At 46.1% G+C, this 51,994-nt stretch carries 45 protein-coding genes, 2 rRNA genes and 1 pseudogene; 27 read left to right on the top strand and 21 right to left on the bottom strand.

What is annotated here, in order from left to right:
• Nucleotides 1–922: Calx-beta domain-containing protein (locus QT994_RS19255; RefSeq protein ID WP_333177184.1), on the bottom strand; the 922-nt coding region annotated here is incomplete at its 3' end.
• A 279-nt stretch (nucleotides 923–1,201) separates the two neighbouring features.
• Between QT994_RS19255 and QT994_RS19250 the strand changes: the two genes are divergently transcribed.
• Both QT994_RS19250 and QT994_RS19245 read left to right on the top strand, forming a co-directional pair.
• On the top strand, nucleotides 1,202–2,107 hold the full coding sequence (locus tag QT994_RS19250) for an AraC family transcriptional regulator (protein ID WP_333177181.1): 906 nt from the start codon (nucleotides 1,202–1,204) through the stop codon (nucleotides 2,105–2,107).
• 153 nt (nucleotides 2,108–2,260) lie between these two features.
• Entirely contained in the window at nucleotides 2,261–3,787 is a 1,527-nt protein-coding gene (locus tag QT994_RS19245; protein WP_333177178.1) for an NB-ARC domain-containing protein, read from the top strand.
• A 16-nt stretch (nucleotides 3,788–3,803) separates the two neighbouring features.
• Here the strand turns inward: QT994_RS19245 and QT994_RS19240 are convergent, their stop codons facing one another.
• Together QT994_RS19240 and glpK are read right to left on the bottom strand one after the other, a co-directional pair.
• Nucleotides 3,804–4,175, bottom strand: coding sequence for a c-type cytochrome (locus tag QT994_RS19240; protein ID WP_333177177.1), 372 nt, complete (start codon nucleotides 4,173–4,175; stop codon nucleotides 3,804–3,806).
• Nucleotides 4,176–4,249: 74 nt separating this feature from the next.
• Entirely contained in the window at nucleotides 4,250–5,737 is a 1,488-nt protein-coding gene (glpK, locus tag QT994_RS19235) for a glycerol kinase GlpK (protein WP_333177175.1), read from the bottom strand.
• Between the two features lie 97 nt (nucleotides 5,738–5,834).
• Between glpK and QT994_RS19230 the strand changes: the two genes are divergently transcribed.
• Nucleotides 5,835–6,419, top strand: a complete 585-nt coding sequence (locus QT994_RS19230) for an endonuclease dU (RefSeq protein ID WP_333177173.1) — start codon at nucleotides 5,835–5,837, stop codon at nucleotides 6,417–6,419.
• Nucleotides 6,420–6,550: 131 nt separating this feature from the next.
• On the opposite strand, the gene QT994_RS19225 is transcribed toward QT994_RS19230, so the two are convergent.
• Nucleotides 6,551–7,774, bottom strand: coding sequence for an FHA domain-containing protein (locus QT994_RS19225; RefSeq protein WP_333177171.1), 1,224 nt, complete (start codon nucleotides 7,772–7,774; stop codon nucleotides 6,551–6,553).
• 829 nt (nucleotides 7,775–8,603) lie between these two features.
• Here QT994_RS19225 and apcA point away from each other — a divergent pair.
• From apcA to QT994_RS19210, 3 genes are all read left to right on the top strand, one after another.
• Nucleotides 8,604–9,089: an allophycocyanin subunit alpha gene (gene apcA, locus QT994_RS19220; RefSeq protein WP_333036136.1), complete on the top strand. Its 486-nt coding sequence runs from the start codon at nucleotides 8,604–8,606 to the stop codon at nucleotides 9,087–9,089.
• A 176-nt stretch (nucleotides 9,090–9,265) separates the two neighbouring features.
• On the top strand, nucleotides 9,266–9,751 hold the full coding sequence (apcB, locus tag QT994_RS19215) for an allophycocyanin subunit beta (RefSeq protein ID WP_006634930.1): 486 nt from the start codon (nucleotides 9,266–9,268) through the stop codon (nucleotides 9,749–9,751).
• A 265-nt stretch (nucleotides 9,752–10,016) separates the two neighbouring features.
• Nucleotides 10,017–10,220 carry a phycobilisome linker polypeptide gene (locus QT994_RS19210; protein WP_006634929.1) on the top strand — a complete coding sequence of 68 codons (204 nt, stop codon included), beginning with the start codon at nucleotides 10,017–10,019 and terminating at the stop codon, nucleotides 10,218–10,220.
• 111 nt (nucleotides 10,221–10,331) lie between these two features.
• On the opposite strand, the gene QT994_RS19205 is transcribed toward QT994_RS19210, so the two are convergent.
• A complete protein-coding gene (locus tag QT994_RS19205) occupies nucleotides 10,332–10,751 on the bottom strand; it encodes an EamA family transporter (protein ID WP_333177170.1) in 420 nt (139 codons plus the stop codon).
• A 36-nt stretch (nucleotides 10,752–10,787) separates the two neighbouring features.
• Between QT994_RS19205 and QT994_RS19200 the strand changes: the two genes are divergently transcribed.
• Entirely contained in the window at nucleotides 10,788–12,008 is a 1,221-nt protein-coding gene (locus QT994_RS19200; protein WP_333177167.1) for an FtsW/RodA/SpoVE family cell cycle protein, read from the top strand.
• A gap of 693 nt (nucleotides 12,009–12,701) precedes the next feature.
• Nucleotides 12,702–15,704: a tetratricopeptide repeat protein gene (locus QT994_RS19195; RefSeq protein ID WP_333177164.1), complete on the top strand. Its 3,003-nt coding sequence runs from the start codon at nucleotides 12,702–12,704 to the stop codon at nucleotides 15,702–15,704.
• An 18-nt stretch (nucleotides 15,705–15,722) separates the two neighbouring features.
• On the opposite strand, the gene QT994_RS19190 is transcribed toward QT994_RS19195, so the two are convergent.
• Nucleotides 15,723–16,376 (bottom strand): Crp/Fnr family transcriptional regulator, encoded by a 654-nt coding sequence (locus tag QT994_RS19190; RefSeq protein ID WP_333177162.1) that lies wholly within the window; start codon nucleotides 16,374–16,376, stop codon nucleotides 15,723–15,725.
• A gap of 402 nt (nucleotides 16,377–16,778) precedes the next feature.
• Here QT994_RS19190 and hslO point away from each other — a divergent pair, with 402 nt between their 5' ends.
• Complete coding sequence (gene hslO, locus QT994_RS19185; protein WP_333044232.1) at nucleotides 16,779–17,678, top strand: Hsp33 family molecular chaperone HslO; 900 nt, start codon at nucleotides 16,779–16,781, stop codon at nucleotides 17,676–17,678.
• A gap of 246 nt (nucleotides 17,679–17,924) precedes the next feature.
• Entirely contained in the window at nucleotides 17,925–19,988 is a 2,064-nt protein-coding gene (locus QT994_RS19180; RefSeq protein WP_333177159.1) for a hypothetical protein, read from the top strand.
• A 396-nt stretch (nucleotides 19,989–20,384) separates the two neighbouring features.
• Here the strand turns inward: QT994_RS19180 and QT994_RS19175 are convergent, their stop codons facing one another.
• A complete protein-coding gene (locus tag QT994_RS19175) occupies nucleotides 20,385–20,858 on the bottom strand; it encodes a TspO/MBR family protein (RefSeq protein WP_333044229.1) in 474 nt (157 codons plus the stop codon).
• A 301-nt stretch (nucleotides 20,859–21,159) separates the two neighbouring features.
• Entirely contained in the window at nucleotides 21,160–21,741 is a 582-nt protein-coding gene (locus QT994_RS19170) for a hypothetical protein (RefSeq protein ID WP_333177156.1), read from the bottom strand.
• Between the two features lie 72 nt (nucleotides 21,742–21,813).
• Between QT994_RS19170 and QT994_RS19165 the strand changes: the two genes are divergently transcribed.
• Nucleotides 21,814–21,966, top strand: coding sequence for a hypothetical protein (locus tag QT994_RS19165; RefSeq protein ID WP_333177153.1), 153 nt, complete (start codon nucleotides 21,814–21,816; stop codon nucleotides 21,964–21,966).
• A 144-nt stretch (nucleotides 21,967–22,110) separates the two neighbouring features.
• Nucleotides 22,111–22,425, top strand: coding sequence for a zinc ribbon domain-containing protein (locus QT994_RS19160; protein ID WP_333044226.1), 315 nt, complete (start codon nucleotides 22,111–22,113; stop codon nucleotides 22,423–22,425).
• A 160-nt stretch (nucleotides 22,426–22,585) separates the two neighbouring features.
• Here QT994_RS19160 and QT994_RS19155 read toward each other — a convergent pair whose 3' ends face one another.
• Nucleotides 22,586–23,473, bottom strand: coding sequence for a DUF1232 domain-containing protein (locus tag QT994_RS19155; RefSeq protein ID WP_333177150.1), 888 nt, complete (start codon nucleotides 23,471–23,473; stop codon nucleotides 22,586–22,588).
• A gap of 101 nt (nucleotides 23,474–23,574) precedes the next feature.
• Between QT994_RS19155 and QT994_RS19150 the strand changes: the two genes are divergently transcribed.
• On the top strand, nucleotides 23,575–24,399 hold the full coding sequence (locus QT994_RS19150; protein ID WP_333177147.1) for an NAD-dependent epimerase/dehydratase family protein: 825 nt from the start codon (nucleotides 23,575–23,577) through the stop codon (nucleotides 24,397–24,399).
• Nucleotides 24,400–24,469: 70 nt separating this feature from the next.
• Here QT994_RS19150 and QT994_RS19145 read toward each other — a convergent pair whose 3' ends face one another.
• The 4 genes from QT994_RS19145 to sufB all read right to left on the bottom strand — a co-directional run bounded on the left by QT994_RS19145 (nucleotide 24,470) and on the right by sufB (nucleotide 29,763).
• Nucleotides 24,470–25,732, bottom strand: coding sequence for a SufS family cysteine desulfurase (locus QT994_RS19145; protein WP_333177144.1), 1,263 nt, complete (start codon nucleotides 25,730–25,732; stop codon nucleotides 24,470–24,472).
• Between the two features lie 177 nt (nucleotides 25,733–25,909).
• Nucleotides 25,910–27,253 carry a Fe-S cluster assembly protein SufD gene (gene sufD, locus QT994_RS19140; RefSeq protein WP_333177141.1) on the bottom strand — a complete coding sequence of 448 codons (1,344 nt, stop codon included), beginning with the start codon at nucleotides 27,251–27,253 and terminating at the stop codon, nucleotides 25,910–25,912.
• Nucleotides 27,250–28,041 (bottom strand): Fe-S cluster assembly ATPase SufC, encoded by a 792-nt coding sequence (sufC, locus tag QT994_RS19135; RefSeq protein WP_333177138.1) that lies wholly within the window; start codon nucleotides 28,039–28,041, stop codon nucleotides 27,250–27,252. The genes sufD and sufC overlap by 4 nt, the downstream gene beginning before the upstream one ends.
• Nucleotides 28,042–28,323: 282 nt before the next feature.
• On the bottom strand, nucleotides 28,324–29,763 hold the full coding sequence (gene sufB / locus QT994_RS19130) for a Fe-S cluster assembly protein SufB (protein ID WP_333051992.1): 1,440 nt from the start codon (nucleotides 29,761–29,763) through the stop codon (nucleotides 28,324–28,326).
• Between the two features lie 186 nt (nucleotides 29,764–29,949).
• Between sufB and sufR the strand changes: the two genes are divergently transcribed.
• From sufR to rrf (QT994_RS19105), 5 genes are all read left to right on the top strand, one after another.
• A complete protein-coding gene (gene sufR / locus QT994_RS19125; protein WP_333177135.1) occupies nucleotides 29,950–30,657 on the top strand; it encodes an iron-sulfur cluster biosynthesis transcriptional regulator SufR in 708 nt (235 codons plus the stop codon).
• Between the two features lie 165 nt (nucleotides 30,658–30,822).
• Entirely contained in the window at nucleotides 30,823–31,230 is a 408-nt protein-coding gene (locus QT994_RS19120) for a hypothetical protein (protein WP_333177133.1), read from the top strand.
• Nucleotides 31,231–31,426: 196 nt separating this feature from the next.
• Nucleotides 31,427–31,543 (top strand): 5S ribosomal RNA (gene rrf / locus QT994_RS19115).
• Between the two features lie 208 nt (nucleotides 31,544–31,751).
• A complete protein-coding gene (locus QT994_RS19110) occupies nucleotides 31,752–31,940 on the top strand; it encodes a hypothetical protein (protein WP_333177130.1) in 189 nt (62 codons plus the stop codon).
• A gap of 196 nt (nucleotides 31,941–32,136) precedes the next feature.
• Nucleotides 32,137–32,253: ribosomal RNA gene (gene rrf, locus QT994_RS19105) — 5S ribosomal RNA — on the top strand.
• A 158-nt stretch (nucleotides 32,254–32,411) separates the two neighbouring features.
• Here rrf (QT994_RS19105) and QT994_RS19100 read toward each other — a convergent pair.
• The 4 genes and pseudogenes from QT994_RS19100 to QT994_RS19090 form a co-directional block, all read right to left on the bottom strand.
• Nucleotides 32,412–34,274 (bottom strand): ATP-binding protein, encoded by a 1,863-nt coding sequence (locus QT994_RS19100; RefSeq protein ID WP_333177127.1) that lies wholly within the window; start codon nucleotides 34,272–34,274, stop codon nucleotides 32,412–32,414.
• A 158-nt stretch (nucleotides 34,275–34,432) separates the two neighbouring features.
• A pseudogene (locus QT994_RS27895) lies at nucleotides 34,433–34,588 on the bottom strand (DUF6753 family protein); the annotation flags it as partial.
• A 47-nt stretch (nucleotides 34,589–34,635) separates the two neighbouring features.
• Nucleotides 34,636–34,806: a hypothetical protein gene (locus tag QT994_RS19095; protein WP_333177124.1), complete on the bottom strand. Its 171-nt coding sequence runs from the start codon at nucleotides 34,804–34,806 to the stop codon at nucleotides 34,636–34,638.
• A 187-nt stretch (nucleotides 34,807–34,993) separates the two neighbouring features.
• Nucleotides 34,994–37,378 (bottom strand): hypothetical protein, encoded by a 2,385-nt coding sequence (locus QT994_RS19090; protein ID WP_333177121.1) that lies wholly within the window; start codon nucleotides 37,376–37,378, stop codon nucleotides 34,994–34,996.
• A gap of 388 nt (nucleotides 37,379–37,766) precedes the next feature.
• Between QT994_RS19090 and nadC the strand changes: the two genes are divergently transcribed.
• Entirely contained in the window at nucleotides 37,767–38,627 is an 861-nt protein-coding gene (gene nadC, locus QT994_RS19085) for a carboxylating nicotinate-nucleotide diphosphorylase (RefSeq protein ID WP_333177118.1), read from the top strand.
• A gap of 223 nt (nucleotides 38,628–38,850) precedes the next feature.
• Here the strand turns inward: nadC and QT994_RS19080 are convergent, their stop codons facing one another.
• Complete coding sequence (locus QT994_RS19080) at nucleotides 38,851–39,879, bottom strand: C39 family peptidase (protein ID WP_333177115.1); 1,029 nt, start codon at nucleotides 39,877–39,879, stop codon at nucleotides 38,851–38,853.
• Nucleotides 39,880–40,385: 506 nt separating this feature from the next.
• Nucleotides 40,386–41,714: a pitrilysin family protein gene (locus QT994_RS19075; protein ID WP_333177112.1), complete on the bottom strand. Its 1,329-nt coding sequence runs from the start codon at nucleotides 41,712–41,714 to the stop codon at nucleotides 40,386–40,388.
• Nucleotides 41,715–41,952: 238 nt separating this feature from the next.
• Here QT994_RS19075 and QT994_RS19070 point away from each other — a divergent pair, with 238 nt between their 5' ends.
• Nucleotides 41,953–42,825, top strand: coding sequence for an ABC transporter permease (locus QT994_RS19070; RefSeq protein WP_333177110.1), 873 nt, complete (start codon nucleotides 41,953–41,955; stop codon nucleotides 42,823–42,825).
• Between the two features lie 665 nt (nucleotides 42,826–43,490).
• Here the strand turns inward: QT994_RS19070 and QT994_RS19065 are convergent.
• Entirely contained in the window at nucleotides 43,491–43,577 is an 87-nt protein-coding gene (locus QT994_RS19065) for a DUF1348 family protein (protein ID WP_333177187.1), read from the bottom strand.
• A gap of 49 nt (nucleotides 43,578–43,626) precedes the next feature.
• On the opposite strand from QT994_RS19065, the gene QT994_RS19060 reads away from it, so the two are divergent.
• The 7 genes from QT994_RS19060 (at nucleotide 43,627) to QT994_RS19030 (ending at nucleotide 51,126) form a co-directional block, all read left to right on the top strand.
• Complete coding sequence (locus tag QT994_RS19060; protein WP_333177107.1) at nucleotides 43,627–43,791, top strand: hypothetical protein; 165 nt, start codon at nucleotides 43,627–43,629, stop codon at nucleotides 43,789–43,791.
• Nucleotides 43,792–44,196: 405 nt separating this feature from the next.
• Nucleotides 44,197–44,985, top strand: coding sequence for a molybdate ABC transporter substrate-binding protein (modA, locus tag QT994_RS19055; protein WP_333177105.1), 789 nt, complete (start codon nucleotides 44,197–44,199; stop codon nucleotides 44,983–44,985).
• A 27-nt stretch (nucleotides 44,986–45,012) separates the two neighbouring features.
• The gene (locus QT994_RS19050; protein WP_333177102.1) at nucleotides 45,013–47,523 is read left to right on the top strand and encodes an ATP-binding protein; all 2,511 of its coding nucleotides are present in this window, start codon (nucleotides 45,013–45,015) and stop codon (nucleotides 47,521–47,523) included.
• 60 nt (nucleotides 47,524–47,583) lie between these two features.
• Nucleotides 47,584–48,876, top strand: a complete 1,293-nt coding sequence (locus tag QT994_RS19045; protein ID WP_333177100.1) for a response regulator — start codon at nucleotides 47,584–47,586, stop codon at nucleotides 48,874–48,876.
• A gap of 1,066 nt (nucleotides 48,877–49,942) precedes the next feature.
• Complete coding sequence (locus tag QT994_RS19040) at nucleotides 49,943–50,152, top strand: DUF2997 domain-containing protein (protein WP_333177097.1); 210 nt, start codon at nucleotides 49,943–49,945, stop codon at nucleotides 50,150–50,152.
• A gap of 39 nt (nucleotides 50,153–50,191) precedes the next feature.
• Nucleotides 50,192–50,578: a DUF1257 domain-containing protein gene (locus QT994_RS19035; protein WP_333044208.1), complete on the top strand. Its 387-nt coding sequence runs from the start codon at nucleotides 50,192–50,194 to the stop codon at nucleotides 50,576–50,578.
• A 77-nt stretch (nucleotides 50,579–50,655) separates the two neighbouring features.
• A complete protein-coding gene (locus tag QT994_RS19030) occupies nucleotides 50,656–51,126 on the top strand; it encodes a ferredoxin (protein ID WP_190662288.1) in 471 nt (156 codons plus the stop codon).
• Between the two features lie 94 nt (nucleotides 51,127–51,220).
• On the opposite strand, the gene QT994_RS19025 is transcribed toward QT994_RS19030, so the two are convergent.
• Nucleotides 51,221–51,502 carry a YiaA/YiaB family inner membrane protein gene (locus tag QT994_RS19025; protein ID WP_333036187.1) on the bottom strand — a complete coding sequence of 94 codons (282 nt, stop codon included), beginning with the start codon at nucleotides 51,500–51,502 and terminating at the stop codon, nucleotides 51,221–51,223.
• Nucleotides 51,503–51,994: the final 492 nt, after the last annotated feature.

The raw sequence follows: 51,994 nt of genomic DNA, 5'->3' as shown, positions 1-51,994 counted from the left end.
TGGGCATACCTACCGGAGTTGGAGTCGTTATGGGCATACCGCTGTCGTCATCCTTAATTGTGAGTGTAGCGGTAGCCGGTGCGCCTATCGGTGAGTTTATCATACCTCCATTCGTTAAGGACAATTTTATCGTTTCATCTCCCTCCTGCTTGTTATCATTCACAATGGGGATTTCAATTACCTCGAAATCTTTGTCAGCGGGAATGAAGGCTGACCCGAAGGAGCTGTAGCTGTAGCCGAAGTCGTAATCTTCTACGGGAGTTGCTGTACCTGACTCTACCTTGAGACTTCCCCTAATGTCACCTCCAGTAGGACCATTACGCTTAAAGGTAATAGTCGCTTTAGTCCCATTTTCATTGACAGTGTAATTGGCCTCACTAAACGCTATGGTGCTAATGCTGGGTGTAGCGTTACTATCTCCTTTCAGAGTCAAAGTGTAGGGCGACCATAAAACATCGGAAACGCCACGCCACTCCAAATTCACACCGTAATCTCCCGGCTGCAAATTTTCAGGAATTGTCACTGATGCGTCTGACCCAGCCTTTGCCTCGGCGCGACCAAAATAGCTTGTGTTGCTGTCTTTGGTAAAAAAGGATAGCCAAACCACCTCTTTTAATCCCGATAGAGTCACATTGATTTTGTTTTGGTTGTTTGGCGGCACTGTAAACTTGTAGAAATCAAACAAATCTTTGTTACCTAGAAAACCGTTAATCACTATGGGAGTAGGAGAGATATTGCCGATTAACCGAGCAGTATCTCGGTAATCATTAGCAGGCTCTTCTTCATTCATTTGCAGCAAATGTCTTTCAGTGTCTAAAATTCCTTGAGCCTCAACCCGCTCGTTAATATCTGACGGTAGTATCTCAGTCATAGATGGAAGATTAGGAGCATCCATATCGCCTGTGATTCGTTTAGCTGTCATTATTCTATACCTAAATAAAGTTGGTGGAAGATAGGAGATTTCTACAGGTAGGGACTTAGGAAATGCCATATCCCTACTTTTTTGACTACCTTCTACATTTATAAAATACTCAAGACCGATAAGCCACCTAACAGATATTAGTATTTTTATTAGCTATTTTTGTGAAAACTGCTCAATTTGGCATATTATACAGAAAGTTTCCGTATAATTACGAGTTATAAGGATGAGGTAGCTAGTGGGCAAAAATTTTATCCATAGGTATTGGAAGGACAGAAAAGGATGCTAACAGAAAAACCTTTAGCTATTGATTATTCTCAACAAGATGCCACTTCAAAGTTTGTTCAGCGCCCGCTCATTCACTCCAGTTATGACGCGGGATGGAAAAATATTCATCTAGCACACTATCAACTGCCTGCAATGGAAATTCCTGAAACATCTGGTTCTCAACATATAATTTGTCTTCCATTTTGGAAGGAGCCAACAGAAGTGGAATTAGCCTTTGATGGTAAGCGTCACCTAGTGCAGCATGACCGGGATGAAACGGGTTGCATTGAAATACTTCCTGCTTACGCACCTATTAAGGCTAGGTGGAGTCAGGAAAATGATATCACTCACTGCTACCTTGAGCCTACATTTCTTAATCATGCCGCCTATGAGTCAGTAAACCCAGATCGAGTTGAAGTTAATCTGACGCTTAAAAAACCAGATCCGCTAGTTTGGCAAATTATTTTAGCACTGACAGCAGTATTGGAAAACGATCCAAATAATAGTTGCTTTTATGCGGATTCAATGGCGACGGCTCTAGCGGCTCATTGCTTAACATATTACTCAACTCGTAAGCATATTCTGATGGAATATGAAGACGGGTTGTCAAAATACAAACTGAAGCAAGCTATTGAATACATCAACGATCGTTTTAGTGAAAATGTATCGTTAGCAGAAATTTCAGCCGAATTAGGTATGAGTCAATACTATTTCTGTCGATTGTTTAAGCAATCAACTGGAATGACTCCTCATGCCTACTTAATTCAGCAACGAGTAGAGCGATCGAAGCAACTACTAAAGCAGACAGAATGGACAATAAACAATATTGCGATCGAGTGTGGCTTTGCCAATCCCAGTCATTTTGCCAAGTGCTTTCGCCGATACACAGGCATTTCACCTAAACAGTTTCGCATGATTTAGCAAGATTGTGTTCAAATCGCAAAGAAGTGTTCGACTTGAACTGGCAAAACAGATTAAAGTCGCTTACAAGGTGGCATCAGGTGCATCTAACTTTTTCCGACGGAGAAAGTAGCTGTATCGAGTTGACGGGGTGTTTACTTATTATGAATATACATGACACAGAGAAATAAACTTTTACAAATACCAGCACAGAAATTTATAGAGGCTGCGGCTGGCTGGAATCTCGAACAGTTATATGCAGACTTGACAGCAGCCAAACAAGAGTACGCCAGCAGTAGAAAGCAGCGACTCACTCCTTTAGAAAAAACTTACCTGCGAGGATTGCTTTGCAATTATAGTCCGGTGGAAATCGCCGCCGCACTCCACCGCGAATGTGCCGGTATTAGAGTAGACTTATCGAGAGGGCTGTATCGCTACATTCAAGTTTTGACGCTGCAACAACCCAAAGACTGGAAAGAAATCCCAAAAATGCTAGAAATACGTGGTTATCAACAAAAGGGTAGTGGAAAAACATTCCTTCCTACATTGAGAAATTCTACTCAAACTCCCGAAACTCCCATCGAAAATCGAACTGAATGGGGGCTAGCGGTGGATACCTCTATTTTCTACGGGCGCACAACAGAACTTGCTAACTTAGAACAATGGATTTTACAAGAAAACTGCCGCTTAGTTGCTGTATTGGGTATGGGTGGCATTGGCAAAACTGCTTTAGCATCTAAGCTAACAAATCTGATTAAACACCAGTTTGAGTGCTTAATTTGGGTCAACCTCAGTCATGCACCTGTGTTGGCAGATACTCTGGTCAATTTAATCGAATTTTTATCTGATAAACCGCAAAGCGATTTAGATAAATTGCAGTTAATTACTCAGGATAAACAAATTTTTCAAGCTGCGAGCTCGCAGCTTGAGTTTTCCATCGAGAACCTAATCGCTTCCACAAATGCAATAGAACCGACAATCATCGCTGATGGTATCCAGCGCTTGATTCAGTGTTTACAAAAGCGTCGGTGTTTGATAATCTTAGATGAGTGGGAAGCTGTTTTCTGCACTGAGCAGTTAACAGGAAATTATCGAGAAGGATATCAAGTGTATGGGGAATTTCTGAAACAAGTAGGAACATCGCAGCATCAAAGTTGCTTGCTGTTGACTAGCTGCGAAAAACCTAAAGAAATTGCGGCGTTAGAAGGTGAAAATCAATCTGTAAGGTCATTGAAATTGGGTAGTTTGGGAGAAGCGGCTGTGGAAATCCTTAAAAACAAGGGTTTGTCTGAAGAAGGTGAATACTCACAATTGATAGAGGCATACAGCGGCAATCCTTTAGCGTTAAAAATAGTAACGACAACTATTCATGATATGTTTGGGGACAGCATTGCTAAATTTTTAAGAAATGGGCTATTTATGGGAGATTATAGCGATACATTATCTCGGCAGTTGGATCGCTTATCAGGATTAGAAATCCAGCTATTACACTGCATGGCGAAAGAAGTAAAGCCTGTTGATTGTGAAAAATTGTACTCCGATATTCAGCAAGAGAGGGGTTTAGAATTGCTGAAAGCGTTAGAATCGCTTTTAAGACGATCGCTAATTGAAACAGTCCAAGCCGAAAGTGAAACTCTGTTCGCGCTTCAACCTGCTGTAAAGAAATATCTGATGTCTGTGGCAAGATTGCCTAAGCTATAAATAATCAACCGAGGTGCTATTTCCAATCGGTTTCGGCTTGGGATAGCACGTAAGCTGAAACATCGATAATTTGTTGTTCCGACAAACGATCTTTGTAAGCGGGCATAATACCTTTGCCGTTGGTTACTAAGTTGGAAATGTTGGCGATGGAATCCATGCCGTATTTTTTTAAAGCTTTTTGTTTCAAGTTTTTGCCGCGCCTGATAATGTTGCTGCCGTTGATGTGACAGCCTGCACAGTTGGCGCTGAAGACTTCGGCTGCGGTTGTGGGATTTGTAGCTGTATCTGCGATCGCCATTTGGGAATTAGTGGCGATTTCTACCAATGCCAGTGTCAGTATCAATAGAAAGGCGGTGAAAATTTTTTTAAAGTTCTTTAGCGAAATCATTTATTTGCAATTGGAAAAATAGTGCTGGATTTAATGATATCACTAAATACGCCTTTTTGGGTTAACTCAGCGATTTATTCTTCCCAATCGAATGTGCGGGAAACTGCTTTTTTCCAAAAGCGATATTTTTGCTCGCGAAGTGCGATCGGCATTTTCGGTTCCCAAGTACAATCCACCGCCCAATTGTCCCGCAATTCGGCTAGCTGACTCCAAAAACCTACCGCCAAACCTGCCGCATAAGCCGCACCGAGTGCAGTAGTTTCTGCTACCACAGGCCGCACCACAGGCACTCCCAAAACATCGCTCTGAAACTGCATCAGCGTGTGATTTCCCACCATACCTCCGTCTACTTTTAAAGACAAAAGCTGCACTGCTGAATCCTGATTCATCGCATCCAATACTTCTCGCGTTTGCCACGCGGTAGCTTCCAATACTGCGCGGGCAATGTGTGCCTTAGTCACGTAGCGAGTTAAACCTGCAATTACTCCCCGCGCGCTGTCTTTCCAATAGGGCGCGTAGAGTCCAGAAAAGGCCGGGACAACGTAAACTCCGCCGCTATCTTCAACTGTATTTGCTAATGTTTCTACTTCCGCAGATGTGTTGATGATGCCCAAATTGTCCCGCAGCCACTGCACTAAAGCTCCGGCGATCGCAATACTGCCTTCCAAAGCATACACAGCGGGGGATTCTCCCATCTTGTAGGCGACAGTTGTTAGTAATCCTTGCTTTGAAGGGACGATCGCCTCACCAGTATTCAGCAGCATAAAACAGCCCGTACCGTAAGTATTTTTCGCCTCCCCCGGACTGAAACAAGTTTGCCCGACGAGGGCGGCCTGCTGATCGCCCAAAGCAGCAGCAATTGGAACACCTGCAAGCAATCCTTTTGCAATTCCCAAAACTTGACTCGAAGGGCGAATTTCTGGCAGCATCGGGCGGGGAATTGCCATTATTTCCAAAGTTTTCGCATCCCAATTAAGGGTTTGCAAATCCATCAGCATCGTGCGGCTGGCGTTGGTAACATCGGTAATGTGCGCGCCGCCAGTCAGGTGCCAAATCAGAAAAGTATCGACATTGCCAAAAATCGCATCCCCTTGATTTGCAGCTTCCCGCAATCCTGGAATATTGTCCAGCATCCACTTAATTTTCGGCCCGCTGAAATAAGTAGCCAGCGGCAAACCGCATCGTTTTTGAAATCGCTCTTTACCCTCAACTTCAGCTAATTTTTCGCAAATTTGGTGAGTGCGGGTATCTTGCCAAACAATCGCATTGCCGTAAGGTTTGCCAGTTTTTCTGTTCCAAATAATAGTAGTTTCGCGCTGGTTGGTAATACCGAGAGCAGCAATATCTTTTGGGTCGATATTGCCGATTTCGAGGGCATTTTTAATCACGCTTTGGGTGCGCTGCCAAATTTCCTCGGGATTGTGTTCAACCCATCCTGGTTGCGGATAGATTTGCTGGTGTTCTTGTTGGTTGCTACAAATTATCTGTCCCTGGCGATCGAATATGATAAATCTGGTGCTGGTGGTTCCTTGGTCGATCGCTGCTACGTATTTTTTGTCCAACTGTCTAAAACCTTTTTATAATGAGCTATTTAACGTATATGATACTATGTAAAACACAACCTAATCTCAAAAACTTTAGCTTAGGGAACTCCATAAGTTGAAACTGGCAGATTTGCTGAGGCTCGATCGCACAATTAAGGTTATTGGCTTTGACGACGCTCCGTTTTCTCGTACAAGCGGCAGTCTGGTGTCGATCGCAGGCATAGTCTGCGGGGGAACTAGATTTGAAGGAATGGTGTGGGGACAAGTCCTCCCAGACGGATTAGATGCCACGGATGCTATTTCTGGGCTACTCCTCGGAGGCAAATTTCTGCCGCAATTGCATCTTGTTTTGCTAGACGGAATTGCTTTCGGCGGCTTCAATATTATTGACCTTCCCGAGTTAGCATCGCGGCTGCAAATTCCTTGCGTTGCTGTCATGCGCCGCCAACCCGATTTAGCTGCTGTTGAAAAAGCCCTCCGGCATTTACCCGACTCAGAATACCGTTTACAATTATTGCGCCGCGCCGGGAAAATTCACGCTTTTGAACCTTTCTTTTTTCAAGTTTGTGGCGAACAACCAGAAGTAATAGCGAGGGTGCTCCAGCGTTTGACCGACACTGGGAAAGTTCCTGAAGCTTTGCGTTTGGCTCATTTGATTGGTGCGGCGGTAATTAATGGAGTTAGCAGCAGTTCTGCTTGAATTATTGTTAAGAGCGGGCAATATGCCCGTTCCACAAAGAGTAATTTTTTTTGTGGGGTTGGCATCCTGCCCGCCCCGGAAAAGTTTATTGTAAATGATGTTATTCGATGAGTTTTTACCTACCTACTTACTTACACAATTTCGCCGTCAATTTCACCGAATTCGATTTGAGTTCCCAACGCCAAAGTCAGGGTACTTTCAGGTTCTACCATTTTTATATCGCCTTGAATGTCTGTAACCCACCAAGTGCGATCGCACAAATTTGTCAATCCTAACGAAAGCTCGTTTCTTGATCGAGAAGTGACTATAGCTACAAGACCGTTAGATGCTGCGGCTGTTAAACTCGGTATGTCAGAGGTGAATAGTTGAGTTCCCGAAGTCAGAGGAATAACTCGACTGCCTAATTTCAGGGAAAATTGGCTGCTGGTAAAAGAATCTGGTGCGGCTTTTTGTGATATAATACTAGGCGGAACCTGAGCCGAAGTTGCAGCAGGCAAGTCAGAGTTTCCTACTGTAATTGTACAGTTGCCGATTTTCTTTTGGTCGCCCGATCGCAAATAACTCACCGCCCCACTATCAAGATTCTCGCAAACAATTTGACCTGCTTCTAATTGAAACCGCATCGCCACGGGTGAAACATTAGGAATGCAGATAATAGACAAATTTTCATCACTGCCAAAAGTGATCGGTTCCGAGCCCAGAGTGAGAGTGCGATTTGCTCCCGTATCGTAACTAATTACCAGCCAAGCTTTGTTGAACAAAGTTTCGGCTACCACTAGCATAATTCCAATCCAAAAACCGATTGCAGCACACCCAGCTAAACGGCCTGCACATTGAGCTAAAGGGTCAGCATTACCCGATAAATTATAAGCAAACAGAATAAACAAACAGCCGCCCAACACACCCCCAACACCGCCGCCTCCCATGCCGCGAAACGCTCCCAAATTAGGAATTCGCTGTGCAAGTCCAAGTCCTAACAAACTGCCAGCTATTCCCCAGCAAATTACTCGTAATACTTCGTTGTCTCCGTTGCCAATCCCGCTATAAATACCTTCGGCGATCGCCCCAGAAATGGCTCCTGCTATTAAACCAAACAATCCGCCATTTTTTAAAGCCTGTTTAATTTGAGGTTTGCCTTTGATATAGTAATAATAGCCGAACATAATAGCAGTAGCAATCCCACCGCCTACCAATCCAAACCAGCGACCTGTGGACAATACACTGTCAAAAAAAGATTCCGAACCAGGTAGTCGCTGCATGAAAGGTTCGGTGATTAGATTGCCGACGAAACCGCCGACTGCACCGCTAATGCCAAACTGCAAAGCTTTTTTAAGGGCTGATAGATTTCTTTTCACGGCGCACCAGATTAAAAGTGAGAGTCAAATCTAGCTACAAGCTCGAAAGTCACGATTTCCGATGATCTGATATCTGGCATCATTGTTAATAAGCCTTTCACGGGCGGGCTATCAGATCCCAACCCCTACTCCCCACAACAAAATTCACTCTTTGTCGAACCGGCCCGAAAGCCTGTTAAGAGAGAAGGCTGCAAGATGTGAGTGTGAGATTCTCCCACATCTCCCGCCTGTCTCCCGCCTCTCTCCCTTCCCTCTCAGCAACAAGTCTTTCACCCTCGCCTCGTCGCCCGCCACAATTCTCCCTCACGGCTTGATCGCCTGCAACCCTTGCTGCCAGATAACTTTAGCGATTTCTTAACTGTGAAATTTTAACTGAGAAGACCCAAGTGAGGGCCCAAACATGAAAAGGAATGTTACAAACTATTACAGTAACACTCAGAATGTGAACATAATGCCTCAAAATACTTGCGAGAGGTAGTTGTGTCAGAGAAGCAATATCCTTACTAACTGCCCGATAGTCACTCGATCGCCACTAAGTGGCCTGCTGCAATCTCGATCGTAGATTAAAGATCGCATCAGTCATTTGTGGTATTGTAAGCGACAGGCTTAGTGCGAGCACTCACAACCGCACCGGCGTGAAGAACCAGCGCCGTTAAGCACCGAAGGCAGTCACCCGCCAACAACTTCAACAGTTGCTGACTGTGGAAAGTCCAGCCTTCCCCGTCAAAGCTCCTGCCTGAGCAGGAAAGATACGGGACGCAAGCGCCCGCCTTCGCTAGCTCAGCGCAGAGCAGTTCATATAGCAAAATATCCAGCGGGTACACACAAGATGAGTATCGTCACCAAATCAATCGTCAACGCAGACGCCGAAGCTCGCTACCTGAGCCCAGGTGAATTAGATCGGATCAAAAGCTTCGTCACCTCTGGTGAACGCCGCGTCCGCATCGCCCAAATTTTGAGCGAATCCCGCGAACGCATCGTCAAGCAAGCAGGCGACCAACTTTTCCAAAAGCGCCCTGATATTGTTTCTCCCGGCGGCAACGCTTACGGCGAAGAAATGACCGCAACTTGCTTGCGCGACATGGATTACTACCTGCGTTTGATCACCTACGGAATCGTAGCTGGCGACATTACTCCGATCGAAGAAATCGGTATTGTCGGCGTCCGCGAAATGTACAAATCTCTCGGCACCCCGATTGAAGCCGTCGCCGAAGGCGTTCGCGCTATGAAAAATGCAGCTTCTTCGCTGCTGTCTGGAGAAGATGCTTCCGAAGCTTCCTCTTACTTCGACTACGTTATCGGTGCGATGCAGTAAGGAATTTCGATTTTAGGTTTTCGATTTTAGATTGAAAAATTGGGCGTTACTGCTAACAAGCTAAAAGCTTTTGCAGATAATCGGCCACTTAAAAATCTCAAATCCCATATCCCAAATTCCAAATTCTAGCTCCAAAATTGGACTGACTCAGCCACTTTCTAGGAAACAAGACAACCATGCAAGACGCAATTACCGCCGTTATCAATTCCTCTGACGTTCAAGGTAAGTACCTCGACATCAGCGCTCTAGACAAGCTCAAGAACTACTTCGCTTCTGGTGAACTGCGCGTCCGCGCCGCTACAGCCATCAGCGCCAATGCAGCAACAATCGTCAAAGAAGCAGTTGCTAAGTCTCTGTTGTACTCTGACGTAACTCGTCCCGGCGGCAATATGTACACCACTCGTCGTTATGCAGCTTGCATCCGCGACTTGGACTACTACCTCCGCTACGCCACCTACGCTATGCTAGCTGGCGACCCTTCCATCCTCGATGAGCGCGTGCTCAACGGTTTGAAAGAAACCTACAACTCCTTGGGCGTGCCCATCGGTTCTACCGTACAAGCAATCCAAGCAATGAAAGAAGTCACCGCTGGTTTGGTCGGTTCTGACGCTGGTAAAGAAATGGGCGTCTATTTCGACTACATCTGCTCTGGCTTGAGCTAAGACTCAGGAAGAAGGAAGAAGGAAGAAGGAAGAAAGAAGAAGAAATAACACTTATTTCTTGCCTCTTTTAACTTTTAACTTTGGACTTGTTACCTTTGGCTTTGAAAAGAGGTCAGGGAAGTTGAGAGTGATTGCTAGACCGTCAAAGGCTTGTCGAGAAAGCCCGACGAGTTTTAACGAGCTAGTTTTGACTCCTAACTCCCTGCCTTCAATCTTTAAAAAATCCATCTAATAATCTGTAAACCTACTCAGGAGTTAGTTTCCAATGAGAATGTTTAAGGTGACTGCTTGCGTCCCAAGTCAAACTCGCATCCGCACTCAGCGCGAATTGCAAAATACCTATTTTACTAAGCTTGTTCCTTACGACAACTGGTTCCGGGAACAGCAAAGAATTATGAAAATGGGCGGCAGAATTATTAAAGTGCAACTGGCTACGGGTAAGCCCGGAGCTAATACCGGCCTGCTTTAAGAGCCGAAGCTGGATTAGTAGAGGGGTAAGAGGTCGCGATGACCTCTTTTTTGTTGTTATAGCAGAAGTCAGATGCTCCCACCGTTGTTAATCTAATCATTGACAAATATTTCAATAAGCAGCAAGTATAACTGCGATTATCGCTAACAAAACAGCCAGCATTTGTGGTAATGTAATAGGCTCTTTCAAGAATAAAGACGATAATAATATAGTAATCAGCGGGTAGATAGACGTAACACTCACTACATTGGCAACTTCACCTTTGCCAAGGGCTATAAAAAATACTAATGATGCCACAGTGCCACAAACACCAACTAACATGGCAAACAAAATTCCCCTAACATCTCCCTCAAAACTAAAACTATTAGTTTGGATAATAAATAAAGTAGTTAAAATAGCACCAATTGCTTCATAAACAAAAGCAGTTTTGTAGTCAATATATTTAGTCGCTAAATTGCCGAAAAATCCCCACAAACCATATAATAGCGAGCAGATTAATGCGTAAATTAACCAATCTGGTACTTTAGCCATCTTTGTTAGAGTTTATTGAGATCCTTCTAAAATCCTATGGCTAATGACATTCGACGCTTCATTCCATTTTTTGACCCCAGCGCGTCTCAATGGGCCGCTGAGGCTCGGTGGCTGAGGTGGCTGACTTTTCTGTGGCTGTTTGTCGGGCTGACAGCATTGTTTTCGGCTTCCTATCCCATTGCAAATTCTGAATTTGGAGACGGCCTTTATTATTTTAAGCGACAGCTAATCGCAGTGGCGATCGGGCTGGCAGGTTTTAACTTGATGGTGTACTCCCCCCTGCGCTACCTGCTGAAAACAGCTCAGTTAGGAGTCCTGTTGCTGCTGGGATTGCTGTGGTTGACCTTAATTCCGGGAGTGGGAACCACCGTCAACGGGGCGACTCGCTGGATATCTCTGGGCCCGGTTCCAATTATTCAACCTTCTGAGTTGATAAAGCCGTTTTTTGTTCTCCAAAGCGCCCGCATTTTCGGCAACTGGTCCCGGTTGACGAATAAAGTTCGTTTAACTTGGCTGTTAATTTTCGGTGCAATGCTGTTGGGAATTTTGTTGCAGCCGAATTTAAGTACCACGGCTTTGTGCGGCATGACTTTGTGGTTGGTGGCTTTGGCGGCGGGCTTGCCTTACTTGCAGTTGGGCGCAACGGCTATGGGGGGAATGCTTTTGGCGGTTTTAAGTATTAGTTTTAGGGAATATCAGCGCCGCCGGATTATGTCTTTCCTCAATCCTTGGGCTGATCCGATGCAAGACGGGTATCAGTTGATTCAAAGTCTGCTGGCTGTCGGTTCAGGGGGCATTTGGGGTGTGGGTTTGGGGATGTCGCAGCAAAAGTTATTTTATCTGCCGATTCAGTACAGCGATTTTATTTTTGCTGTGTTTGCTGAGGAGTTTGGTTTGGTGGGATGTTTCTCGCTGTTGCTGATGTTGGCGGCTTACTCTACTGTGGCTTTGAGGGTAGCGATGAAGGCTCGAAATAGTGAGAGTCAGTTGGTGGCAATTGGGGCGATGGTGGTGATGGTGGGACAGTCGCTGCTGAATATTGGGGTGGCGACGGGAGTTTTGCCGACTACGGGTTTGCCGCTGCCCTTTTTTAGTTACGGGGGTTCTTCGATGTTGGCAAGTTTGTTGTTGTCGGGGTTGCTGATTCGGGTGGCGAGGGAGAGTTCTGAGGCTGATGTGGTTTCTTTAAACGGCCTCCGTGGAAAGCCGGGAAAGCCGAAGTTGCGATCGAACAACGGCAATACACAAACTGAATAATTTGTCAATAGCAAACTAACCCGGTTTTTGGCAAAAATCGGGTTAGTTTATTACTTAAAAAATACTGGCAGAATACCAATTTATAGGAACCGGTATTGTAGGGAAGAACACTGATTTTGAGAAAAAAAGAAGTCGGCGATCTTAAGGCAATTCGAGATTTATATCGTCACAGATGAATGTCGATCGACTATTTCCGCCCGTCACCCTTATTTGGCGGTTCTTCTTGTTGTTCTTGAGGTTTAGCTGTGATGTCAGCTAATTCTTTTTTGTCTGGTTTTGGTGTTTCCGCAGTTGAGTTAGCCATTGAGTTTTTTCCTAAATAGATGCACCCCTTAATGATATCTTTTCCAGCTACAAATGTATTGCTGTAGATAGGGGGAGGAAAATCAAGACAGACAATTCGGATGCAATTCGATGAGATATTTAATATTAGACAGCATTATGTAGATGCAAATGGCTGTCGCTTGCTATACTGCTGGAGGGTGGCAGCCCAAAAAATCGGAGGCGGACGCAAAAACACCTTTGTTAAGAATTAAATGCCGAGATCGCTCTCGAACGATTAACCCTTGCGGCTGCAATTTTCCCAGCATTCGCGTTAGTGTTACCAGAAAGAATTGGTTTAAAGCCAGAACTGCGATCGGGAGAAATTAAAAGAAGACTATTTATTACTCCAATCCTCTTCCTTCCAGGTAGATGTCGCTATCTTGCGGTCAACAGTCAACAGCCAACAGCCAACAGTCAACAGTCAACAGTCAACAGTCAACAGAACCGCGTCGTGCAAATCGCATTAGCAATATCTTGATGTGTCAACCGGATATTCAAACCAGAGGCCTGTCAAAAGTTATGAAACTGCAAAAAATTGGATTGTCGGCACAGATCTCAATCTTAGCGGCGCTGACTGTAGGTGAGTTTCGGTTTATCCCTAACTCTCAATTTAAAATCATCAATTCTCAGGCCTTGGCTCAAACTCAAGCTCAGCGCAAAGCTGAAGCAGAACGACTGTTATACCAAGGGCGTCAGCAGGTCCAGACCAGCCAATTTCAAGCTGCATTCCAGTCTTGGCAACAGGCACTAATAATTTATCGAGAAATTAAAGACCGCCAAGGCGAGAGGAAAGCTTTGGGAAGTCTGGGAAATGCTTACTTTTCCCTCGGCGACTACGCCAAAGCGATCGAGTACCAACAGCAGTCGTTGGCGATCGCCCGAGAAATTAAAAACCGCCAAAGCGAGTGGGAAGCTCTCGAAAGTCTGGGAGTTGCTTACGGTAACCTCGGCGACTACGCCAAAGCGATCGAGTACACTCAGCAGTGGTTGGCGATCGCGCGAGAAATTAAAGACCGCTACAGCGAGGGGGTGGCTCTGGGAAATCTGGGACTTGCTTACGGTTACCTCGGCGACTACGCCAAAGCCATCGAGTACGCTCAGCAGTCGTTGGCGATCGCGCGAGAAATTAAAGACCGCTACAGCGAGGGGGCGGCTCTGGGAAATCTGGGACTTGCTTACGATTACCTCGGCGACTACGCCAAAGCCATCGAGTACCAACAGCAGTCGTTGGCGATCGCCCGAGAAATTAAATACCGCCGACGCGAGGGGGCGGCTCTGGGAAATCTGGGACTTGCTTACTTTTCCCTCGGCGACTACGCCAAAGCGATCGAGTACGCTCAGCAGGTGTTGGCGATCGCGCGCGAAATTAAAGACCGCCAAAGCGAGGGGAAAGCTTTGGGAAATCTGGGACTTGCTTACTTTTCCCTCGGCGACTACGCCAAAGCGATCGAGTACCAACAGCAGTGGTTGGCGATCGCCCGAGAAATTAAAGACCGCCAAAGCCAGGGGGCGGCTCTGGGAAATCTGGGACTTGCTTACGGTAACCTCGGCGACTACGCCAAAGCGATCAAGTACCAACAGCAGTGGTTGGCGATCGCCCGAGAAATTAAAGACCGCCAAAGCGAGGGGAAAGCTTTGGGAAATCTGGGAAATGCTTACTTTTCCCTCGGCGACTACGCCAAAGCCATCGAGTACGCTCAGCAACAGTTGGCGATCGCCCGAGAAATTAAAGACCGCCAAAGCGAGGGGGCTGCTTTGGGAAGTCTGGGAAGTGCTTACCTTTACCTGGGCGACTACGCCAAAGCCATCGAGTACGCTCAGCAACAGTTGGCGATCGCCCGAGAAATTAAAGACCGCCCAAGCGAGGGAATAGCTCTAAACAATCTAGGATTTGCTCTCTCCAAATCTGGCAATCTCCCAGCAGCAGAGAAAACCCTACTTGATAGTATTAAAGTTTCCGAATCTCTCCGTGCTGGATTAGACGATGCCAATAAAGTGTCAATCTTTGAAACCCAAACTAGCCCCTACCTCACTTTACAAGAAGTCTTCATTGCTCAGAAAAAAACTAATGAGGCTTTAGAAATTGCCGAACGGGGTAGAGCCAGAGCTTTTGTGGAGTTATTGGCATCTCGCCAAGCCCCATCTGCATCTGCCCAAACTACTATCAACCCCCCCAATATCCAGCAAATTCAACAAATCGCTAAAGAGCAAAACGCTACCCTTGTCGAGTATTCAACTATTTGGAATGAAGCCCTTTATATTTGGGTCATCAAGCCGACTGGTGAAATTACCTTTCGCTCCCTTGACCTCAAATCTCTTAACATCAATCTACGCGAAGCCACCGAACAGACAAGAGTATCTGCTGCTCTGGGGACGAGAGGATTAAACGAGCAAGATACCGCCTTAGCTGAGATGATTCGCGGCACTCGCGAGGAGCTGGGTGTATCGGCGGCGGGGGACATTGCCAATAAACAAACAGCTAATCCCCCTGCTTCTACCACTGCTAATTCTCGGATAATTTACCCCCAATTACAGCAAAGCTATCAACTACTCATTCAACCAATTGCCGATCTTTTACCTACTGACCCGAATGCTCCTATCATCTTCATTCCCCATCAATCCCTGTTTTTAGTTCCCTTTGTCGCCTTACAAGATCCGACAGGTCAATATCTGATAGAAAAACATACCATTCTCACGGCTCCCGCCATTCAAATTTTGCAGTTAACCCACCAATCACGGCAAAAAGTCCGACAACTTTCTCTCCAGAATAACTTAGTGGTAGGCAATCCAATTATGCCCAAAATTGGCACTCCGCCGCACCAATTAGAACCCTTACCGGGCAGCGAACGGGAAGCAATTATAATTGCCCAACTTCTGAAGACTAAACCGCTTACAGGCTCTCAAGCGACTAAAGCATCGATTGTTCAACAGATGCTAAAAGCCCGGATTATTCATCTGGCAACTCACGGATTACTCAATGAAGTGAAGAGGGGAGATTTACCGGGAGCGATCGCCCTTGCTCCATCAGGAAATGATGACGGATTGCTGACTTCGAGCGAAATTTTGGATTTAAAATTAAATGCTGAATTAGTGGTATTAAGTGCTTGCAATACTGGCAGGGGAAAACTGACAGGCGATGGCGTGGTTGGGTTATCTCGTGCTTTAATTAGTGCTGGAGTTCCCAGTATTATCGTTTCTTTGTGGTTTGTACCCGACGATCCGACAGCGGAATTAATGGCAGAATTCTATCGCCAGTTAAAGAAAAACCCGAATAAAGCTCAAGCTTTGCGACAAGCAATGCTGATGACAATGAAGATGCACCCAACTCCGAAAGATTGGGCAGCGTTTACGCTGATTGGCGAAGCAGAATAAGATTTTTTTCGGTGCTTGCTACACTGCTTGAGGGTTGCAGCCAAACAAATCCGACGTGGACGCAAAAACACCTTTGTTAAGAATTAAATGCCGATCGCCATCTCGACTGATTAACCCTTGCTGCTGCAATTTTCCCAGCATTCGAGTTACTGTTACCCGCGTCGTGCAAATCGCATTAGCAATATCTTGATGTGTCAAACGGATATTCAAACGAGTTCCCTCAACCACAGGCTGACCGAATTCCTGTTGCAATAATAGCAGTAGCTGATACAAACGGTCATCTACTCGCCGCTGTCCGGCGATCGCTAAAATTGCTTCCATTTGTCGCAGCCGCCGTACCATTTGAGGCAGCAACTCGTGAGCCAATTGAGGAGAAGCTTCGATTTCCACCATAGAATACCACATCAAATAAATATCTGATGTCGCCGTAGCTCGGTAAGTCTGTAAGCTTGTCAACCACAAACCGAAGCACATCGAAGGCCCAACCCAACCCAAAAGTCCTTCTTCCCCGGTTGGATAAAGCGTACTCAGTTGTGCTAGACCTTGACAGACTCGCCAAAGGCCTTGCGGCATCATAGGAATGGTTTCGCCCTTGGCATAAAAATGCAAGTTTCGGGTTGCTCCTGTGTTATGCTGGACTTCCGCTAAAAGTGCTTTGGATGTTGGTGGCATATCCGTTATTTCCAGCTAAAAAACATTTGTCTGAGACCTACGCCTCTCACTCTAGCCGACAAAGGTAAAGGTTTGGTAATGGTCTGGTTAGCAGCAAGATAAGCTTTAGTCATTAGTCATTAGTTGTTAGTTGTTATAAAATGACTGAGAAAACGCTGTCTTTTGGAAAAGAAATGCACTCGTTATTTAGGTTTTAAAAATAAATATTTATGTTGAAGAATTTATCAGACTATTTGTTAATAAATACTCAGTTAGTCAAGGTTTTATAGAAAAGAAAGGCGAGTTCTGAAGTTCGATCGCACTCCCAGGCCCGCAGAGTCAACTGTTACTACTTGCTGCGGCAACCTTCAAGAACTTCTAAAATAGTTTAAAGAAGTATCAAAAGACATAGTAAGGTTTTTCATGGCCGATCAATTAATTCGCGCTACAGCCGCAGAGGGCGGAATTCGCGCTGTAGGCGTCATTTCCACCCGCCTCACCGAAGAAGCAAGACAGCGGCACAAGCTCTCCTACGTGGCTACAGCCGCCCTCGGCCGCACAATGTCGGCGGGGCTGTTACTCGCCTCCAGCATGAAACGCCCCGAATCGAGAGTCAATATTCGCATCAAAGGAGATGGGCCGCTGGGCGGGCTTCTGGTGGATGCGGGACTCGATGGAACAGTTCGAGGTTATGTGGACAATCCCGGAGTCGAGTTGCCGCCCAATGCTAAAGGCAAACTCGATGTGGGCGGGGCAATAGGTGACGGTTATTTGTACGTGGTGCGGGACGTTGGATACGGTTTCCCTTACTCAAGTACGGTAGAATTGGTTTCCGGCGAAATTGGCGACGATCTGACTCACTATTTGGCAACCTCGGAGCAGACGCCTTCGGCTCTGGTTTTGGGGGTGTTTGTGGGGGCGGGCGGGGTACAAGCGTCTGGGGGTGTGCTGTTGCAGGTTCTGCCGAAGGCGGCAACGGACGAAAAATTGGTGCAAACTTTAGAATCGAGAGTGGCTGCACTGTCGGGCTTTACGCCGCTGCTGCGATCGGGCAAAACGCTGCACGAGATTCTCGAAGAGTTACTGGGAGATATGGGCCTGGAAATTTTCCCGGAAACTCAGATGGTGCGCTTTCACTGCGGCTGTTCGTTCGATCGAGTTTTGGGAGCTCTGAAAATGTTGGGCGAAGCGGAACTCCAAGACATGATTGAAAAAGATGGGGGGGCTGAGGCTACGTGCCATTTCTGCAACGAGGTTTACAAAGCTAATAGCGACCAACTTGCGGAACTGATCGGCGATTTGCGATCGAACTCCGGTTCTTGAGATAATAATTGGTAATTGGCAATCAGGAGTGCGAGTTAGGGATCAAGGCCTTGACCAATTGCCAATTACCCATTATCAATTACCTAATCACAAAATTTTGATTTTTGGGGTTTGGCGATCGCCTCTTGTAGTCTTTCGCCTGCTGGAGTATTTAAAAGTGATGAATACATTCTATAGAGCAGTCAATAGCAGCGATCGCTGTTTTGAAATAATTAAGACAGGCTGGTTGTTGTTTGTGGTGAGGATATGAGTCAAGATCGCAAAACATCAGGCCGTTGGTCTGCATCAGAATCCTTCGAGCCAAAAAGGGATACTTCATCGCTGGTGCCACTTCCAGCAAGGAAAAACCGGGCTGAGCGACTTAAAGAGCTCCGAGAGTTGGTTACTTCGGGAAAACTGCCGGGAGGGCATCTGGAACTACCGCCGAATTTGTCTGGGGAAAACTCGCAGCAGCCGGAGGGACACAATCGGTTGTGGCCCAGGTGGTCGAATAAGTGGCAGTTTTGGCTCGCCGTGAGTTTGATTCTGTCGGTGGGCATGGGGTTTGTGGCACTTGCGTCTTTGCTCAACCTGACTTCGCAGTCGAATTGCTCAAAGATTTTTTGGCCGACGGCTTCTGCTAACGATCGCTTTTTTTGTGCTCAAGAAGCAGCTAGCAAGCGGACGGCAGATGATTTACTGTGGGCGATCGAATTAGTGAATGCTTTGCCACAAGACCATCCGCTGCGGCCGAGAATTAACACTCAAATTGATCGGTGGTCGGAGGATATTATTAGGCTGGGAAATGCTAGTTTCCAAGAAGGAAAGCTGGAGCAGGCGATTGCGATAGCGAACAAGGTTCCTCAAAACGTTCCCGCTTACCCGATGGTGGAAAAGCAGATTGAAAAGTGGCAGTCGATATGGAGCGAGGCAGAGAAAATTTACCACACGGCCGAAGACCATTTGCGTCAGGAAGAGTGGACGCTGGCTTTCCGCCAAGCTACTCTGCTTTTGGATGTGGGAAATACTTTCTGGGAATCGGCTAAGTACGAGGAATTGACTAAGCTAATTCAGACGACTCGGGCTGAGGGAAATAAGTTGCTAAAAGCCCGGAATACAGCCTCTGAGGGAGGTCTTGACAATCTGGTAACGGGGATTAAGCTGGCTCAGGGAATTGATCAAAACAGTTATTTGTATCAAGCTGCCAATAAGGCGATCGCGGAATTTAGCAAGAAAATTCTGGGGATCGCGCAACAACGCTTGCAGGCAGGGGATTGGGAGCAGGCGATCGCGATCGCTAACAAGATTCCAGAGTCGGCAAATTTAAGGGGACAAGTTGAGGATTTTAACCAGTTGGCGAGTGCTACTGCTCAGGCTTTGACTGGCTCTGTTGAGGGTTTCTCCAAGGCGATCGAGATTGCTCAAAAGTTGAATTCGGGTCGCCCTTTATACAAACAAGCTCAAAATTTAGTCGGCCGCTGGCAGCAAGAAATGGCTGATGTGAAAGTTTTGGATTTGGCAAGCAGGCTGGCGGCGCCGGGAGGGGTAAATGATTTGAGGGCTGCCATCGCGCAATTGCAAACAGTCCCCCAATCAAACCCCCGCGCTTCGGAAGTTCGCACTCAAATTAGCCGCTTGAGCCGTCAAATCGAGCTGCTGGAAGACAGTCCGTATTTGCAAAGAGCGAACGATTTGGCGAGTACAGGCGATCCGAATTCTCTGGAGGCCGCCGTTGCTCAAGCTTCTCGGATCGCTCAAGGTAGGGCGCTTTACGTGGAAGCTCAAACCAAAATTCAAGCTTGGATGGAGAGGAGACAGCGGCTTGTTGACCAGCCGTTTTTGGATAGAGCTCAGCAGCTAGCGGCGGCGGGCAATTTGGCGGGGGCAATTGAGATGGCCCGCCGGATTCGATCGGGACGGGTGCTTTATGAGGAAGCTCGATCGAACATTCGGACTTGGGAGGCTCAATTTCAGGGCGAGCAAGGTTTGCAGAGCGCCCGTCAGGCGGCCCGAGCGGGGACTGCTGACGCTTTGCAAACGGCAATTTCGCTGGCTCTTCAGGTGCCGGAGTCGAGTTCGCTCCGGTGGCAGGCGAGTGAGGCGATTGATGAGTGGAGCCAGCGGATTTTGGCGCTTGGTGTGGAACAGTCGTCGTCGGATCTGGCTGGGGCGATCGCAACTTTGAAGAAAATTCCCTCGGGTACTCGGGCTTTTGAGCAAGCGCGATCGCAAATCCAAGTTTGGGAGGAGTCGCTGAATTCTTCGGATGCTGAATCTCCCCCTCCCGAACCACCAGAAACTGAGCCTCCTAGCCGTTCTCGGAGTCGCTAGGTTAACTCGCTTGCCCGACATGGGGCGGGGGGTTTAAACCCTGAGAATTAGTGCTTGATTGGAGTTTTAACTCACATCAAGCATCATTCTCAATCAACTTTTAGGCGGGGGTTTACTAATAATCCTCACCTTGCCAACAAATTAAATAAAGCCGCCCCCACCACGCGATAAAACTCAGAGAGTATCTATTTAAAGAACCGCGAAGACGCCTTCGGCGAAGCCGTTCCCGTAGGGTAGGGCGCGAAGGAAGAAAAGGAAGAGAAGAAAGACAATAGAAAGAGTTCACAAGTGATGCGAGGCTTGCTGCTATAGCAGTTTTCTATTGGGTGAGGTACAGCTTAGCAATTAGCTTTTTCCTAATTATCAATTACCAATTACCCTTTATTTTTAGATCTATTAAACATCTGCCGGATTTAGGTGCATCATTGCCCAAGTGGTGTAAGTGCCGATCGGACTCCAAAGTATGTAAGGCAGCAATAACAGGGCGGCAGGCTCGGAAACTTGCAACACACTTAAAGCTAGTATAACGCTTAAAATAGCGCCCGTTCCGCCGATTATTGTGCCGACTTTTAGGCTCCTAACTTTGCACATAACCGAGGTATAAGACATAGTTACTATTTCTAAAAGCAGGTACAAACCCATTCTCAGCCAAGTCTCCTGAGTTCCCGGTTCTTTTTCCCAAACAATCACTGCTGACCAAGCTGCACAAATAAAAATTACTGTCCAAATTAGGGGAATTGCTTTTTCAATTACTAGCCATCTCGGACGCTGCAAGCGGTTAAACCATTGGATGTCGCTGGGCGGGATAAAGTTAGCTGCTAGTGCTACTATCAAGGCGACGCCTCCAATTACCATCCAGGATTTAATCATTTTTTTACCTTGGGCGAGGTTGACAGGTTCAATTCAGCAGATATTATCTCTAATTTTGGCGATCGCGCAATCTGTCCCTAGTTATATTAGTTTTGGTTCCGTCGCGAAACCCAACATCAGTTGAAAAGTAATTTAGACTTCTGGGAAATCTCAATTTATTTTCTTCTATTCCGTTTCATAATATAAAAAATTTGACTCCTGCTCCCTCCCCTTGAAAAGGGGAGGGGTCCGGTCGGCTTTTCAGTAAAATTGACCAGTAAATTGAACAAAAAGTCTCTTAGTCTTTCCCAAAAATCGGCGACTAGCCGAGGCGGTGATGCTGTTCTAATTCTAAACTAGAGTCATTCTCTTTTTTGGGAACCAGAAGCGTATTTTCGCTGCTCGGTTGCAACACAGCTTTAATCACTTGGAGAAAACGGTTAGGCTTTTTGGTTTGACCGTTGAGAGTGCGCCGGTCTTGCACTTTTTTAGAAAGGTGCCTCATCACAGATAAATCGAGTTCATCGATGAAATGGTCTGCTATACGTTCTCCCATTAAATCAATAGCTTCAGCATACTGATCTGTTAGCGTTTCTATGGCATCGTATGCTTCGTCAGCAACTTGACTTGCTACTGTTTTATTTTGGTCGCCCGGTGTGTGGGAATGGCTGCGGCGTCGGTCTAAAAGACTTTGGTAATCTGCAATGCTCATTCCCAAATTGTAGAGATGATGGTGAGCGTGATCCATCAAATCTACTTCACTGGGATAGAAGAAACCACGAGTGCTGTTGATGCCGTGCAGTTTTGCCCAACGGCGCAGAGTTGTCTCATCTTGCAGTTCGTATCGCTCCAACATTTGAGCTGTGTTCAGCTCTACTTCTGGCGTAACTTTGAAATCGCTCATCGGTAAATCCTCGCTGGTGAGTAAATAAATAAAATTGAAACTTAGAATCTGTGATTGGCGTACAGTCTGAAAATGATGATCAATCCTGTGACGGCATTGAGGGAAGTCTTGCGGGCATTTGCTAGCCGTCGATCGTGCGATCGTGCGATCGAGTCAGAGGATTTCAGGGTAGGGTACTTTTGGGCTTTGTCTCGATCGCATCCGGGAGCAAGCACACTGGGTTAATAATATAGCTGATTTAAGGTTTTAACAACCGTTAAAAATAGTAAAGTTTGATTTTTGGGCTTGAATTTTTAGTAATGTTGAGCTATAATATTCTCAATAACCGTGCAATTAATAATTTTAGTAGTTGCAAACGAGATTCTTAGTATGCCTGTATACGATTATTTTTGTCCCAAAAACAATCAGCAGTTAGAAGTTTCGCACAGTATGAACCTGGAAGTTTCGACTTGGGGCCAACTGTGCGAGTTAGCTAAGTGCGAACCCGGGGAGACTCCCGTAGATGCTCCGGTACGCCGACTGCTGAGCGCTCCGAGGTTGATGAAGCCGACATCCGACACCGATTATAAAAATTCGGGTTTCAGCAAGTACGTGAAGCGGGATGAAGGGGTTTATGAAAATGTCACGGCTAAGGATGGTGAAAGCCGTATTGTCAATCGAGATGGTAAGCCGATTAAAGACTGAGAACCCACAATAATCAAGTTTTCAGTTGAGTGAATTACAGATATTGGGTAGGGGCACGGCAACGCCGTGTCATTTATTTGATCCGATTGACAAATTCTATATTATTCAGATTATATTATGCCCATGCAGACGGAAACAAAACGCGCCACAGGACATAATATTATTTGCCAAACCAATCTTTCATTTTTTGTTTGGCTTGTGCTTTGGTATCAGCATTAATATATACTGAAACAGTAGCTATTGCCGCCAGCAATACTCCCAAATCGTCTGTAAATCCGATGCCGACTAATATATCGGGAATGGCATCGACCGGAGATATAAAATAGGTCAAAGCTCCAACTACCACTCCTTTTGCCCAAGCAGGCACGTTTGGGTTCTGAGCCGTATAGTAGAGAATCAAAGCTTTTTCAACTACTTCTCTTCCTGCGGTTAAAGCAAAGTTTTTAAGTTTAGTCCAAAAACTTTCCTCTGAATAGTTAATTTTGGGGTTGCTGAGGTTTGTTGTGGTTCCTTTTCGGTCGATCAAATCGAGAGGAATGCCATTAGTTTTAAGCTGGGAAACAGTAGAATTGAAGGAGGCTGATGCCTGATTTTTATTAGGGGTGGCCTCCCGTATTTGTTTCATGTCTGCGATGAATTCCTGCATGGCTTGGATTTGCAAGTCGGAAACCGCCAGCAGTTTTTTTGCCGATTGGATCGCCTCGCTTTCTGCGGGATGCAGCGTCTTATTTGCCCCAGCCATGTTAATTAAAAAATACATGACTCCCAAACGCAGCGGTTCTTCTGACTTGCTGAGTGTTTGCAAACAGTCGCTGAGTGATGGGGGAGTGGCTGTGTAGGATTGGATTTGAGTTTTTGCCGAGTCAGAAAATTTGTCTAAATTGATGGTTTTAAACAACAAATCTAGTTCGTCAATATCAATGGAACCATCGGCGGCTGCGATCGCAAACAAAGAACCATAAAAAGCTAAAAGTTCGCTTTCTGAGGATGTGGCAAAAATATCTCTCTCGGACACGATGCTACTCCGATTGATAACGATGCTTTGCATTTTACCACAAAACTCAGATTGAAATGATTTCGGCACTCGCATTCAAGGGCTGCAGAAACCGGCAATAATTTTAGAGAGGATGACACAATGGAGAATTTTTTATGAAAGTTGCGATCGTCGGCTGCGGCTATGTGGGTACTGCGACAGCCAAACATTTACGCGGCAAATCTGATTGTACCGTGACGGCGACAACTACCACGGCGACGCGAGTAGTTGAGTTGGAGGGTGTCGCGCAGCGGGTAGCCGTGCTCAAAGGAAATGACAAAGATGCGATCGCCTCTGTACTGCAAGAACAAGATGCTGTTATGCTGTGCGTCGGTGCCCGAAATCCTCATACTTATCGGGAAAGTTATATAGATACTGCGACAACTTTAGTATCGGTTTTACAGCAGATACCGACAGTAAAGCAGGTTATTTATACGGGTACTTATTCTGTGTATGGCGATCGCCAAGGTGAATTGGTAAATGAAGAATCACCCGTCGCGCCGGCTAATCCAAACGGTGAAATTCTCGCAGAAACAGAACGGGTTTTATTAGCAGCATCTAGTCCCAATCTTCACGTCTGCATTCTCCGTTTGGGAGGAATTTATGGGCCTGCGCGAGAATTAGTTAAAATCTTTGGAGGCTGGGCTGGTAGCACTCGTCCCGGTAGGGGGGAAGATGCTAGTAATTGGGTGCATCGAGATGATATTGTTGGGGGGTTAACATTTGCTTTGGAAAATCGATTGCAGGGAATTTACAATTTAGTGGGGGATGTGTCGCTATCGAGTCGCGAATTGCTCGATCGCATTTTTGAAGCTCATAATCTGCCTAAAGTTTCTTGGGATGGAAGTCCTAGCGTGCGGCCTTATAATGCGAGGGTGTCGAATCAAAAGATTAAGGCGGCTGGTTATCAATTTGTTCATCCTGAGATTCGGGAGTTTTAATTTGGCTAATCTTTTTTTGAACCGCCGACATCTGCGGTTCAAAAAAAAGCCATTTCAATCACTAATTAACTTATCCCATAATCCCACCAAAAAAGTCGATCGTCTCTTTCAACGCTTTGATAAACACATCAATCTCCTCGCGAGTATTGTAAAAATACAAACTCGCCCGCGCCGTAGATGAAACGTTCAAATAGCGGTGCAAAGCTTGCGTGCAGTGATGCCCGGAACGAATCGCGACTCCCTCCTGATCTAACATTGTAGACAAGTCTTGAGGGTGAATTTCTCCCGCAGTAAATGCCGCCAAAGCTGCCCTACCTTCGCCGTTGCTGTCTGGTTGTGGCCCGTAAATTTTGATTTCGGGAATTTGCCGCAATTGTTGGAACATATAAGCAGTCAATTCAGCTTCGCAAGCGTGAATCTTATCCATGCCAATGTTACTAAGATAATCGATTGCTGCACCAAGGGCGATCGCCTCGCCGATTGCAGGCGTCCCCGCCTCAAATTTGTGTGGCAAATCGGCATAGGTGGAATAATCAAGAAACACGTCAGCAATCATCTCGCCGCCGCCGAAAAACGGAGGCATTTCTCTCAGCAAGTCCAGTTTACCGTACAGAAAACCGATGCCAGTCGGAGCGCACATTTTATGCCCGGAAGCAACCAGCCAATCGCAATCTATTGCTTGCACATCCACTATCATGTGCGGCACGCTTTGGCAAGCATCTATTAAAACTTTCGCGCCGAAACTGTGGGCAATTTCGCAGATTTCTTTGACAGGACTAATGCAGCCTAAAGTATTAGAAACGTGAACGGTTGACACCAATTTAGTTTTATGGGAAATCAGCGTTTTAAACTGTTCCAAATCAAACTCGTTAGTTTCCGTTAACTCCACAAACTTCAGCACTGCACCAGTTCTTTGAGCCATCATTTGCCAGGGAACGAGATTACTGTGGTGTTCCATCACCGACAGGATAATTTCATCTCCGGCTTGCAGATTGCTCAAACCCCAAGAATAAGCAACCAAATTAATCGCTTCGGTGGCATTGCGAGTGTAAACAATTTCTTGCCGCGACGCAGCATTTACAAAGGCCGCAACTTTGTCTCTTGCACCTTCGTAAGCATCAGTCGCTTTGGCGCTGAGAGTGTGAGCGCCGCGGTGCACGTTTGCATTGTATTGTCCGTAGTAATCACGCCAAGCGTTGAGTACAGCTAGGGGTTTTTGAGAAGTAGCTGCATTGTCTAAATAAACGAGCGGTTTGCCATTTACTTTTTCATTCAAAATTGGAAAGTCGCCGCGAACTTTTGAGGCAAGTGTTTTTTCTTGAATAAGTGTCATAAATTTCAGAAGTTAGTATTGTTGCTGATTCTGGGCGGGCTAGAAGCCCACCTCATAGGAACATTTATTTTTGTGGAACAGGCTTCGACGCTGTTGCTGATTCTGGGCGGGCTAGAAGCCCACCCCACAGGAACATTGATTTTTGTGGAACAGGCTTCGACGCTGTTGCTAATTCTTTTATCCTTGGATAGCCACGCAGGTAGAAAGCATTTTCGCCACACCTACAATTGGCAACAGATTGAGAATTTCGGCTGCAAAAGCATCGATCAGCAAATAGCGGCTTCTTTCTAAATCCAAACCGCGACTTTGCAAGTAGAAAAGTTCATCATCTTCTAATTGACTGACAGTTGCACCGTGGGAACATTTAACGTTGTCGGCGACAATTTCCAACTGCGGTTTGGTATCTACACGAGCTCTCGGCGACAGCAATAAATTCCGGCTCAATTGTCCGGCATCTGTCAATTGTGCGGCTTTGCGAACGAAAACTTTGCCGTTAAATACAGCGCGAGCTTTGTTGCCGACAATGCACTTGTGCAATTGGCGACTTGTACCGTGGGGGTAATTAAAATCGATTAAACTGTGGGTGTCCGCTAACTGTTCCCCAAAGGCTACGCTTAAGCCGTTTAAAGTTGTTTCAGTGGCTTCGCCGCGCTGAAATACTTCTAAATTGTGCCGCGATATTTTGCCTCCCAAGCTAATAGCATGGCAAGTGTAACGGCTATTACGAGATTGTTCGATTGCACTTTTGCCGATATGAACAACTTCCCCACCTTCCCGCTGCAGCCGAACGTGATTCACAGTGGCGTTTTCGCCGACAAGAACATCCGTTACAGCATTCGTAAATGCAGCGACATTACCGATAGTTGCGTAATCCTCAATCAGTGTCACTTTGCTTCCAGGCTCAGCTATGACTAAGCAGTGCGGCTGGGACATCGTGGGAGATGCACCGGGCGCTGTCAGGAACAGCAAGTGAATCGGAAGGTCGATCGACATATTGGCCGGCACGAACACCACCGCAGAATCCGCCAAACCCGCAGTATTCAGCGCGGTAAACACCTCGGCTTGCTGTCTGTGCTTGCTCAAAACATCGCTGATGCGCCCTTGATATTTTTCGGGTACATTAAATAGATTACCTGCGTAAAAGTCGAGCGGCCAATTGGGAAAAACCGACGACTCCACCGTTGACAAATCCGGCGCATAAAAACCGTTGACAAATACCAATCTTAATGGTAAATCATCCCGATTTTTCACTGGCATAATGATATCAGCCAGCTTAACTTTTGACTGATTGCTCTGGGGTATATGAAAAGGAATTTGCAACACCGCCGACAAATCAGTAAAGCGCCATTCTTCATCTTTCACCGTCGGAAAACTCGAAGAAAGCACGTATTTCGTCGCCGCCTCCCGCAAATCCTGCAACCCGTAAGCAGAACTTTCGTTATTAGCTGCGCCCAACTTGCCGCACTGATTCACCAAATCAGTCAAAAACATTTCCCTACTAGCAACTTGCGTATTTATCATCGCGCGCCTACTCCTGCTGCTTCCTCTTCCACAACCCAGTCATAACCGCGCTCTTCCAATTCCAGCGCCAACTCTTTCGGGCCAGTCAAGATAATTCTGCCCGCTTCCATGACGTGAATAAAATCAGGAATAATGTAATTGAGCAACCGCTGATAGTGAGTAATTACCAACATCGAATTTTCAGCAGTTGACAACTGATTCACACCGCCGGCGACAATCTTGAGAGCATCGATATCCAAACCAGAATCAGTCTCGTCTAAAATAGCTAACCTCGGTTCCAACAACGCCATTTGCAAAATCTCATTGCGCTTTTTCTCGCCACCGGAAAAACCCTCATTTACGCTGCGGCCTAAAAAAGAATCATTCATCTTGACAATATCCAGCTTGTCCTCGATTAAATCTTGGAAATCAAAAGCATCCAATTCTTCCAAGCCGCGATGTTTGCGGTGAGAATTGTAAGCCACGCGCAAGAAATCCAGATTGCTAACGCCGGGAATTTCTAAAGGATATTGGAATGCAAGGAAAACGCCAGCCAAAGAGCGTTCTTCCGGCGGTAACTCCAGCAGGTTCTGCCCCAGAAAAGTAACTTCTCCACCCGTTACTGTATAAGCAGGATGGCCCGCTAATATCTTGGATAAAGTGCTTTTTCCCGAGCCGTTCGGGCCCATAATCGCGTGAATTTCACCCGATTTAATTTCCAGATTCAAACCCTTAAGGATTTGCGTATCTTCCACATTCGCAGTTAAATCGCGGACGGATAGCACCACTTGACTATTTTCTACAATCATCTATTTTTGTCCTTTTCCTCAATGCACTTTACAGTTTTTTGTTCTCGTTCCTAGGCTGTACCCATTGGTGACAATTTAACGTTAAACCGATAGTCCGCCAGGGAATGAATTCCCTGTCTCAAAGCTAAAGTCCTCTGAAGAGGACTGAGAAGAAAATTTTTAAACTCATTAGTCCTGTTTAGAGGAGTTTAGCTATTAGCCAAGGAATTCATTTCCTGGCGGAGGGGGAGGTTAACTTGTCACCGATGGACTCGGCCTGGAAGGGTTTATCGGCCGCGAAAATTATCCGACACTTCCTTCCAGCTTCAGACTCAACAGCTTATCAGCTTCCGCCGCAAATTCCATCGGTAACTGATTGAAAACATCTTTACAGAAACCGCTAATCATCATCGAAATAGCATTTTCTGCGGAAATTCCCCGCTGTGCGAAGAAAAACAATTGCTCTTCCCCAATCTTAGAAGTAGAAGCTTCGTGTTCGACTTTAGCAGTGTGGTTCTGCACTTGAATATAAGGGAAAGTATTCGCTTGAGCGTTATCCCCAATCAGCATCGAATCGCACTGAGAATAATTGCGAGAGCCTTTAGCATTAGGCCCCATTTTCACCAAGCCGCGATAGCTGTTAGATGAATTCCCCGCCGAAATTCCCTTAGAAATAATCGTGCTGCGAGTATTTTTGCCAACGTGGATCATTTTGGTTCCGGTGTCAGCTTGCTGTTTGTTGTTTGTCAACGCTACCGAGTAGAATTCGCCCACCGAGTTGTCGCCAACTAAAACGCAACTGGGATATTTCCAAGTAATCGCGGAACCAGTTTCTACTTGTGTCCAAGAAATCTTAGAATTGACTCCTTGACACAAACCCCGTTTCGTCACGAAGTTGTAAATACCGCCTTTGCCGTTGGCGTCGCCAGCGTACCAGTTTTGCACTGTGGAGTATTTGATATCCGCATTGTCCATTGTTACCAATTCCACGACGGCGGCGTGCAGTTGATTGGTGTCAAACATCGGCGCGGTGCAGCCTTCTAGGTAAGACACAGAACTGTTTTCTTCTGCGACAATTAAAGTGCGCTCAAACTGGCCGGAATCTCCGTTGTTGATGCGGAAATAGGTTGACAATTCCATCGGGCATTTGACGCCTTTGGGAATGTAAACAAAGGAACCGTCGCTGAATACGGCGGAGTTGAGGGCTGCGAAAAAGTTATCCCCGACTGGTACGACGCTGCCGAGATATTTTTCTATTAGTTCGGGATAATCTTTGACGGCTTCTGAGATGGAACAGAAAATAACACCATCTTTGGCTAACTTTTCTCTAAATGTTGTGGCAATTGAAACGCTGTCGAAAACGGCATCGACGGCAACATTTCCGAGCCGTTTTTGTTCGGATAGGGGAATGCCGAGTTTCTCGAAGGTTTCTAGCAGTGTCGGGTCTACTTCGTCCAAACTGTTGAGCTTTTTGGGCTTTTGTTTGGGCGCGGAATAGTAGATAATTTGTTGGTAGTCGATCGCGGGATAGTTGACGTGGGGCCAGGTGGGCTCGGTCATTGTCAACCACTTCCGGTATGCTTTGAGGCGGAATTGCAGCATGAATTCCGGTTCGTTTTTCTTGGCGGAAATCAGGCGGACTACATCTTCGCTTAAGCCGCGGGGGATGGTGTCTGACTCGATGTCGGTGACGAAACCGTATTTATAGGGCTGGTTGACTAGGGTTGTGACTGTAGAGCTCATTAATTTTGCGCTTTCGAGTGTTCTGGATATGTCTCTCAAAGATGGCAGACGTGGAACTGTCGGGGGCCCGGCGAGTTCTGGGGGCTGCTCTGGGAAGTTAAACAACTGATTTGTTGCTTTAGTATATTTTAAGCTACATTAACAACAGTGATATTGTCAAAGTCAAATTAATAATTTTTTGTGAAGATGATGGAGACTACTCAGCAGACTTCCACGAAACAAGACATCCTGCAATATTTGCTCAAGGGGGGGCAGGGGACGGCTCTTGAGTTGGCGGAGTCTTTGGATATCAGTCCGCAGGCGATTCGCCGTCACTTGAAGGATTTGGAAGCAGAGGGGCTGATTCAGTATCAGTCGGTTCAGGCTGGTATGGGGCGTCCTCAGCACATTTATGAGCTTACCAGTCAGGGGCGCGATCAATTCCCGAATCGTTACGGTGATTTTGCAGTCTCTTTCCTGGATACGTTGGCGGAAACCGTCGGCCGCGAGCAAGTGATTACTATCTTGCGAAAACAGTGGCAGCGCAAGGCGACGGAGTATCGCCGGCTGGTGGGTGCGGGTTCGCTGGAAGAGCGGGTGACTAAGTTAATGGAACTCCGCAGGGCTGAAGGTTATATGGCTGAGTGTTATCCTGTAGAATCCGTAGAGGTTGGGATCTGCGATCGCACTGGTTTGGGCGATCGATTTGTGTTGATGGAACACAACTGCGCGATTTCTAATGTTGCTGAAACTTTTCCGAGTGTCTGCGGTAATGAGTTGGAAATGTTTGCGGGGGTGTTGCCGGACTGTACTGTGGAGCGGACTCACTGGATTATAAATGGGGAACACCGCTGCGGTTATTTGATTGCAAGAAGGAAGAAGGAAGAAGGAAGAAGGAAGAAGGAAGAAGGATGAGGGAAGGCATTACAGGGATTTTGACACGGATACACGGATGGGTGTTTTTACTAATTACCAATTACCGACAGCACTACACGGATTTTGACACGGATACACGGATGGGTGTTTTTACGAATTACCGATTACAAATAACAAATAACAAATAACAACTAACTAATAACTATGGAACCGCTAGCAGATTTTTTAAAGCCGGAAGAGTGTGCGGAAGTTGATAGGGCGCTGCTGTCGTCGAAGGAAAAGTTTTCGGCGCGGGTGGCAATTTATGCTTTGAGGGTGCTCAAGCAAATTGCTGGGGAGACTGGTTTGCCGGTGGCTGAGGTGACTAATGGGCAGGTGATGGATTGGATTAAGAATGATGAGAGTATTAAAGGGTCGATCGAACTTGATGCAAGTTTTGAAAACTTTTTTACAAATTTGGTGGTGGCGTCCTTGCGGCCTTTGAGGCAAATTGCGACAGAAGCCGAGATCGGGATCGAACAATTAACAGTTAAGCAGGTTGTGGCGTGGTTTGTGAAGGACGGGAAGATTCGCAGAGAACAGGGAACCGCGGCGGCGTTTTTGGACTTGTGAGTTAAAGGTCGATCGGCCGCACCCCCAAACTCGGCGTCAAACCCCGATAATTCCAGCGGTTTCGGGCGCTCAAAAAAAAAATTTGACTTTGGGGTTGACAGACAGGGGGAAACTTGATAAGGTAATTAAGTCGAGCGAAAGAGATGCAGCGCATCAAACTAAACGCAGACACAGGATTAAAAGTTTTCAAAGCTTTCCTGGTGCTTATGATGTAATGGAACCACTCCGATCCATCCCGAACTCGGTTGTTAAACGTTGCTATGGCGAAGATACTCGGCGGGTCACTGCCCGGTAAAATAGCTCAGTGCCAGGTTAATAATAAATTAAAGCTCTTTTCCCGCAACAACGGAAAAGGGCTTTAGTTTTTTGGGGAGTTATTAGTCATCTACAGAAAAGCTCGTCTAGGGCCGGCAGGAGGCCTAACCCCTACTCCTCACAAGAATTGTTGGAGATGTCTTTGGTGCGAGTTTTGGAGAAATCTCAATATTCTGGGCCAGCAGCAGATGTAGGGTCGATCGAACTTGATGCGAGGAAAGGAAAACTTTTTTACGAATTTGGTGGTGGGGTCTTTGCTGCCTTTGAGGCAAATGGCTGCAGAAGCTGAAAGGGCGATCAAACAATTAACAGTTAAGCAGGTTGTGGCTTGGTTTGTGAAGGACGGGAAGATTCCCACAGAGCACGGTGTCGATGCGGCGTTTTTAGATTTGTGAGTTAAAGGTCGATCGACCACACTGGCAAATAATACGTCAAACTCCGCTATTGGGGGCGGTTTCGGGCGATCGAAAAAAAGTTTTGACCAAGGGGTTGACAGTCTGCGGAAAACTTGATAAGGTAATTAAGTCGAGCGAAAAAGATGCAGCGCATCAAGTAAAACGCAAACACAGGATTAAAAGTTTTCAAAGCTTTCCTGGTGCTTATGATGTAATGGAACCACTCCGATCCATCCCGAACTCGGTTGTTAAACGTTGCTATGGCGAAGATACTCGGCGGGTCACTGCCCGGTAAAATAGCTCAGTGCCAGGTTAATAATAAATTAAAGCTCTTTTCCCGCAACAACGGAAAAGGGCTTTAGTTTTTTGGAGAGTTAGGCGAAAAGAGAAAGTGAATTTTACAACTAAAACCTCATCGCAGATAACCTCAAAAGTCGAACAGAAAACTTTTCGGCGGTGGGGCGCATTGTGTTAGACCGCATCACGCTTTTGCTGTTGGAAAGGGATTTGGATCACAAACTCCGTTCCCTTACCAGGTATTGAGAAGCAATCTAACTTACCGCCATGTTTCTCAGTGACAATCTGATAGCTAATCGGCAGCCCCATGCCCGTTCCCTTACCCACAGACTTTGTGGTGAAGAATGGATCAAAGAGTCGTTTCTGAACAGATTCAGGCATTCCCATTCCGTTATCAGAAATTGCAATTTTTACCCACTTTGAATCAATCATGGCAGTCCGAATGGTAATCAGGTTGGGATTTTCCTTGATCTCCTGATAGGTTCGTTTGACGTTGGCTTCTTCCAGCGCATCAATGGCATTTGCCAGGATGTTCATAAACACCTGATTGATTTGACCGGGATAGCATTCTATTAGCGGTAGATTACCATAATCACGAATTACTTGAATCGCTGGACGCTCTGCTTTATCTTTCAAGCGATGCTGCAAAATCAACAACGTACTATCAATGCCCTCATGAATATCTACCGCTTTGAAGTCAGCTTCATCCATTCGTGAAAAGTTGCGGAGTGACAAAACAATCTGACGAATGCGATCGGTGCCGAGTTTCATGGAGTCGAGGATTTTAGGTAGATCGGTTTGGATAAACTCCATATCAATATCTTCCGCCTCAGCTTGGATTTCGGGTGCGGGGTCGGGATAGTGATTCTGGTAGAGTTGCACCAAACCTAATAAATTGTGGGCGTATTCCTGCACATGATTCAGGTTGCCGTGAATGAAGTTGACTGGATTGTTGATTTCGTGTGCCACCCCTGCCACCATTTGCCCCAAAGCAGACATCTTTTCGCTTTGCACCATCTGAACCTGAGTGCGTTGCAGTTGCTCTAAGAGTTGTTGCAACTGGGTATTTTTGTCGCTGAGCTCTTGGGTTCTTACCTCGACTTGAGATTCCAGGGTTTGGCTGTAGTTTTCGAGTTGTTCGTTGGCTGTTTTCTGTTGCTGTAACAGTTGTTGAACAGCGCGAATTAATTGGTTAAAGGCATTGGCAAGCGTTCCAATCTCATCATCTTGCTCAACAGTCGCTTGTAACTCAAAATTAGATTCTTCAGTAGTTCGTCTGGCAACGCTGGTCAGAGATTGAATGGGTTGGGCAATTGCTCGGCTGGTCAAAACTGCCAAAAGAATGGCGATCGCAACAGACAATCCGATACTTGCAACCACCACTTTCTCAGCAAATTCACTAGCCTGTTGATCAGACCTTGTTGCTACATCAAGTTTGTGGTAAGCTTGGTCAATTAAACCCACCAAATCATCGGAGATGCCATCGAATTCAAGCGCCACATCGCTGTTGGTAAATTCCAACATCAGTGCTTGGGCTTGCTCAACATCAGTGGGTGACGCAAGATTCAGACTGCGAATTCGTTCAACTCGGCGTTCTAATTCCTGTGAGTAGAGTTGTGGTATACCCTCATAGGTTTGGAACAAGTCTGTAATCGTTGCTTGACGCACACCAGCTTGTAGGGTTCGAGACTTTGCCACAAATGCCTTAAGTTCAGCCCAAATTTCTTGAATTTCAGTTTCATGCTTCAGCAGGTGAGCATATTCATGCTGAAATTTTTTTGGGTATCGCACTAGAGGGATGAGTTGTTGTTGATGGGTTCGGGCTTGGAGAACACGAGATTGCAGACGATGCAGAAGTTCCACTTCGTTACGCGCGTGTTGTTCTCCCTTTTCAGTCTCTTGTTGATAACGATCGCCAACTCCAAAACCAGCAATTGTTCCACACACAGCAATGCTGAGAGCAAGGGTGTATCCTAAACCGATCTTTTGCCCAACTCTGAGACTGGATAACCGTTGTCCTAAACTCTGGCGCACCATATAACCTTCTCTACCCCTACAGGAGATTTGCTTGACCGAGTGCTCCCTATTTGCTCATTTTAAGCCTTTAAGTTTGAAAACGGAAAACTCCTATGTTTACGATAGGTTTTCCCTTACAGGGTTTACGTCTTGAATTTACGCTTTTCTAAAGGTTCTACCTAAATTGTGCAGAACCCCGAAGTAGCTGACCACCCCGCCACTTCCAAATTTACTCCCAAACGCCGAACATCTTTTTTGCATTCTAAATTAGCACAACTATCAGAATTCCACCCGATCGAATTTCGTGCAAACTTCCCCTCAGCGCTACTTGCCCACCGTAAAGTCTCCGGCTAGTCTTGAGTTAGATGAACTGGTATAGCTTTTACTGTAGCTTAAATTCGCTATCCGACTCATTAGTCATTACTTCCAAGCGATCGACTTCCTCGAACCTTTTTGCCCAAGCTTTAGCAATATCGTCTAGGAGTTTGGGTTCAGCTATTCTATTTTGGTGCTTGTGCATCACAAAGACCAGGAAGTCGCTGATTTCTTGCAAGAATGATTCTGGAAGTTGCTCCAATTAGGGCGATCATAATATCACAAATAGTCATTCTAATTGCCTCTTTAATTCGTCTTTTTTTTAATACAATCATAACAAGCGATCGCCCTTAATTTTAGCAGTCAATAGTGGGCGATCGCCTTCCGCCTTCCTCATAGTCCGAATCGCGGGCAAAAGTTGCTGCCTAAACAGTGCTATATTTTTGGCTAATTTGTCGAAGCAATTTAGTGAAATTGTCCTTGTCAGATTCGTTTAGAAACCTATCTACTACCTCTTTTAACCTAGACAAGTCATTGGTATAGTTCTTGTCAGATAGCTGTGACACTAATTGAGACGAGAAAAATTTTACTAAATCAGGTTCATTAGATAAGACATCTACAACATCTTTCAACTTAGACAAGTTCTGACTGTACTTCTCGTCTGATAGAATAGCTACTGCATATTTTAATTGTGGCAACTTGTTTTTATACTTCTCATTAGAAACCAGATCCGATAAGTTTTTGTCACTTCCCACTAAAGTTACTAACTCTTGCAACTTAGATAAATTGGTAGAGTATTTCTCGTCTGACAAAATATCTACTACCTTTTTCAACTTAGACAACTCCTGTTTCTGCTTCGCCTCAGATAGCAGTGAAGTTAATTTGCTTTCCGTCTTGACAAATTTTGCTAAATTTTCATAGTTAATGGCATCAGCTTCTGAAAGAATTATTTTCCAAGCCATTTTTGCGTTTGTAAATACAACCCCCTCTTTTGCATCTTTAAAAACACTGTTGTCTATCAAAGCGATTACTTTTTCTCCAGAGTCAAGAGATAGCCATGAAGACAGCGCTTTGGATAGTTTATCTAATGGAATATTAGGAGCAGAAAATCCATCTTTAATACCATTTGTGGGACTTACATTCTTTTGTAAAAATTTTCCCAAATCATCCGCAATGATATTTTCAGTATAGGTGTAGGTTCGAGTTTCTAACTGGTGCAGCACGGATGAATCGCGACTCTTTCCACCTTTGAGTAATGACCAAATTAAAAAGGCTGTACCTGATGCAACAAGAGCAGCGCCGCCAGTCATTACACTGAGTCCACCAATAGTCGAGATGGTAGCAGTGATAGCAGCAGCACCGGACAATGTACCTGCAGCTCCCAAAGCACTCGCAGCAGTCCAAGCAGCCAAAATAGTTGCAGTACCGGCGACTGTTCCTGTACCAATTGCAATTCCCAGATTTTTTTGGTCTTCCCTGTCCATTTCTGAGACTAACGCAATAGACAGCAGCCCTGCGGCTCCAATTAGCGCGGCTCCTCCTGTTGCTACTGCTAAACCACCCAGCATTCCTAAACCACCAGCCGCGACAGAACCACCACCTAAAACAGCTAAAGTCGCGTTGGTTGCAGCCGCGCCAGATAAACTGCTAATACTAACACCCGTTGCTGTTTCTGCTCCAAGTGTACTCAACACTCTCGTAGCTTGTGGAACAATTGCTGCTCCTTTGTCTTTAGCATCCGTCAGTTGCTCTTTGAATGCTTGAGCAGTTTGGACAAAAGCATCGGCTTTTTCACCAGAAGCAATTTGATTCTCTAAATTTTGTTTCCTTGCTATTGAGTAAACAGCTTTAGCATTTTCTGGGATTTTGGCTTTGTTAATGAAGGAGTCTAGCGAGTTCAAAGTTGCGGCATCTTCTACTGTCTTGCCGTCGCGCACCTGCTGATATATTGACTGGTAATTTTGCTTTTGTTCAGCACTCAATTGGCTGTCATTAATTTGTTTGACCAGAATAAAATCAACTGTTAAGCCTCTTGAATTGGCACTGGACAAAGAGTAACTCTGTTTTATTTCTAAAGGCAGCGCCGAACTTGCCACGATTGAGTCCATATCTGTGAGTGCTTTAAAGTCAGGAACAGGTTCGCCGGCGCGGACGTATGCAAAAGTTCCTCTGATTAGTTTCTTCTCTGCCTCAGTCAGTTTAGATTGAGCCAATGTCGATTCAATGGCTTGCCAAATTCCGACCAGGCGTGAATTGGTACTGGCGATTTGGTAACGCTCTTGAATTTGGCTGCCCAGTTTGGAAGAATATATAACATAATCCAGAAAATCCAAGGCGATCAGATCATCAATGTACTCACCATCCTCGATTTGCTCATAAACAAATTTGCATTTAGCTTTGCTTGCTTCTTCGACAAATTGCGTCTTTTTGTCAATTTCTTGATAAATTTCCTCTTTTATCCCGAGTTGTCTATCGTATAAGGTATGTAAAACTACAGTAATATCTTTACCGTCTTGACCGCGCCCTTTGATGGTAATCTCTTGGCTATCTTGAGCTTTGGAGGGAATTTCCACCTGGCAAGGTTCTCCCGATCGCAAAGTAAAAGTTTGCTTTCCTCCTACTCGGGCTGTGGTATAAGGAACAAAAATATGATAGTTCTCCAAGGTAGAGAAATTTTTGCCTAATCCCTCGCTATCAGCCATAGCGCTAGCTGGATCAAGCAAGTCTTTTGTCAATAAACCCAAAGTACCTAAAGCAACATAACTAAGAAAAGAGCGACGGTTGAGAGGAGAAATATTTAGGTGAGTCATAACTGAGTATTTGTAGCTTGAATGCAGTTTTTAGGCGAAATAATCAAATCCGAACTCTAATTTATCAAGTTCGTTACTTCCAAATTTACTAGCAAACTTACCCTTAGCCCTAGTGGCTCACCCCAAAGCCTCTGCTTGCTCATAAATCAGATGAGCTTGTTTCTTTGGCGCCAATTTTCCTTGCGACAAAGCAAACTCACTCTATTAAATCACCGACACCCAACGTTGTCAACAGGTGATTGACTACAAAACTGCGCCTGTTGAGCAAACTGTAATTAAGCCAACAAGGACATCCGCGTGGCCATCCTTATTTTGCAACTTGCCTAAAATTACCCGATCAACTATTCTTCCTAGTAGATATGATCTTGATATAACAACTGACAAAAACATGACAGCAATATTACCGCCTTGGATAGTTTTAGACTCCCTATTGCACAAGTGGCTACTAGAAGATATCGGTAGGGGCGATCGCACAACATCGGCCTTATTTCCCGCAAACAGCATCCAGGGTACGGCTAAATGGATTGTCAAAGAAGCTGGAGTCATTGCCGGATTGCCAATTGCCGATCGCACATTTAAACTTTTAGACAGCGGCCTCAGTTTCATCCCCCAAGTACCAGAAGGGAAACTGTGCGATAAAGGAGAAGTAATTGCCGAGATTTCCGGCAATTTCGATGCGCTGCTAACGGGAGAAAGAGTAGCATTAAACTTGGCAATGCGTTTGAGCGGCATCGCTACTTTAACTCAAAAATATGTTGACAAAATTGCCGATTTGCCCGTGCAATTAGTGGATACGCGCAAGACAACGCCGGGATTGAGATTGTTGGAAAAATACGCAACTCAAGTCGGCGGTGCTAGCAATCACCGGATGGGATTAGATGACGCGGTGATGATTAAAGACAATCACATTGCGGCGGCTGGGGGAATTGCAGAGGCGATCGCCCTAATTCGCAATTCTATTCCCTATCCGCTGACAATCGAAGTCGAAACCGAAAGTCTCGCCGAAGTAGAAACAGCTTTGCAGCACAAAGCCGATATTATCATGTTAGATAATATGTCCTTTGATTTGATGCGACAGGCAGTGGCAATAATTCGCCAACAGAGCGATCGGGTAAAAATTGAAGCTTCCGGCAATGTTACTTTAGAAACAATTAGAAGTGTAGCCGAAACCGGAGTTGACTATATTTCTACCAGTGCTCCGATTACGCGATCGACTTGGCTGGATTTGAGCATGAAAATTAATAATTAGTTGACTGTTGACTGTTGACGGTTGACTGTTGTGATATCAAATCAGGGTTAAATACTTCCTTTATCTCTTAGTCTCCCGTTGCCCGGACTTCGTTTGTGTACTCGCGTTGGTAGCGGTTTCAACCGCTTAGTGATAAAGAAGTTAATGAACCCGGATTTAGTATCATTAGTCAGTAGTAACAAGGCCAATTCCCAATTCCCAATTCCCAATTCCCAATTTCCAATTACTTGGAGATAAAATGAACCCAAAAATTCCCGTCAGGCATACAGAGGCTGCGGATTAAGCGGTAAGTATAGTGCAAGTAAGCACCGCTGACACTTGTATCGTAGCCACTTCGGAACCACTCGCCATAGGGATCGTGAACGAAGAATCCCTCGCTGTCGTAGCCTGCGACAACTATAATGTGACCGAAAGACGTGAAGTACCCGTGGATGACAGCGGGATTTCCGGTGGCTAGCCAATCTTGAACGTCATCAACAGTTGCATTCTCGGTAAAGAAATCTTGAGCGCCGTAATCTCTAACAATCTTTGCTAAATCGTAGGGGTCCCAGCGACTGTAACCTTTGGCGATCGCATATTCGTAGAGTTCGTCTTCATATTGCCCGGTTTGTTTGCGCCGTGGCACCTTCAAAAAGTCCATACACATCGCTAATGAAGTTACATTGCAAGAACCTGTAGGATTGTTCAAGTTATCCATTTGCGAGTGATAAGGAATGCCAAGCCTGACAGTTGGGGGATTCGGTTTCGGAAAAAACAGAACGCTGTCTTGAGTAATTTGAGCGTGTGCTCCGAAAACATACCAAATTCCTGAACTTTTGAAAGACTCGTTGCGGAGAGCAACTCTGATGTGACCGCGAGCCGGAGCAAAAGCCAAGATCTCAAACTCTTTTCCGGCTGGTATTACTTGTTTTTCCGAGTCCTGAAGTTGAGAAGACGCCAGCGGTTTTGATTTAAAAATGGTGTCTCTGAGCGTTTTCAGGATGAGGGGATGTGTGGGAATCTCCTCTGGTTTGGTTTCAATCAGCTTTTTGGCTGTGACTGCTCCCAAAAAACCCGGTTCGCCGCACTTCATCAGAGTTTGAAATCGGTGGAGGGTGGCGGTAGAGAGAGGACCAAAAATTGCGTCTACGGGAGGTTTGAGTAAACCCAGGTCAATGAGGCGGCTTTGAATTTGGCCACTGAGTTCGTCGTCAGCAGCGATTGCTTTGGCATCGTACCTAATTTTTGAGTTGAGAAAGTTTTGTAGTTTCATGCTTGCGTGCCCCTGTCAATCGATTTTAGATTTTAGATTTTAGATTTTAGAATTACGATCGCCGATAAATCCGGTTTCCCTAGACTAAATTGCTTGCTCGTCAATAATTCCCAGTTTATCGTCTCATAAAATTACGGTAATTGTGCCCCTGCCAATCGATTTTAGATTTTAGATTTTAGATTTTAGATTTTAGATTTTAGATTTTAGATTTTAGAATTACGATCGCCGATCAACCCGGTTTCCCTAGACTAAATTGCTTACTCGTCAATAATTCCCAGTTTATCGTCTCATAAAATTACGGTAATTTTGCCGATCGCCCATACCTTAAAGGCTTCATATTAATTATTTGATACAAAACCTTCAAGGCGAGAGCCGATCGAATTTCACGCACTATTGACTAAAAATCCCTCGTGCGCGTTGACATTGTTTCTGCCGAATGCCGAGTGCCGTTTGATCACTCAAAAGCAGAGGGATGGGAGAATTGCCCTGTTGAGGCGAAGTCAGATTTATGCTTCGTCCGGGCGAATTACCACAACACCCATTGCGTCGGGAGACAGATATTTGACGGCTGCTTCTCGGAGATCCTCGGCAGTCTGAGCTTGGATGCAGGCGGCATAGTTGAGGGCGGGAGCGATATCCCCTACCATCGACTGATAGTAACCGTACAAACTTGCTCGATCGCTCGGAGTTTCGTTACCAAAGATAAACCGATTTGCTACTTGGGTGCGAATGCGGGAAATTTCGGCATCTGTCACCAGTTCGGTTTGGAGAGTGCGGATGTGTTGGACGATCGCAGCTTCCACTGCTGGCAAGTTTTCTGTCGGTAGTTGAGCGGAAATTGAGAATACGCCGCCGAGTCGCTGAGTCATGTTGCTGACCGAAATTGAGGAGACTAGCCCTTTTTCCTCGCGCAATTCCTGAACCAAGCGAGTTGTGCGGCCGTGACCCAATATAGTCGCCAAAACGTCCAGGGCATAAGTTTCGGACATTTCCATGAAACCTGGCACTCGCCACATCACGATCAGTCGGGCTTGCTGAAGGGCAGAGTCTACAAATTCGCGGCGGACTGTTTCTGTAAACGGCGATTCTTGGCCGTAGTTTAGGATTTCGGGTTCTGGGTGAAATTTGCCGACAGCAGGCACATTTATTTTGTTGTTTTGTGCTGTACTTTTTGCTGCAAAACTGTCTGCGACAATTTCTATTAGTTGCTCGACTGGCAAATTGCCTACAGCTACGGCTGTCATGGCCCCTGGGTGATATCTGCTGCTGTGGAAATCCCGCATTTGTTGGGCTGTCAACTGTTCGATTACCGCAGTCGGCCCGAGTACCGGTCGCTTGTAGGGCAGGACTTCAAATGCTAATTCCATCGATCGCTGATAGGTGCGGCGGCGGGGATTGTCTTCCGATCGTCTAATTTCTTCTAAGACTACCAGCCTTTCGCGATCGAAGGCGTCGTCGGGAATGCTCGCATTCAGCAACACATCGACTTGCAGGGGAGCTAGTTCGGCAAAATCTTTAGGGGCTGTGGTGATGTAATAGTTAGTGTAATCTTGGCTGGTGGCAGCATTGGTGACAGCGCCGCGTTGCTCGATCGCGCGCTCAAATTCGCCACTAGGAATGCTCGGAGTTCCCTTAAAAATCATGTGTTCTAAAAAGTGAGCCATCCCGTTAATGTCGTCTGGTTCGACGGCTGAGCCTAAATTGAGCCACACGCTGAGGTTAACAGCATCGACCGGCAAGTGTTCGGCTATAACGGTGAGGCCGTTGGGGAAATGGCGGATTGTTGGGGCGTTGAGGGGCGATCGAGCTGAGGTTTTGAGTAAGGTTGATGTCATTGCGCTTTTAAATTGATCTTGTTCTCTATATCTTAAAGCGTCTTTAACGAAGGGCTCAGGCATTCGGCATTGGGCGCGAAAAAGCAATTGGATATGGACGGTAATGCACGTACCGAGTTTTTGGTCTCCCGGAAGAAGTCTTGTTAATGTATTTCTGCGATCGCGATCGTTAATTTATCCTAATAATTGCCCAAGTCCTCAGTTTTTTTGGTGACAGCAAAAGATGGAAAATCGAAGATTGAATAACAACTTAGTATTTCCTCAAGCAGCTTTTCAACGATTTTGGCGATCGACTTCGGGGAAAATCGGCTTAATTTTGACTGTAGCGCTGATGATCTCGGCACTGTTGGCCCCCCTACTTTCTCCTTACGATGCTGCGGTTGATCGAGATTATTTGTTGCGCTTGGTGGCTCCTAGCGCTAAACATTGGTTTGGCACCGACGGTTTGGGGCGAGATTTGTTGGTGCGGGTGTGGCACGGATTGGGGATATCTTTACTTGTTAGCCTGGTTTCTGTGGGTGCGGGTTTAATTGTGGGAGCGCTTTTGGGGCTGGTGGCCGGGTATTTTCGGGGGTTGCTGGAAATGGCGATCGGCACTTTGGCGGATATTTTGTTAGCTTTTCCTTCGATTTTACTGGCGATCGCCGTTGTTACCGTCACCGGGCCTAGCTTGCAAAGCGTAATTATCGCTGTCAGCGTCGTGCAAATTCCGATTTACATTCGCTTAACTCGCAGTATGGTGCTGTCTCTGCGGGAACAAGAATTTGTTTTAGCTGTCAAGGCCTTGGGCGCAAGCGACTTGCGGATTATTTTTCGCCACATTTTGCCGGGAAGTCTCGCGCCTCTAGTTGTACAAGCAACTCTTTCGACTGGTACGGCCACACTAGAAGCAGCAGGTTTAGGTTTTTTGGGTTTGGGCGCACAGCCGCCCGCCCCTGAGTTGGGGACGATGCTTTCTGATGCTTTTAAGGGCGGATACGCTCTTTCGTCTCCTTGGACGATCGTGTTTCCAGGTTTGCTGATTACCTTGACTGTTCTTGGTTTCAACCTTTTAGGCGACGGGCTGCGAGACGCTTTAGACCCCAGATCCAATGCGGAGGCAAGGAAATAGCAATATTCAGGACTTACGCAGCAAGCACAGTATTTGAGCCATACTGTGCTTCCTCTAAAAATTGTTCATGTATTCTCAAACTTTTAGTAACATCTGTAAGTCATATCGTTTCCGGTTGCATCGGTTAACCTGTTCGTGTGGAACGCCTTCGATGCCGATACCGCGAATGTCTGAACCATGTTGCAGCTTTTTTCAGTTATAGTTTGGCAAAATAATCAATAGTAATTTTTCATATACGCATCAGTTTACGACAAGTGTTAACCAGAGATTGTTACATTGGGTACTATCAACAAATAAGCAAGCTTGAACAGCGAATTACAAAAGTTATTAAAAGCGATCGCAAAGCAGGAATTATATCAAATTTGGTTACATCTGAATGATATACAAGTGCGAACATCCCGCTCGATATCGAAAGCAAGGCGTGAGATTGGGAGAGTGAGAGAATTTATCTTTTTCCCTCTTCCCATTTCCCTCTTTCTTCGATATTTTGGGATTATTTCAACGAAAAAATTCGCCGCAGTCTAACCATGGTACCCGTGCTATTCAAAGTACACAAAAATTAGCTTTTTTGTCAAACTCCACAGTTCATTTTTTAAACATTAGTCTAGTTCTTTTGCCCACTTTCTTTTTAATAAAGCTTTGATTTGTTACCTGCCACTGAAAAATTAGGCAGGGTTACGCCACGGTGAATCTTCGGTGTAAGCTAAAGCTACTCGTTTTGGATCGCGAATATTCCAGTCATCTTCTGCGATTTGAACTATCGATTTTAAATGTTAGATTTTAGATTAAAGAATTGAAGCATTGACCCCACGGATAAATTCGGGGGCAAGTTTCATCGGATACACATTTTTTATTTCTGGACGGATGAATCCGGGGGCTTATATCCTGGATGCTTTCGGTCAGGAAATCCAGCAACAGCGAGCAAGCGAAATCACACTCTTTTTTGTCAATTTGCGATCGACTTAGTACCGCGAGGATTAGCCGTTGATTTAGGTGCAGGTTCAGGATTTTAATCGATTGCTTTAGTGGCATTAGGCTTTTCGGTAATCCGTTATGCAATCAACTATCCGAAATAGGTTGACAGTGAGATTTTGCACCATTATAAATAAGCTTTTTATGAACAGGCTTTCCGGCCTGTTCCACAAGAAAATTCACTTTTTGTGGGACAGGCTTTCCGGCCTGTTCTTGAGAATGGTGCAAGATGTGAGTTTACAGGTACTTCAGAACGAGATGATTAAACGATTCGGGTGAATGGGCAGGAAATTATATTAGAGACTTTATATTAGAGACAATCGAGAGTTGCTGTAGTGACTGTTCCGACAGTTACAGCCCCATCCAAGGCTTAGAAACTGAAATCTCACAAAACCTGACATGAAACTCCTCCGATGGCTGACATTGTACTTCCTCTCCTTGACACTCACCCTCTGGCTCGGCAGTTGCTCCTCGGCACCCCAAATCCAGGCGGTGACGCTCAATTTGGCTGCGTCAGGCATGGTTCGCACTGCCGTGGAGGAAATCGATCGACTCTATCAGCAGGAACACCCCCATATCTGGTTGAATCCGACATTTGCCGGAACTACCTTAATCCGGGCAGCCGTTGACCAGGGAGAACCTTTTGATGGGGTTTGGTTCGCCGATATAGCACCGCTGGATGCGTTGCAAGCCCAAGGGCTAATTCTGCCCGAAACCCGTCGGGAGTTAGTGACCACCGATATTGTGGTGATTGCTAAGGCTGATTCTGCGGTCCAACTGACTGATTTGCACGAGTTAGCGAGCGATCGCCTCAAAACGGTGGCAATGGGCAACAAAGACCAGTCGGCGGGCAAATATACCCACGCCATTCTGAGTCGGTTAGGCATCCTTGAGGCAGTGGAGTCCAAGGCAGTCTGGGCAAAGGTGGATGTGCGGGAAGTCTTGCGAGCCGTCGAGCAGGGAGAGGCAGACGTGGGCATTACCTTTCTGCCAGAAGCCAAAGCCTTTGCCAAGGTCAAGGTGTTAGCCACCGTATCGCCCGACCTCTATGAGCCAATTCGCTCCGGTGCCGCTGTGGTTAAAACCTCTTCCCATCTCCAGGAAATGCAGGCGTATCTGGACTTTTTAAGCACCGATCGGGCAATGGCAGTCTTTCAAAAATTTGGACTCCGCCCTCTGCGGTCTTAGATCGACGAAACTAAGCACAAGACAGACATGATCAAACAACAATCTAACTTTCTCAAAACCGTTGCCGGGAGCCTGGGAGCAGCCACTTTCCTGGCATTAGCAGTGAGTGGAGTCGCATTTTGGAGCGCTAACCGCACCTTAGAAACTAACCGCCAGATCGCCGAACATCTAAAAGCGCTCAATAGTTTGAAAGCGTTGACCAGTGCATTTCAAGATGCTGAAAAGATGCAGCGGCAATACCTGCTCACCCAAAACAAAAATGACTTAAGGAAATTAGGGATTCGGACGCTCGATGTCGATCAACAATTGCGACAATTGCAAAGCTTGCTAGAGAACGCTCCCCGCCAACAGGCAGCTACCAAGCGCCTGGAAGAATTTATCCTGCGTCGCCTGGGGGAACTCCGGCAGGGCGTGGAACTCCGGGACACCAAAGGGCTGGCGGCGGCGATCGATCGCACCCCCCCACGACTGCTTGATGAGATTACGTTGCTGACCCAGCAGATCGAAGCGATGGAAACCGTAGCGTGGCGGCAGAAACAGCAAGTTGCCACCCACACAACCCTTCTGGCAATGATGGCATTTCTGGTGGGCATCGCCCTCAACCTAGGAATTATTCTGTGGACTTACCGCCTGATTTGTAATGAAATCCTGAAGCGGAATCAAGCTGAAACCGACCTTCAGCAAAGTAACCAGACGTTTCAAAACCAGACTAGCCTGTTGCAACTAATCCTCAACAGCATGAGCGATGCCGTGATCGTTGTCGATGAAAACGGTCGATTCCTGGTGTTTAACCCCTCTGCCGAGCAGATGTTGGGCAAAATACCCGACGGCGAGCCGGAAGAATGGTCGGAGCAGCATGGACTGTTTCTACCCGATGGGGTAACTCCGCTCCCAACAGAGCAAATTCCCTTAGTGCGGAGTTTACGGGGTGAGCAGGTAGACAATATGGAAATTTTTAGCCGTCCTCGCCATGCCCCAAAGGGTTTCTGGATGACAGCTAGTAGCAGACCGCTCAAAGATGCCAGTGGTGCATTGAAAGGAGGAGTTGTTGTGTGCCGCAATATTAGCGATCGTAAGTCCGTAGAACTAGAGATATTGCGTGCAAAAGAAGCTGCCGAAGTTGCCAACCGCACCAAGAGCCAATTTCTTGCCAACATGAACCACGAACTCCGCACCCCCCTCAACGGCATCCTCGGCTATACCCAAATCCTCCAGCGCGACCCCGCCACCACCGCCAAACAGATGAAGGGATTGGGGGTGATTTATCAATGCGGTTCCCATTTACTCACCCTGATCAACGATATTCTGGATCTGTCCAAGCTGGAAGTGCAAAAGATGGAACTCTATCCCCAGGATTTCCATCTGGCTAACTTCCTCTCTTCTACTGTGGATATTTGCCGCGTCAAGGCAGTACAAAAAGGCGTGGAGTTTCATTACCAGCCCGCCAGCAACCTGCCCACTGCCGTGCATGCTGACGACAAACGCCTGCGCCAAGTGTTGCTCAACCTGCTCAGCAATGCGGTCAAATTTACCGATTTTGGCACAGTCACGTTTCGGGTAGAAGCGGTGGAGTCAGAAGACTCAAATTCAGAACTCAATACTCAAAACTCAAAACTTTCAAGAATTCGCTTCCAAATTAAAGACACTGGCATTGGCATTGCCCCAGAAAAACTATCCACGATTTTCTTACCCTTTGAGCAGGCCGGGAAACGCGATCGCAACATTGAAGGTACTGGACTAGGACTTGCCATCGGTCAACAAATCATCGAGAAGATGGACAGCGAAATTCACGTCGAGAGTCTATTGGGCCAGGGCAGCAATTTCTGGTTTGAGATCGACTTGCTTCCAGCATCGGATTGGACAACACAAAATGCGATCGCCAACCACAAGGTTATTGGCTATCAGGGCGAACGACGCAAAATTCTGGTCATTGACGATCGCCAAGAAAACCGTCTGGTGGCAGTGAATATGTTGGAACCGCTGGGCTTCAAGCTGACAGAAGCTGATAATGGGCAGGCAGGTTTTGATACCACTATCCAGACGCGACCCGACTTGATTATTACCGATGTACATATGGCGATTATGGATGGCTTAGAAATGACCCGTCGCCTGCGACAATTGCCAGATTTTGCCCAAACTCCCATCATTGCCTCCCCTGCTACCCTGTCTCAGGTGGATATACAGGAAAGTCTGGATGCAGGGTGCAATAGCTTTTTCCCCAAACCGATCGAGTTTACTGGGTTGCTTGCCGAATTGCAGCGGTATCTAGAATTGCAGTGGATTTACGAAACCGAAACAGAGGCGACTCAACCCGCTGTCAGCAACGCTGATGAGGTTAGCATGATAATACCGCCTGCTGCTGAACTGGCAACCCTCTATGCTGCGGCTCAGGGTGGTTTTATGACCGATATCCAGCAGGAAGCCCATCGCTTGAAGCAATTAGCACCGGAATATGTTGCCTTTGCGAACCGAGTTCTAGAACTGAGTCAAGAGTTTGATGAGGAAGCCATTGTGCGTCTAATCGAGCCACGGGTTTAGCCACTTAATATCGATTCACCCTCGACCATTCATCCCTTCAATACGTTTAGGAGTTTGCTAATGTCAGTCTCTTCTATCTCTCAAGAAAACACCATTTTAGTCGTAGATGATACGCCAACCAATCTGCAAATATTGTTTGATGTGTTGAGCGAACAGGGCTACCGGGTGGCGATCGCCAAAAATGGTGAAACTGCTCTGCAACGAGTGCAATCGTCTCAGCCAAATTTGATTTTGCTGGATGTGATGATGCCAGGGATCGATGGTTTTGAAACCTGTCAGCGGCTCAAAGCTAATCCCGCCACTCGCGATATTCCAGTTATTTTCATGACCGCCCTTTCCGACTCGGTGGATCAGGTCAAAGGGCTGAGCTTGGGTGCTGTGGACTACATCACGAAGCCGATTAAGTATGAAGAAGTCTTGGCACGGATTCGGGTGCATCTCCAATTGCGGAATGCCACCCGCATCATGGAAGAGCGCACGAATGAACTCAACCAGGCATTAGAAAGTCTCAAGCAAGCCCAAGTCCATCTAGTGCAAGGTGAAAAAATGTCTGCCCTCGGCCAATTGGTGGCGGGAGTGGCACACGAAATCAACAACCCGGTGAATTTCATTCACGGCAACCTGAACCATGTCAAAGAATACACTCAGGAGCTGCTGGACTTGGTGCAACTGTACCAGAAGCACTATCCCAATCCGGTAGCAGAAATCAAAGAGCGGGCAGAATACCTGGAGCTCGAATTTTTGCAAGAGGATTTGTGGAAGATGCTGGGTTCGATGAAAATGGGGAGCGATCGGATTCGCCAACTGGTGCTCTCCCTGCGGAACTTCTCCCGCCTTGATGAGGCCGACTGCAAACCCGTTGATATCCATGCAGGTATCGACAGCACTCTGTTGATTTTGCAACACCGTCTGAAAGCCCGACCCGATTTTCCTGCCATCGAAGTCATCAAAAACTACGGGCAATTACCGGAGGTCGAATGCCACCCCAGTCAACTCAACCAGGTATTCATGAATATCCTCACTAATGCGATCGATGCCTTGCAGACATCAGGTGTCAGGGATAACCAACAACCTACCATTACCATCAGCACTTCGATCGGTAGTGCTAACTCGATCGCGATTAGCATTGCCGATAATGGAGTCGGTATCCCGGAACTCATTCGCTCTAAACTATTCGATCCGTTTTTCACCACCAAACCCGTGGGCAAAGGCACTGGTTTGGGACTGTCGATCAGTTATCAAATCGTCACTGAAAAACACGGCGGCAAGATTGAATGTGATTCCACTCTGGAGAAGGGTACTGAGTTTGTAGTACAGATTCCGCTGCGGCAGGTCATGGCACAGGTTGCTTAAAAGAAGGGTTACGGTTGCCGCAACAATTATCAATCAATTTGAATACTCTTTATCTTAGAGAATAGTAATTAGGATTTTATGGTAATAGGACTTACTCACAAACTAATACTGTAGGGTGTGCATTACGCACCTTAACCCCTACCGATAACGCATTCAACTATTTTTTGTATAAGTCCTGGATCTATTAGCTGGCGCTACGGCGAAGCTAGTTCCATTAATATCATTATCCCTATTTCATTTACTGAGAAATCATCCTTGCTATCATTCACTAATTTAGCCAGAACTGTTCCTGTAAATAGTTTAGTTACGGAAGCGATTTCGTAAATTGTACCAGCATTTAGGAATAGCAGAAACGGTGTCGCTGAGCTTGCCAAATCCTTGGATGTAATGATGCCCTTGCTCAACTACTCCGATCGTTAAAGCCAGGTTTTCTCTCTTTCTTAGATAATCCTGCGTAATTCGATCGATTTGAGACTCACAATTTAGATAAGCCAGGGTTATTAATTGAGACGAATTGATAAGTTATTAGGCAGTAAAAACTGAATACCCAGAGCCCCGACTTTTTTAAGAAGTTGGTATCTAAAGCGCGATCGTATTTTATGTTTACAAAACTTACGCAAAGATCAGCCCAGAGGCATCTAAGTTTTACCGTCACTTTCGATAGAATTCTTCTGGGGTGTCCCGCCCGCCCGAAAAATAACATTTATATGCCGAACAGCTTACTATCTGTAGGGGGAAGCACACGGCACCTTACCCTCGGCCTACTATCTCGCGATCCATCCTCCCTCCCCCAGGATCAATCCCAAATAGCCGTTGCTAATATTCGCGACTCATGTATGACTTGACTGATGTCACAATCTACGCGAAACTTTACATACAACTGATGTATTGCTTCTATTTATTAATAAGTTCTGTTAAGTTGTGACTCAAAACCTATCAATTAGTCAAAATTGATATAGCGCTTTGTCAGTCAGCCAACTCTCAAGAAGCTACTTCAGGAGGCATCGTCCCTGGCTTGCTGGTGTCGGTGTCTGTTCTCAATATTCCTATTCAGTCAGCCCGGATTATGGAAACACTAGAGTTTGTGATCTATCCAGATGGCCGCGTACAGGAAACAGTCACTGGCATTGTCGGTGCTTCCTGCGCTGAGGTAACGGCTGCAATTGAAGCTCAGCTCGGCGTGGTGCTTCATCAAGAGTCAACATCTGAATATTTCACGCAAGCGCTGCATCAGTCAGCGGAAGCGACGGCCCAAGTGGGTTTTAGCGATTGGTAATTTTCTTGTTGAGTTCACTTAATTTTTTTTGGAACTATCATGTCACATTTTAGCCAAATTAAAACCCAGATCCGCAATTTGAATTCTTTGGAAGCTGCTTTAACTGACTTGGGTATCGACTGGAAGTCTGGCCCAACTGAGGTGCGTGGCTATCGCGGCCTAACCAGCACCGCTGAGGTCGTGATTGAGCAAAAAAACGGCTACGACGTAGGTTTTAGCTGGAACGGGACTGAGTATGAATTGGTGGCTGACTTGCAGTTTTGGCAGCAAGCTTGGTCTGTAGACCGTTTTCTGAATAAGGTGACTCAGCGCTACGCTTACCATACTGTAGTGAATGAAAGCGCCAAGCAGGGTTTCCAAGTTTCTGAGCAAAAGCAAAATCAAGACGGTTCTATCCGTTTGGTGGTGCAGCGCTGGTGCGCTTAATAATTTTGCGAGCTTTTTGCAATCTTGTCTCATCAAAGTCCGCTGCTGCGGACTTATTTACTCTTGTGGGGGTCTAAATGTCTGAGCTTTCTGGACTCGGAATAGATACAGCAAGCGATCGCTCTGGTTTAGAGCCGGAGTTGGGGGGATTTTTGCGGGATGCGCCCGATCGCTCTGGTTTGGAACCGGAGTTGGGCGGCGTGTTGCGCCAAAAAGGTGTCTATGTTGATGAGATTACCTGCATTGGCTGCAAGCACTGCGCTCACGTTGCTCGCAATACTTTTTATATTGAACCGGATTACGGTCGATCGCGCGTAGTTCGACAAGACGGGGATTCTGAAGAGTTGATTGCTGAGGCGATCGACACTTGTCCCGTGAATTGCATTCATTGGGTTGATTACACCGAACTCAAGAATCTGGAAGAAGAACGCAAGGATCAGGTGATTCCTGTCGTTGGTTTTCCGGTGGATTTTGCGATGGTTAAGGCCGGTATTCGCCAGCGACAAAAGAATAAGTTGCGCGATCGTAAGTTTAAAGGCAGCCATTGAAATCCCCAATTCACATCCACAGCTTGAAACCTGTGGCTCAAACAACAAAAACAGCCCGCGCGGGCTGTTTTTTGTATACATTGTATAATCAAATTTATTTGAGAGGATGGTGCTCAGCGAGAATTTTCTCAACTCTAGCTTCGTCGATTCTGGCAGTTAATGTTGTTGCCTCGTTGTTATCGCGAATGGTTTTTGCTAAAGTAAAAGACGAGCCGACAGAAAAAGTTAAACCCATACCCATAAAAGCTTTCTGCCAGGGGTCTACCTGTAAATAAATGATACCTACGGTAGTTGCGGAAAGGGCAAGAATAAAAGAAACCCAGCACTGAAGTATCCAAGCATTAGTATCTTTTTGGCGTATGATTTGTTTCTGCATAGTACCTCTAAGTCAAATATATCTTTTGGTTCATTAACTTAAAGAATAGATAGCGTGAGTGAAGCGGTCAGGAGAGGAAGGGACAGTTTCGATAAGTGAACAGTGCGATCGAACTTTTTACTAAAAACTCTAACGCTGTAGATAGGGTTTGAGGCTCAAGAAAGACTCGCAGCGAGTGGACAGTTTGAAAACTCCACTAAGGAAAGCCAGTTTTTTCTCAAAATAGCGTAAGGTGCGCCGAAGAGCACCTTACTTCTCCCAGTCGGCCTCCGCAGACTTCGTTTGACTCTCGACAGCGGTTGAAACCGCCGGGCCTTATCTAGTTCGTTTGTGTAGCCCCGGTTTCAACCGCCGAGTTTTATTTAGGGTTTGCTGAATAATCGATCGCAAACTAAGAACAGAAGCGATCGATATATTCAAACTCAACTAAAGATAGGTTTTTATGTATCGATTCCACCCAATTATAATGGTTAATTATCTTTAACCTAAAAA

Origin of the sequence: Microcoleus sp. S13_B4, assembly GCF_036700885.1 — a bacterium.
Classification (GTDB): Bacteria; Cyanobacteriota; Cyanobacteriia; order Cyanobacteriales; family Microcoleaceae; genus Microcoleus.
The sequence above is the reverse complement of the archived record's forward strand: the minus strand, read 5'-3'. Positions and strand labels throughout refer to the sequence as shown.

Excerpts from the sequence above, each read along its gene's own strand:
- QT994_RS19250 (WP_333177181.1), top strand. The coding sequence starts at position 1,202 with ATGCTAACAGAAAAACCTTTAGCTATTGATTATTCTCAACAAGATGCC.
- QT994_RS19245 (WP_333177178.1), top strand. The coding sequence starts at position 2,261 with ATGACACAGAGAAATAAACTTTTACAAATACCAGCACAGAAATTTATA.
- QT994_RS19240 (WP_333177177.1), bottom strand. The coding sequence starts at position 4,175 with ATGATTTCGCTAAAGAACTTTAAAAAAATTTTCACCGCCTTTCTATTG.
- apcA (WP_333036136.1), top strand. The coding sequence starts at position 8,604 with ATGAGTATCGTCACCAAATCAATCGTCAACGCAGACGCCGAAGCTCGC.
- apcB (WP_006634930.1), top strand. The coding sequence starts at position 9,266 with ATGCAAGACGCAATTACCGCCGTTATCAATTCCTCTGACGTTCAAGGT.
- QT994_RS19210 (WP_006634929.1), top strand. The coding sequence starts at position 10,017 with ATGAGAATGTTTAAGGTGACTGCTTGCGTCCCAAGTCAAACTCGCATC.
- QT994_RS19205 (WP_333177170.1), bottom strand. The coding sequence starts at position 10,751 with ATGGCTAAAGTACCAGATTGGTTAATTTACGCATTAATCTGCTCGCTA.
- QT994_RS19200 (WP_333177167.1), top strand. The coding sequence starts at position 10,788 with ATGGCTAATGACATTCGACGCTTCATTCCATTTTTTGACCCCAGCGCG.
- QT994_RS19195 (WP_333177164.1), top strand. The coding sequence starts at position 12,702 with ATGTCGCTATCTTGCGGTCAACAGTCAACAGCCAACAGCCAACAGTCA.
- QT994_RS19190 (WP_333177162.1), bottom strand. The coding sequence starts at position 16,376 with ATGCCACCAACATCCAAAGCACTTTTAGCGGAAGTCCAGCATAACACA.
- hslO (WP_333044232.1), top strand. The coding sequence starts at position 16,779 with ATGGCCGATCAATTAATTCGCGCTACAGCCGCAGAGGGCGGAATTCGC.
- QT994_RS19180 (WP_333177159.1), top strand. The coding sequence starts at position 17,925 with ATGAGTCAAGATCGCAAAACATCAGGCCGTTGGTCTGCATCAGAATCC.
- QT994_RS19175 (WP_333044229.1), bottom strand. The coding sequence starts at position 20,858 with ATGATTAAATCCTGGATGGTAATTGGAGGCGTCGCCTTGATAGTAGCA.
- QT994_RS19170 (WP_333177156.1), bottom strand. The coding sequence starts at position 21,741 with ATGAGCGATTTCAAAGTTACGCCAGAAGTAGAGCTGAACACAGCTCAA.
- QT994_RS19165 (WP_333177153.1), top strand. The coding sequence starts at position 21,814 with ATGATGATCAATCCTGTGACGGCATTGAGGGAAGTCTTGCGGGCATTT.
- QT994_RS19160 (WP_333044226.1), top strand. The coding sequence starts at position 22,111 with ATGCCTGTATACGATTATTTTTGTCCCAAAAACAATCAGCAGTTAGAA.
- QT994_RS19155 (WP_333177150.1), bottom strand. The coding sequence starts at position 23,473 with ATGCAAAGCATCGTTATCAATCGGAGTAGCATCGTGTCCGAGAGAGAT.
- QT994_RS19150 (WP_333177147.1), top strand. The coding sequence starts at position 23,575 with ATGAAAGTTGCGATCGTCGGCTGCGGCTATGTGGGTACTGCGACAGCC.
- QT994_RS19145 (WP_333177144.1), bottom strand. The coding sequence starts at position 25,732 with ATGACACTTATTCAAGAAAAAACACTTGCCTCAAAAGTTCGCGGCGAC.
- sufD (WP_333177141.1), bottom strand. The coding sequence starts at position 27,253 with ATGATAAATACGCAAGTTGCTAGTAGGGAAATGTTTTTGACTGATTTG.
- sufC (WP_333177138.1), bottom strand. The coding sequence starts at position 28,041 with ATGATTGTAGAAAATAGTCAAGTGGTGCTATCCGTCCGCGATTTAACT.
- sufB (WP_333051992.1), bottom strand. The coding sequence starts at position 29,763 with ATGAGCTCTACAGTCACAACCCTAGTCAACCAGCCCTATAAATACGGT.
- sufR (WP_333177135.1), top strand. The coding sequence starts at position 29,950 with ATGATGGAGACTACTCAGCAGACTTCCACGAAACAAGACATCCTGCAA.
- QT994_RS19120 (WP_333177133.1), top strand. The coding sequence starts at position 30,823 with ATGGAACCGCTAGCAGATTTTTTAAAGCCGGAAGAGTGTGCGGAAGTT.
- QT994_RS19100 (WP_333177127.1), bottom strand. The coding sequence starts at position 34,274 with ATGGTGCGCCAGAGTTTAGGACAACGGTTATCCAGTCTCAGAGTTGGG.
- QT994_RS19090 (WP_333177121.1), bottom strand. The coding sequence starts at position 37,378 with ATGACTCACCTAAATATTTCTCCTCTCAACCGTCGCTCTTTTCTTAGT.
- nadC (WP_333177118.1), top strand. The coding sequence starts at position 37,767 with ATGACAGCAATATTACCGCCTTGGATAGTTTTAGACTCCCTATTGCAC.
- QT994_RS19080 (WP_333177115.1), bottom strand. The coding sequence starts at position 39,879 with ATGAAACTACAAAACTTTCTCAACTCAAAAATTAGGTACGATGCCAAA.
- QT994_RS19075 (WP_333177112.1), bottom strand. The coding sequence starts at position 41,714 with ATGACATCAACCTTACTCAAAACCTCAGCTCGATCGCCCCTCAACGCC.
- modA (WP_333177105.1), top strand. The coding sequence starts at position 44,197 with ATGAAACTCCTCCGATGGCTGACATTGTACTTCCTCTCCTTGACACTC.
- QT994_RS19050 (WP_333177102.1), top strand. The coding sequence starts at position 45,013 with ATGATCAAACAACAATCTAACTTTCTCAAAACCGTTGCCGGGAGCCTG.
- QT994_RS19045 (WP_333177100.1), top strand. The coding sequence starts at position 47,584 with ATGTCAGTCTCTTCTATCTCTCAAGAAAACACCATTTTAGTCGTAGAT.
- QT994_RS19040 (WP_333177097.1), top strand. The coding sequence starts at position 49,943 with ATGGAAACACTAGAGTTTGTGATCTATCCAGATGGCCGCGTACAGGAA.
- QT994_RS19035 (WP_333044208.1), top strand. The coding sequence starts at position 50,192 with ATGTCACATTTTAGCCAAATTAAAACCCAGATCCGCAATTTGAATTCT.
- QT994_RS19030 (WP_190662288.1), top strand. The coding sequence starts at position 50,656 with ATGTCTGAGCTTTCTGGACTCGGAATAGATACAGCAAGCGATCGCTCT.
- QT994_RS19025 (WP_333036187.1), bottom strand. The coding sequence starts at position 51,502 with ATGCAGAAACAAATCATACGCCAAAAAGATACTAATGCTTGGATACTT.